Source organism: Limnohabitans sp. JirII-31 (assembly GCF_002778315.1).
GTDB lineage: Bacteria > Pseudomonadota > Gammaproteobacteria > Burkholderiales > Burkholderiaceae_C > Limnohabitans.
Window position 1 is genome coordinate 112,716 of sequence record NZ_NESA01000007.1, and the last position, 54,891, is coordinate 167,606.

58 protein-coding genes (2 of these 58 running past the window's edge) are annotated in these 54,891 nt (G+C 57.7%); 25 read left to right on the plus strand and 33 right to left on the minus strand.

Annotated features, from left to right (window positions below; all coding sequences use genetic code 11):
* Positions 1-671, plus strand: partial view of an ATP-binding protein gene (locus tag B9Z41_RS10410; RefSeq protein ID WP_100147003.1) — the 3' portion only. Its footprint begins 502 nt before the window's first position; the window shows 671 of its 1,173 coding nt (coding positions 503-1,173); the start codon falls outside the window, past its left edge; it ends in the stop codon at positions 669-671.
* Positions 672-712: 41 nt separating this feature from the next.
* Here the strand turns inward: B9Z41_RS10410 and B9Z41_RS10415 are convergent, their stop codons facing one another.
* On the minus strand, positions 713-4,363 hold the full coding sequence (locus B9Z41_RS10415) for a hydantoinase B/oxoprolinase family protein (RefSeq protein WP_100147004.1): 3,651 nt from the start codon (positions 4,361-4,363) through the stop codon (positions 713-715).
* 15 nt (positions 4,364-4,378) lie between these two features.
* Positions 4,379-4,912, minus strand: coding sequence for a winged helix DNA-binding protein (locus B9Z41_RS10420; RefSeq protein ID WP_100147005.1), 534 nt, complete (start codon positions 4,910-4,912; stop codon positions 4,379-4,381).
* Positions 4,913-5,053: 141 nt separating this feature from the next.
* Between B9Z41_RS10420 and B9Z41_RS10425 the strand changes: the two genes are divergently transcribed.
* From B9Z41_RS10425 to B9Z41_RS10435, 3 genes are read left to right on the plus strand one after another with little or no spacing between them, the layout of a single operon-like run.
* Complete coding sequence (locus B9Z41_RS10425; RefSeq protein WP_100147006.1) at positions 5,054-6,058, plus strand: TRAP transporter substrate-binding protein; 1,005 nt, start codon at positions 5,054-5,056, stop codon at positions 6,056-6,058.
* Entirely contained in the window at positions 6,058-6,591 is a 534-nt protein-coding gene (locus tag B9Z41_RS10430; protein ID WP_100147007.1) for a TRAP transporter small permease, read from the plus strand. Before B9Z41_RS10425 ends, B9Z41_RS10430 begins: the two co-directional genes overlap by 1 nt.
* 13 nt (positions 6,592-6,604) lie before the next feature.
* Positions 6,605-7,915 (plus strand): TRAP transporter large permease, encoded by a 1,311-nt coding sequence (locus B9Z41_RS10435; RefSeq protein WP_100147008.1) that lies wholly within the window; start codon positions 6,605-6,607, stop codon positions 7,913-7,915.
* Here B9Z41_RS10435 and B9Z41_RS10440 read toward each other — a convergent pair.
* From B9Z41_RS10440 to B9Z41_RS10480, 9 genes are all read right to left on the minus strand, one after another.
* Positions 7,896-8,123 carry an oxidoreductase-like domain-containing protein gene (locus B9Z41_RS10440; RefSeq protein ID WP_233202634.1) on the minus strand — a complete coding sequence of 76 codons (228 nt, stop codon included), beginning with the start codon at positions 8,121-8,123 and terminating at the stop codon, positions 7,896-7,898. The genes B9Z41_RS10435 and B9Z41_RS10440 overlap by 20 nt on opposite strands.
* 9 nt (positions 8,124-8,132) lie before the next feature.
* Positions 8,133-8,447 (minus strand): hypothetical protein, encoded by a 315-nt coding sequence (locus tag B9Z41_RS10445; RefSeq protein WP_100147009.1) that lies wholly within the window; start codon positions 8,445-8,447, stop codon positions 8,133-8,135.
* A gap of 46 nt (positions 8,448-8,493) precedes the next feature.
* Positions 8,494-8,748 (minus strand): MoaD/ThiS family protein, encoded by a 255-nt coding sequence (locus B9Z41_RS10450; RefSeq protein WP_100147010.1) that lies wholly within the window; start codon positions 8,746-8,748, stop codon positions 8,494-8,496.
* A 24-nt stretch (positions 8,749-8,772) separates the two neighbouring features.
* Entirely contained in the window at positions 8,773-10,068 is a 1,296-nt protein-coding gene (locus B9Z41_RS10455) for an NAD(P)/FAD-dependent oxidoreductase (protein ID WP_100147011.1), read from the minus strand.
* 11 nt (positions 10,069-10,079) lie between these two features.
* On the minus strand, positions 10,080-11,927 hold the full coding sequence (locus B9Z41_RS10460) for an aldehyde ferredoxin oxidoreductase family protein (protein WP_100147012.1): 1,848 nt from the start codon (positions 11,925-11,927) through the stop codon (positions 10,080-10,082).
* A 22-nt stretch (positions 11,928-11,949) separates the two neighbouring features.
* Positions 11,950-12,426 (minus strand): 4Fe-4S dicluster domain-containing protein, encoded by a 477-nt coding sequence (locus B9Z41_RS10465; protein WP_100147013.1) that lies wholly within the window; start codon positions 12,424-12,426, stop codon positions 11,950-11,952.
* Between the two features lie 171 nt (positions 12,427-12,597).
* The gene (locus B9Z41_RS10470; RefSeq protein WP_100147014.1) at positions 12,598-13,413 is read right to left on the minus strand and encodes a substrate-binding domain-containing protein; all 816 of its coding nucleotides are present in this window, start codon (positions 13,411-13,413) and stop codon (positions 12,598-12,600) included.
* The gene (locus B9Z41_RS10475; RefSeq protein ID WP_100147015.1) at positions 13,410-14,114 is read right to left on the minus strand and encodes an ATP-binding cassette domain-containing protein; all 705 of its coding nucleotides are present in this window, start codon (positions 14,112-14,114) and stop codon (positions 13,410-13,412) included. Before B9Z41_RS10475 ends, B9Z41_RS10470 begins: the two co-directional genes overlap by 4 nt.
* Entirely contained in the window at positions 14,111-14,848 is a 738-nt protein-coding gene (locus B9Z41_RS10480; RefSeq protein WP_100147016.1) for an ABC transporter permease, read from the minus strand. Before B9Z41_RS10480 ends, B9Z41_RS10475 begins: the two co-directional genes overlap by 4 nt.
* Positions 14,849-14,909: 61 nt before the next feature.
* Here B9Z41_RS10480 and B9Z41_RS10485 point away from each other — a divergent pair, with 61 nt between their 5' ends.
* The 5 genes from B9Z41_RS10485 to B9Z41_RS10505 all read left to right on the plus strand — a co-directional run bounded on the left by B9Z41_RS10485 (position 14,910) and on the right by B9Z41_RS10505 (position 19,905).
* Positions 14,910-16,040: a substrate-binding domain-containing protein gene (locus B9Z41_RS10485; RefSeq protein WP_100147017.1), complete on the plus strand. Its 1,131-nt coding sequence runs from the start codon at positions 14,910-14,912 to the stop codon at positions 16,038-16,040.
* Between the two features lie 7 nt (positions 16,041-16,047).
* Complete coding sequence (gene selD, locus B9Z41_RS10490; protein WP_100147018.1) at positions 16,048-17,127, plus strand: selenide, water dikinase SelD; 1,080 nt, start codon at positions 16,048-16,050, stop codon at positions 17,125-17,127.
* A gap of 116 nt (positions 17,128-17,243) precedes the next feature.
* Entirely contained in the window at positions 17,244-17,783 is a 540-nt protein-coding gene (locus B9Z41_RS10495) for a TRAP transporter small permease subunit (RefSeq protein WP_100147093.1), read from the plus strand.
* Between the two features lie 13 nt (positions 17,784-17,796).
* Positions 17,797-19,317 (plus strand): TRAP transporter large permease subunit, encoded by a 1,521-nt coding sequence (locus B9Z41_RS10500; protein WP_100147019.1) that lies wholly within the window; start codon positions 17,797-17,799, stop codon positions 19,315-19,317.
* 60 nt (positions 19,318-19,377) lie between these two features.
* Positions 19,378-19,905, plus strand: coding sequence for a hypothetical protein (locus B9Z41_RS10505; RefSeq protein ID WP_100147020.1), 528 nt, complete (start codon positions 19,378-19,380; stop codon positions 19,903-19,905).
* A 68-nt stretch (positions 19,906-19,973) separates the two neighbouring features.
* On the opposite strand, the gene B9Z41_RS10510 is transcribed toward B9Z41_RS10505, so the two are convergent.
* From B9Z41_RS10510 to B9Z41_RS10525, 4 genes are all read right to left on the minus strand, one after another.
* On the minus strand, positions 19,974-21,053 hold the full coding sequence (locus B9Z41_RS10510) for a TRAP transporter substrate-binding protein (RefSeq protein WP_100147021.1): 1,080 nt from the start codon (positions 21,051-21,053) through the stop codon (positions 19,974-19,976).
* Between the two features lie 177 nt (positions 21,054-21,230).
* Complete coding sequence (gene dxs / locus B9Z41_RS10515) at positions 21,231-23,078, minus strand: 1-deoxy-D-xylulose-5-phosphate synthase (RefSeq protein WP_100147022.1); 1,848 nt, start codon at positions 23,076-23,078, stop codon at positions 21,231-21,233.
* A 5-nt stretch (positions 23,079-23,083) separates the two neighbouring features.
* Positions 23,084-24,007 (minus strand): polyprenyl synthetase family protein, encoded by a 924-nt coding sequence (locus B9Z41_RS10520; protein ID WP_100147094.1) that lies wholly within the window; start codon positions 24,005-24,007, stop codon positions 23,084-23,086.
* 5 nt (positions 24,008-24,012) lie between these two features.
* Positions 24,013-24,255: an exodeoxyribonuclease VII small subunit gene (locus B9Z41_RS10525; RefSeq protein WP_100147023.1), complete on the minus strand. Its 243-nt coding sequence runs from the start codon at positions 24,253-24,255 to the stop codon at positions 24,013-24,015.
* Between the two features lie 169 nt (positions 24,256-24,424).
* Here B9Z41_RS10525 and B9Z41_RS10530 point away from each other — a divergent pair, with 169 nt between their 5' ends.
* The 3 genes from B9Z41_RS10530 to B9Z41_RS10540 are packed head-to-tail and all read left to right on the plus strand — an operon-like array spanning position 24,425 to position 27,333.
* Positions 24,425-25,555: an aromatic ring-hydroxylating dioxygenase subunit alpha gene (locus B9Z41_RS10530; protein WP_100147024.1), complete on the plus strand. Its 1,131-nt coding sequence runs from the start codon at positions 24,425-24,427 to the stop codon at positions 25,553-25,555.
* Between the two features lie 5 nt (positions 25,556-25,560).
* Positions 25,561-26,457 carry a DMT family transporter gene (locus B9Z41_RS10535; RefSeq protein ID WP_100147025.1) on the plus strand — a complete coding sequence of 299 codons (897 nt, stop codon included), beginning with the start codon at positions 25,561-25,563 and terminating at the stop codon, positions 26,455-26,457.
* Between the two features lie 18 nt (positions 26,458-26,475).
* Positions 26,476-27,333, plus strand: a complete 858-nt coding sequence (locus B9Z41_RS10540; protein WP_100147026.1) for a sulfurtransferase — start codon at positions 26,476-26,478, stop codon at positions 27,331-27,333.
* 58 nt (positions 27,334-27,391) lie between these two features.
* Here B9Z41_RS10540 and B9Z41_RS10545 read toward each other — a convergent pair whose 3' ends face one another.
* Positions 27,392-28,255: a ZIP family metal transporter gene (locus tag B9Z41_RS10545; protein ID WP_100147027.1), complete on the minus strand. Its 864-nt coding sequence runs from the start codon at positions 28,253-28,255 to the stop codon at positions 27,392-27,394.
* Positions 28,256-28,357: 102 nt separating this feature from the next.
* Here B9Z41_RS10545 and B9Z41_RS10550 point away from each other — a divergent pair, with 102 nt between their 5' ends.
* Positions 28,358-28,666 carry a type II toxin-antitoxin system RelE/ParE family toxin gene (locus B9Z41_RS10550; protein WP_369823320.1) on the plus strand — a complete coding sequence of 103 codons (309 nt, stop codon included), beginning with the start codon at positions 28,358-28,360 and terminating at the stop codon, positions 28,664-28,666.
* Positions 28,650-28,940: an addiction module antidote protein gene (locus B9Z41_RS10555; protein ID WP_100147028.1), complete on the plus strand. Its 291-nt coding sequence runs from the start codon at positions 28,650-28,652 to the stop codon at positions 28,938-28,940. Before B9Z41_RS10550 ends, B9Z41_RS10555 begins: the two co-directional genes overlap by 17 nt.
* A 13-nt stretch (positions 28,941-28,953) precedes the next feature.
* On the opposite strand, the gene polA is transcribed toward B9Z41_RS10555, so the two are convergent.
* Positions 28,954-31,758, minus strand: coding sequence for a DNA polymerase I (polA, locus tag B9Z41_RS10560; protein WP_100147029.1), 2,805 nt, complete (start codon positions 31,756-31,758; stop codon positions 28,954-28,956).
* A 99-nt stretch (positions 31,759-31,857) separates the two neighbouring features.
* On the opposite strand from polA, the gene B9Z41_RS10565 reads away from it, so the two are divergent.
* Both B9Z41_RS10565 and B9Z41_RS10570 read left to right on the plus strand, forming a co-directional pair.
* Positions 31,858-32,829, plus strand: coding sequence for a homoserine kinase (locus B9Z41_RS10565; RefSeq protein WP_100147030.1), 972 nt, complete (start codon positions 31,858-31,860; stop codon positions 32,827-32,829).
* 2 nt (positions 32,830-32,831) lie between these two features.
* Complete coding sequence (locus tag B9Z41_RS10570; RefSeq protein WP_100147031.1) at positions 32,832-33,608, plus strand: BPSS1780 family membrane protein; 777 nt, start codon at positions 32,832-32,834, stop codon at positions 33,606-33,608.
* 9 nt (positions 33,609-33,617) lie between these two features.
* Here the strand turns inward: B9Z41_RS10570 and B9Z41_RS10575 are convergent, their stop codons facing one another.
* Positions 33,618-35,975: a UvrD-helicase domain-containing protein gene (locus tag B9Z41_RS10575; protein WP_100147096.1), complete on the minus strand. Its 2,358-nt coding sequence runs from the start codon at positions 35,973-35,975 to the stop codon at positions 33,618-33,620.
* 158 nt (positions 35,976-36,133) lie between these two features.
* On the opposite strand from B9Z41_RS10575, the gene B9Z41_RS10580 reads away from it, so the two are divergent.
* Positions 36,134-37,111, plus strand: a complete 978-nt coding sequence (locus B9Z41_RS10580) for a GMP reductase (protein ID WP_100147032.1) — start codon at positions 36,134-36,136, stop codon at positions 37,109-37,111.
* 55 nt (positions 37,112-37,166) lie between these two features.
* On the opposite strand, the gene B9Z41_RS10585 is transcribed toward B9Z41_RS10580, so the two are convergent.
* Complete coding sequence (locus B9Z41_RS10585) at positions 37,167-38,030, minus strand: alpha/beta hydrolase (RefSeq protein WP_100147033.1); 864 nt, start codon at positions 38,028-38,030, stop codon at positions 37,167-37,169.
* A complete protein-coding gene (locus tag B9Z41_RS10590; protein ID WP_100147034.1) occupies positions 38,027-40,189 on the minus strand; it encodes a TonB-dependent siderophore receptor in 2,163 nt (720 codons plus the stop codon). The genes B9Z41_RS10585 and B9Z41_RS10590 overlap by 4 nt, the downstream gene beginning before the upstream one ends.
* A gap of 73 nt (positions 40,190-40,262) precedes the next feature.
* On the opposite strand from B9Z41_RS10590, the gene minC reads away from it, so the two are divergent.
* From minC to minE, 3 genes are read left to right on the plus strand one after another with little or no spacing between them, the layout of a single operon-like run.
* Entirely contained in the window at positions 40,263-41,006 is a 744-nt protein-coding gene (gene minC / locus B9Z41_RS10595; protein WP_100147035.1) for a septum site-determining protein MinC, read from the plus strand.
* Between the two features lie 40 nt (positions 41,007-41,046).
* Positions 41,047-41,862, plus strand: a complete 816-nt coding sequence (gene minD / locus B9Z41_RS10600; RefSeq protein ID WP_100147036.1) for a septum site-determining protein MinD — start codon at positions 41,047-41,049, stop codon at positions 41,860-41,862.
* Between the two features lie 3 nt (positions 41,863-41,865).
* Positions 41,866-42,120 carry a cell division topological specificity factor MinE gene (minE, locus tag B9Z41_RS10605; RefSeq protein WP_100147037.1) on the plus strand — a complete coding sequence of 85 codons (255 nt, stop codon included), beginning with the start codon at positions 41,866-41,868 and terminating at the stop codon, positions 42,118-42,120.
* A gap of 78 nt (positions 42,121-42,198) precedes the next feature.
* Here the strand turns inward: minE and B9Z41_RS17150 are convergent, their stop codons facing one another.
* Positions 42,199-42,369 carry a hypothetical protein gene (locus tag B9Z41_RS17150; protein ID WP_199172976.1) on the minus strand — a complete coding sequence of 57 codons (171 nt, stop codon included), beginning with the start codon at positions 42,367-42,369 and terminating at the stop codon, positions 42,199-42,201.
* 99 nt (positions 42,370-42,468) lie between these two features.
* Between B9Z41_RS17150 and B9Z41_RS10610 the strand changes: the two genes are divergently transcribed.
* Positions 42,469-43,077: a hypothetical protein gene (locus tag B9Z41_RS10610; protein WP_100147038.1), complete on the plus strand. Its 609-nt coding sequence runs from the start codon at positions 42,469-42,471 to the stop codon at positions 43,075-43,077.
* A complete protein-coding gene (locus B9Z41_RS17295; protein ID WP_255408417.1) occupies positions 43,074-43,199 on the plus strand; it encodes a hypothetical protein in 126 nt (41 codons plus the stop codon). The genes B9Z41_RS10610 and B9Z41_RS17295 overlap by 4 nt, the downstream gene beginning before the upstream one ends.
* 71 nt (positions 43,200-43,270) lie before the next feature.
* Here B9Z41_RS17295 and B9Z41_RS10615 read toward each other — a convergent pair whose 3' ends face one another.
* Together B9Z41_RS10615 and orn are read right to left on the minus strand one after the other, a co-directional pair.
* Positions 43,271-45,061 (minus strand): DEAD/DEAH box helicase, encoded by a 1,791-nt coding sequence (locus B9Z41_RS10615; RefSeq protein ID WP_100147097.1) that lies wholly within the window; start codon positions 45,059-45,061, stop codon positions 43,271-43,273.
* Between the two features lie 196 nt (positions 45,062-45,257).
* Positions 45,258-45,839, minus strand: coding sequence for an oligoribonuclease (gene orn, locus B9Z41_RS10620; protein ID WP_100147039.1), 582 nt, complete (start codon positions 45,837-45,839; stop codon positions 45,258-45,260).
* A gap of 54 nt (positions 45,840-45,893) precedes the next feature.
* Between orn and B9Z41_RS10625 the strand changes: the two genes are divergently transcribed.
* Both B9Z41_RS10625 and rsgA read left to right on the plus strand, forming a co-directional pair.
* Positions 45,894-47,150 (plus strand): M48 family metallopeptidase, encoded by a 1,257-nt coding sequence (locus B9Z41_RS10625; protein WP_100147098.1) that lies wholly within the window; start codon positions 45,894-45,896, stop codon positions 47,148-47,150.
* The gene (gene rsgA, locus B9Z41_RS10630) at positions 47,147-48,034 is read left to right on the plus strand and encodes a ribosome small subunit-dependent GTPase A (protein WP_100147040.1); all 888 of its coding nucleotides are present in this window, start codon (positions 47,147-47,149) and stop codon (positions 48,032-48,034) included. Before B9Z41_RS10625 ends, rsgA begins: the two co-directional genes overlap by 4 nt.
* A 14-nt stretch (positions 48,035-48,048) precedes the next feature.
* On the opposite strand, the gene B9Z41_RS10635 is transcribed toward rsgA, so the two are convergent.
* The 6 genes from B9Z41_RS10635 to rpsP form a co-directional block, all read right to left on the minus strand.
* The gene (locus B9Z41_RS10635) at positions 48,049-49,035 is read right to left on the minus strand and encodes a CobD/CbiB family protein (protein ID WP_100147041.1); all 987 of its coding nucleotides are present in this window, start codon (positions 49,033-49,035) and stop codon (positions 48,049-48,051) included.
* Positions 49,036-49,069: 34 nt separating this feature from the next.
* Positions 49,070-49,744, minus strand: coding sequence for a CoA pyrophosphatase (locus B9Z41_RS10640; protein ID WP_100147042.1), 675 nt, complete (start codon positions 49,742-49,744; stop codon positions 49,070-49,072).
* A 72-nt stretch (positions 49,745-49,816) separates the two neighbouring features.
* On the minus strand, positions 49,817-50,212 hold the full coding sequence (gene rplS / locus B9Z41_RS10645; protein WP_100147043.1) for a 50S ribosomal protein L19: 396 nt from the start codon (positions 50,210-50,212) through the stop codon (positions 49,817-49,819).
* Between the two features lie 89 nt (positions 50,213-50,301).
* Positions 50,302-51,063 carry a tRNA (guanosine(37)-N1)-methyltransferase TrmD gene (gene trmD / locus B9Z41_RS10650; RefSeq protein WP_100147044.1) on the minus strand — a complete coding sequence of 254 codons (762 nt, stop codon included), beginning with the start codon at positions 51,061-51,063 and terminating at the stop codon, positions 50,302-50,304.
* Positions 51,064-51,084: 21 nt separating this feature from the next.
* Positions 51,085-51,654, minus strand: coding sequence for a ribosome maturation factor RimM (gene rimM / locus B9Z41_RS10655; protein ID WP_100147045.1), 570 nt, complete (start codon positions 51,652-51,654; stop codon positions 51,085-51,087).
* 12 nt (positions 51,655-51,666) lie between these two features.
* Entirely contained in the window at positions 51,667-51,918 is a 252-nt protein-coding gene (gene rpsP, locus B9Z41_RS10660) for a 30S ribosomal protein S16 (RefSeq protein WP_100147099.1), read from the minus strand.
* Positions 51,919-52,028: 110 nt separating this feature from the next.
* Between rpsP and B9Z41_RS10665 the strand changes: the two genes are divergently transcribed.
* On the plus strand, positions 52,029-52,475 hold the full coding sequence (locus tag B9Z41_RS10665; protein ID WP_100147046.1) for a TM2 domain-containing protein: 447 nt from the start codon (positions 52,029-52,031) through the stop codon (positions 52,473-52,475).
* Between the two features lies 1 nt (position 52,476).
* On the opposite strand, the gene B9Z41_RS10670 is transcribed toward B9Z41_RS10665, so the two are convergent.
* The 4 genes from B9Z41_RS10670 to folK form a co-directional block, all read right to left on the minus strand.
* Complete coding sequence (locus B9Z41_RS10670) at positions 52,477-53,487, minus strand: inorganic phosphate transporter (protein WP_100147047.1); 1,011 nt, start codon at positions 53,485-53,487, stop codon at positions 52,477-52,479.
* Between the two features lie 13 nt (positions 53,488-53,500).
* Positions 53,501-54,148, minus strand: a complete 648-nt coding sequence (locus B9Z41_RS10675; protein ID WP_100147100.1) for a DUF47 domain-containing protein — start codon at positions 54,146-54,148, stop codon at positions 53,501-53,503.
* Positions 54,149-54,212: 64 nt separating this feature from the next.
* Positions 54,213-54,575 (minus strand): DMT family protein, encoded by a 363-nt coding sequence (locus tag B9Z41_RS10680; RefSeq protein ID WP_100147048.1) that lies wholly within the window; start codon positions 54,573-54,575, stop codon positions 54,213-54,215.
* Positions 54,572-54,891: the 3' portion of a 2-amino-4-hydroxy-6-hydroxymethyldihydropteridine diphosphokinase gene (gene folK, locus B9Z41_RS10685; protein WP_100147049.1), read on the minus strand. The gene runs 169 nt beyond the window's last position; the window shows 320 of its 489 coding nt (coding positions 170-489); its start codon lies off the right edge, out of view; the stop codon is at positions 54,572-54,574. Before folK ends, B9Z41_RS10680 begins: the two co-directional genes overlap by 4 nt.

The following is a 54,891-nucleotide window of genomic DNA, read 5'->3' on the forward strand; positions in this document are numbered from 1 at the left end:
GCCTGCGCTGGCGCGAGGACTTCGTGCGCAGCTACCTGCAACGCGATGTTCCCCTGTTTGCCCCGCGCCTGCCCGCCGAGACAGTGGGTCGCCTATGGACCATGTTGGCCCACCAGCAAGGCGCGCTATTGCAACAAAGCCGTTTGGCCAGTGGGCTGGGCGTGAGCAGCCCAGCAGTAGACCGCTACATCGACTTGCTGGTCGACCTGCAACTGGTGCGACGTCTGCGCCCCTGGAGCGGCAACGTCGGCAAACGCTTGGTCAAAGCACCCAAAATTTATGTACGCGACAGCGGCTTGGTGCATGCACTGCTGGGCTTGGGCAGTTTGCACGACCTGAGCGGGCACCCCGTGTGCGGCCTGAGCTTTGAGGGCTTTTGCATCGACAACCTGATGGCCGCTGCCAGCCCCAACTGCACCCCCTACACCTACCGCACCCACGCAGGCGCCGAAATCGATTTGTTGATTGAACGTGGCGGTCAGCCTTGGATGGCCATTGAAATCAAGCGCTCCACGGCCCCCACCTTGAGCAAGGGCTTTGACATCGCCTGCGCAGACTTGCACATCGAGCAGCGCTACGTGGTCTACCCCGGCACAGAGCGCTTTGCGATGCGTCATGGCGCGCAAGCCATTGGGTTGGTGGCGTTGATGCACATGCTGCGCAGTGGCTGAGGCGGGGTGCTGCGGTCCTAAGCCCCTAGCCACTCAAGCTCTTACCCCTCAGCCCCGTAGCCCCCGCCCCCTGGCGTGTGAATTTCAAACACATCGCCCACCGCCATCTCAGCTTGGGCAATGTGGCCCAAGTCCTCCACCCGTCCATCAGAGCGCACCACGCGGTTGATGCCCACCGCACCGGCGTGCCCGCCTGCGGCGCCAAACGCGGGATGGATGCGACCGTTCGACAACACGCTGGCCGTCATGGGTTCTAAGAACGCAATGCGCCGCACCCCACCATCGCCCCCACGCCAACGTCCAGCGCCGCCAGAGCCTTCCCGAATCGCGTAACTCAGCAAGCGCACGGGGAAACGGAATTCCAAAATTTCAGGATCGGTCAAACGCGAGTTGGTCATGTGGGTTTGCACCACGCTCGTGCCGTCAAAGCCGCCTGCGGCCTGGCCTGCATCGTCCGTCTCCAGACCGGCACCGCTGCCACCGGAGATGGTTTCGTAGTACTGGTACTGCGCGTTGCCAAAGGTGAAGTTGTTCATGGTGGGCTGACTGCCCGCCATCATCCCAAGCGCGCCAAACAAGGCGTTGGTGATGCAGGTGGAGGTTTCCACATTGCCTGCCACCACCGAAGCCGGTGGGTTGGGGTTGAGCATGGAGCCGGCTGGAATGGTCACACGAAGCGGCTTCAAGCACCCCGCATTGAGCGGAATGTCGTCGTCCACCAAGCTGCGAAACACATACAACACAGCGGCCATGCACACCGCCGTGGGCGCGTTGAAGTTGTTAGGCTGCTGGGCCGAGGTACCCGTGAAATCAATCTCTGCCGTGCGCTCGGCCCCGTTGACGCGAATCGCCACCTGAATGTGCGCACCGTTGTCCAGCGGCAGCGTGAATTGCCCGTCTTTCAAGCGCGTGATCACGCGGCGCACCGCCTCTTCGGCGTTGTCTTGCACATGGCCCATGTAGGCTTGCACCACGTCCAGGCCAAACTGCGCCACCATCTTGCGCAGCTCTTGCACGCCTTTTTCATTGGCGGCAATTTGGGCCTTCAGGTCAGCCATGTTTTGCGCCGGGTTGCGGCTGGGGTAGTCGCCGCTTTGCAGCAGGCGCAGCATCTCAGCTTCACGCAGCACACCGCGCTCGACCAGCAACACATTGTTGAGCTGCACGCCCTCTTCTTCAATGCGGGTGGAGAACGGTGGCATGGAGCCCGGCGTGGTGCCGCCAATGTCGGCATGGTGGCCCCGTGAACCCACATAAAAACTCGGCTGCACCGCATCGTCCAGATACACCGGAGTGATGACGGTGATGTCGGGCAAGTGGGTGCCGCCGTGGTAGGGGTCGTTGAGCACATACACATGCCCCGGCTGCATGGTGGCAGCGTTCTCACGGATCACGGTTTTGATGCTCTCGCCCATCGACCCCAGGTGCACAGGCATGTGCGGTGCGTTGGCAATCAGATGGCCATGGGCGTCGAACAAGGCGCACGAAAAGTCGAGCCGCTCTTTGATGTTCACCGAGTGCGCGGTGTTTTGCAGTTGCAAACCCATTTGCTCGGCAATATTCATGAACAGGTTGTTGAACACCTCCAGCAGCACCGGGTCCACCTGTGTGCCTGCGGCGTAGCGCACATTGCGCGCCACGTGCCGCGTCAACACCAAGTGGTCCAGCGCACTCAGGCGCGCTTGCCAACCTGGCTCCAGCACGGTGGTGGCATTTTTCTCGGCCACGATGGCTGGTCCCACCACCACGTCACCCGCCTGCAAGTCCTCGCGCACCACCAAGGCCGCGTCGTGCCAGGCCCCGTCGGCATACATGCGCACCGTGTCGCGACGCGGCACCTCACGCACCGGATGCACCACATGGCGCTGTTCGCTGGGGGCGTCCCCCGCCAGCAGCACCTCCACCGACACGGCCTCCACCACCAAGGCTTTGCCCGTCATCAAGAATGCAAAGCGCTGGCGGTAAGCAGCTTCAAACGCGGCCACGATGTCGGGCAATTCGCCCATGGGCACACGCAAGGCCGAGTCACTGCCTTGGTAGCGCACATGCACGCTGCGTCGCGCCGACACCGCGCCTGGGGCACTTTGCTGCTGCAACAGTTCCGCTTGCGCAGCTTGCTCCAGCGTGGCCAAGGTCTGTGCGAGGCTGGCCATGTTGGCCGGCACCAAGGGCAGCTCGATGGCTTGCTCACGGATCACGTTTTGATCGGCCAGCCCCATGCCATAGGCCGACAACACACCGGCCAAGGGATGCACCAACACACGGGTCATGCCCAAGGCGTCGGCCACCAGGCAGGCGTGTTGCCCACCCGCACCGCCAAAGCACTGCAAGGTGTAACGCGTCACGTCATAGCCGCGTGCCACCGAAATTTTCTTGATGGCATTGGCCATTTGTTGCACCGCAATGTGCACAAAGCCTTCGGCCAGGGCTTCGGGCGTGCGTTGCAGGCCACGCGCCATGGCCTCGAATTGCTGCGCCACCACGGCATGGTTGAGTGGCTCGTTGGCCTGGGGGCCAAACACTTTCGGAAAGTACGCGGGTTGCACCTTGCCCAGCATCACATTGGCGTCGGTCACGGTGAGCGGGCCACCGCGTCGGTAACTGGCTGGCCCCGGGTTGGCGCCTGCGCTTTGTGGCCCCACGCGCAAGCGAGCACCATCAAAGCTCAAAATCGACCCGCCGCCTGCGGCCACGGTGTGGATGCTCATCATGGGTGCGCGCATGCGCACCCCCGCCACCTGGGTTTCAAACTCGCGTTCAAACTCACCGGCGTAGTGGGACACATCGGTTGAGGTGCCGCCCATGTCAAAGCCAATCACCTTCACGCCATCGCCCGGTGCCTCGTGCGCATGGGCCAGTTCGGCCGTGCGGGCCATGCCCACAATGCCGCCCGCTGGGCCCGACAAAATCGCGTCTTTGCCCTGAAACACATGGGCGTCGGTCAAGCCCCCTGAGGACTGCATGAAAAACAGCTTCACGCCCGGCATCTCGGCGGCCACTTGGTCCACATAGCGGCGCAAGATGGGCGACAAATACGCATCCACCACCGTGGTGTCGCCCCGGCTGACGAACTTCATCATCGGGCTGGTACCGTGCGAAGTGCTCACCTGGGTGAAGCCCACCTCACGCGCCAGTTGGGCCGCTGCTTGTTCGTGTGCGGTGTAGCGGTACCCGTGCATGAACACCACCGCCACGCTGCGCAGGCCGCGCGCGAACGCAGCTTGCAGAGCAGCACGCAAATGCGCTTCGTCCAAGGCTTGCACCACGTCACCGTGGGCGCCCACGCGTTCATGCGCCTCAATGACCTCTTGGTACAACAACTCGGGCAACACAATGTGGCGGTCAAACAACCGTGGGCGGTTTTGGTAGGCAATGCGCAAGGCATCTCTGAAGCCTTGGGTGGTCACCAACAACGTGGGCTCGCCTTTGCGCTCCAGCAGCGCATTGGTGGCCACGGTGGTGCCCATCTTCACGCACGCCACCTGGTCTGCCGAGATGACTTGACTGGGCTGCAAGCCCAGCAAGTGGCGAATGCCCGCCACGGCGGCGTCGCGGTATTGCTCGGGGTTTTCAGACAGCAGCTTGTGGGTCACCAGGCTGCCATCGGGCCGCTTGGCCACGATGTCGGTGAAGGTGCCGCCGCGGTCAATCCAAAATTGCCAGCGGGGATCAGGGGTTGCCAATGAGGTCATACACAGTCTCAACAATTAAAGCGATGCGGCAGCACGTGCCGCTTGGTCGTACATACCCGACAAGACGCGCAGCAGACGCGCCAGGTCACCAATGTCTTTGTTCAAGGCTGGGTCGGCTTTGAGCACTTGGATCAAACAGTTTTCTCGGATCTCGCGGTAACGCTGCACAAAGCCTTGGCCCTCGGGCGTGGCGGCGTAGGTCACTTCCTTGCCCTTCTTTTGCGCAGCCACCACACCCAAGCCCAGCAACTTCTTGAGTGCGTAGTTGATGAGGTGGGTGTCTTCCACATTCATGATGAAACAAATGTCGGCCAAACGTTTGTCGCGTGCGCGGTGGGTCACGTGGTGCAACACCAGCACATCCAAGGGCGTGAGGTCTTTCAAGCCAGCCGCGCTCATGCAGTGCACGATCCAGCGCTCAAAGGCATTGCCTGAAACGATGAGGCCAAATTCGAACTCGCTCAACTCGGCACTTTGAGGCGACACCAAATGGGCCGACGACACGATGTGCGACTTATGGGCAGCAGGTGGGGTGGGTTTTTTAGCCATGCGTGATTGTAGAAATTTAAACAACAAATTACCGACAATTTGTCAACAATACGGGAAATCACTGAGGTAAGCTCCAGCACAACACTGGCTATAGTCAAGCCATGCCGCCCTGGTGGGTCCCCTTTTCAATGTGGAGTTTTCATGCAACGTCGAAGCTTTCCAATCACCGCTCTCGCCCTGGCCTTGTTCGCAGGCTCTGCTTTCGCCCAAACCAAATGGGACTTGCCTGCGGCCTATGCCGCCACCAACTTCCATTCGGAGAACTTGATTCAGTTCGCCAAAGACGTGGACACGGCCACCGCAGGCAAACTCAAAATCACTGTGCACGCCAACGCGTCGCTGTTCAAAGCCAATGAAATCAAACGCGCTGTGCAAGGCGGCCAAGCACAAATTGGTGAAGTGCTGTTGGTGAACTTTGAAAACGAAAACCCGATTTACGGCACCGACGGCATTCCGTTTTTGGCCACCAGCTACGCCGATTCCAAGCGTTTGTACGACGCGCAAAAGCCGGTGCTCGACAAGCTGCTGGGTGCCCAAGGCATGAAGTTGCTGTTTGCCGTGGCATGGCCGTCGCAAGGCATCTTTGCCAAGAAAGAAATCAACTCGGTGGCCGACCTGCGGGGCATCAAGTGGCGCGCCTACAGCCCCGCCACCGCCAAGATTGCCGAGCTGATTGGTGCTCAACCCGTCACCATCCAAGCGGCTGAGTTGTCGCAAGCCCTGGCCACCGGGGTGGTGGAAAGCTACATGAGCTCGGGCTCCACCGGTTACGACACCAAAACCTACGAAAGCTTGAAGTACTTCTACGACACCCAGGCCTGGTTGCCCAAAAACGCCGTGATCGTGAACAAGAAGGCGTTCGAAGCACTCGACCCTGCCACCCAAGCCGCCTTGACCAAAACGGCTGCCGAAGCGGAAGCGCGTGGTTGGAAGGTCAGCGCAGAAAAAGACGGCTTCTACAAAAAAGCCTTGGGTGAAAAAGGCATGAAGGTGGTCACACCCAGCGCCAAGCTGATGGAGGACATGCGCCAAGTCGGCAGCATCATGCTGGCCGATTGGCAAAAGAAAGCCGGGCCCGATGGTGAAGCCATCATTGCGGCCTATGCCAAGTCGGCACCGGCTGCGGCCAAAGCTGGCAAGAAGTGATGCGCCGCTTTCTTGACCGGCTCTACCTTGCCGCGGGGGCCCTGGGGGCCCTTTTCATTGCCTTGATTTGCGTCTTGATGGTGGCGCAAAGCATTCTGCGTGAGTTCAGTGTGCGCACAGGCGCCGTCAACGACGTGGTGTCTTGGTTTTGTGCCGCAGCCGCATTTTTTGCCATGGCCCACGCCTTCAAGCATGGCGACTTTGTGCGTGTGACCTTGTTGCTTGAAGCCGTGTCTGCGCCCTGGCGCAAGCGCCTGGAACTTGCCGCTTTGTGTGTGGGGTCGGTCGCTGTGGCCTATCTGGCTTGGTGGGCATGCAAGTTCACCTACGAGAGCTGGGAGTTCAACGACATCGCACAAGGCCTGTTGCCCATCCCGATGTGGATTCCACAACTGAGCTTTGCCATCGGCTCGGTGCTGCTGCTGATTGCCGTGCTCGATGAGCTGGTCTTGGTGCTGCGCGGCCAAACCCCCACGTATGTGCGCGAGGTCCAAGAGCGGCACGCACGCGGCGACTTTTCTTCCGACGTCTAAGCCCCAAGGTTCTATGGAAATTCTTCTCGTTGGCGGCCTGCTGCTGCTCATCATGTTCATGCTGCTCTCAGGTGGCGTGTGGATTGCCATGACCCTGGCCATTTGTGGCTGGGTGGGTCAGGCCTTCTTCACCGACACGCAACCGGGCAAAAACCTGTTCAGTGCGTTCTGGGAAAGCAATGCCAGCTGGGAGCTGGCCGCGCTGCCACTGTTCATTTGGATGGGCGAGATTTTGTTTCGCACCAAACTGAGCGAGGAGATGTTTGAAGGCCTGCGCCCCTGGCTCAACCGGGTGCCCGGTCGGCTGATGCACACCACCATTTTGGGTTGCGGCATTTTTGGTTCGGTGTCGGGCTCATCAGCAGCAACTTGCGCCACCATCAGCAAAGTGGCCTTGCCCGAGTTGATGAAGCGCGGCTACAGCGAGAAGCTGGCCTTGGGTTCATTGGCCACAGCGGGCACCTTGGGTATTTTGATTCCTCCCTCCATCACCATGGTGGTGTATGCGGTGGCGGCCGATGCGTCGATCATTCGTATTTTCTTGGCCGGCTTTTTGCCCGGTCTGTTGCTGATGGCGCTGTTCAGCGGTTACATCATGTGGTGGAGCTTGCGCCACCCCGACCAAGTGCCAGCGGCCGACCCGCCCACCACCTTTTGGGAAAAAATCAAACTCTCACGCAGCCTCATTCCGTGCGGTGCCTTGATTGTGTTTGTCTGCTGGGTGCTGATTGCGGGCTACGCCACCGCCACCGAATGCGCTGCATACGGGGTGGTGGGCTCGTTGGCTTTGGCTGCCTGGAGTCGCAGCCTGACCTGGAACAACTTCTGCGAAGGCCTGATGGGCACCACCCGATCGAGCTGCATGATCATGTTCATCCTGGCCGGTGCGGCGTTTCTCACCAAGACCATGGCCTTCACCGGTATTCCGCGTGAACTGGCTGAGTGGGTCAATGGCATGCACCTGTCACCGTTGGCCTTGATCGCGGTGTTGACCGTGGTGTACTTGATTTTGGGCACGGCGCTCGACGGCATCAGCATGATCGTGCTCACCAGCGCGGTGGTGTTGCCGATGATTCAAAAAGCAGGTTTCGATTTGGTGTGGTTTGGCATTTTCATTGTGCTGCTGGTCGAAATTGCCGAAGTCACACCGCCTGTGGGTTTCAACCTGTTTGTGTTGCAAAACATGACCGGCAAAGACAGCAACACGATTGCCAAAGCGGCCATTCCGTTTTTTGCCTGCTTGGTGGTGTGCATTGTGTTGATCACGGTGTTCCCACAAATCGTCACCATCCTGCCCGACATGGTCATGGGTGTAGAGAAGTAAGCACGTCTTCGCGCCAGTATTCGGCAGCACTCAAGAATCCGTCCCACACACACCCGTTGCAGCCACGGCCACAACAGGTGGTGGGCTCGGGCGGCGGTGAACGCATGGCCAGCCCATGCTGGGCGGCCAAGGCCTGCCCAGCCGCAAACATTGCACGTGCCTCGGTGGCGTCGCGCAGGGGCATGTATTTCAAACGCTCTAACAACATCGCGAGATCTTAGCCACCACCACGTTGCATGTAGAGGTCAAAGCGACGCATGAAGCGGTAACGCTGCGCCGCATCGGCCACGCTGAAATCAAACTGCACCAGCAAGCGCGGGATGCGCACCAGCGCGATCACACGGGGCTCGCCCACCGACCAGCGGATGCACAAGCCGGCAGGGACAGTGTTGGGTTCGTTCAAGGTGATGCACACACACTGCCCCTCGCGCTGCCAGGCATGGGCGCCGATGGCAGCAGGCAACCAGCCCAACCACTCGGCTTCAGTGCATCCCGTCTCGCGGGCAAAGGAGGCGTCGTAATGCGATTGCACAGTTGGAAAGGTTCGGGGCGCGAGGGAGTAAAGGGTGAACTGAACGTCAACCACCCGCGATTGGCGGCCAAATGGCCAGCACATCGCCCTCGACCAAGGTGGTGGTCAAGCGTTTCTCGGGTTCGATGTAGCGGCCATTCACCAGCACCAAGTGCACCAGCTTCGGGGGCATGCCAAAGGGCTCGATGATTTGGGCAATGGTGGCCTCAGGCGCCACCTCTAGCTGTATCAGGTTGTCACGCCGCACAGCGGGCGGCAGGTAGTCGGTGAGCGTGGCAAAAAGCTTGAAGGTGATCTGCATGCCGCGAGACTCTACACGCACGCCTCAACGGCGGCGGTGATCCGTGGCACCCGACCACTGCCCCTGCCCCTGGGCACACGCCAAGTAGGCGTCCATCAGGCGTGTGGGGTCTTGCCGTAGCTTGTCTTTCCAAGCGCCCAGTCGCACCTGACCTTCGACCAAGCCACGCATCACGCCCACATGCTCGGTCCAGCCCACACTGTTGCAGCCCACCAGCACATCGTCTTTGAACTGCAAGCTCAGGTGGCGACCATCGGCGGTGAGTTCGGCGTGTTCGCCGCCGGACACACCTTGCCAGTTGCCAAAGCTCGCCGAGATCAGCCCCAGGGTGTCGAGCACGTTGATTTGCGTCACCCCTTTGAGGGCCGTGTGTTGACCCACCATGTTCAAGGCAGCCACGCGAGCCTGCTCGGCCGCATTGGGTTGGATGGCACTGACGATGGTGGTGCCGCTGACTTTGTCGAACGCTTCGGCGCAGTCGCCCGCAGCGTAGATGCCCGGCACATTGGTTTGCAAATGCTCGTCGGTCAACACCCCTTGCAAGCAGGTGATGCCGCTGTGTTGAAGAAAGTCGATGCAGGGCTTCACACCGGTGGCGCTGATCACCAAATCGGCGGCGATTTTGTCACCCGTGGACAAGCGCACTTGCAGGTGAGCATCGGTGGTGTCGTGCGCGCCGCCAGTCGGCACAATCGCCTCGACCTTGGCACCTGTGAACACCCGCACGCCTTTAGCCTCACACCAGTTGCGGATCATGCCGCCGGCCACCGGGCCCATCATGCGCGGCACCATGCGGTCACCCATCTCCACCACACTCAACTTCACACCGCGTGACGCCAAGGCTTCCATGATGATGCAGCCAATAAAGCCCGCCCCCATTTGCAACACGCGTGCGCCGGGTTGCGCCAAGGCCATGATGGCGCGTGCGTCTTCCAAGGTCCAGCATGGGTGGACGCCGGCACTGTCGATCCCTGGAATGGGTGGGCGCACCGGACGCGATCCGGTGGCGATCAGCAAGGTGTCAAAGTCCAAACGGCTGCCGTTGTCGAGCACCACTTGGCGTACGGACACATCCACCGATTCCGCGCGGGCCGTGACCTGCGTCACGTTCAATCGCTTGAAATGGTCTGCGGTTTTGCGCAGATAGGTGCCACGCTCATCGATGTTGCCGATCAACAAGTACGGAATCGCCATGCGCGAGTATGGTGGCTCGGTCTCATCGCCCACTAGGGTGATGCGGTCGTGGGGCGCGTGCTTGCGGATGGTTTCTGCGGCAATCACGCCCGCTGGGCCAGCACCAAGAATGACGTGATGGGTCATGACCTAACGCCTCAAAGTCCGAGGCGTTGTTTGGTGGCTTCGGTCGGACGACCGTCCTTGTCCCAACCGCGCACGTCGTAGTACTTGGGCAACATTTGCGGCAGCATGCTGACCTTACCTTTGGCCGGGCCGGTCTTGGCCGCTTCGGTCAACAAGCGCTTGGGCAGGCTGTCGTCTTTGGAGGTGAAGCCTGCGGCGTTGTTGAACTCGCGCTCCATGTTCCAAATGCGCTCGCCAATTTTCTCCAGCTCTTCGGTGGTGTAGTCCTCGTTGCAGGCGGCTTGCATTTGCGGTGCCAAGTCGGCCAGCCCCCACGCAAAGGTGGTGAAGATGCACAAGCCCGACGAGTCAAACGCAGCGGTCGCGTCTTGGAAGGCTTTGACCAACTCTGGCTTGCCTTCGTGTTCCAGCGGATCGGTCTTGACGGGAATGCCCAACACTTCCGACGCGATGGTGTAGCCCCGCAAATGGCAGGCACCCCGGTTGGAGGTGGCGTACGCCAAGCCAATGCCCTGGATGGCGCGACCGTCATAGGCTGGGAACTCTTGGCCTTTGACGCTCATGCTGAGGTCGGGGTGGCCGTATTTTTCGGTCAGGCGCTTGGAGCCTTGGCCAATCTCTTTGCCGAAGCCTCGGCCATTGACAGTTTCTTCCGCGAAGAAGGCCAGGGCTTGGGCCGACCCAAACTTGGCGTCGATGCCCAATTGCTCTTGGGTCAGCACGCCCATTTCGTACAACTCCATCACCGCACCCACGGTGGCCCCGAAGCTGATGGGGTCGATGCCCTCTTCGTTGCACAGCAGGTTGGCGTACTGCAAGGCCTCCAAGTCGTTCACACCATTGGCCGCGCCCAAAGCCCAGGCCGCTTCGTACTCCAAGCCACCAGACGCGCCCCAATACTGCGGTTTGTTTTGAACCGTGAAGTGGGTCTCGTCCATCTTGCTGATGCGCCCGCAAGCGATGGTGCAACCAAAGCAGGCCTGGTTGGTGACCAGGTGTTTTTTGCCGTCGCTCTCGCGCGGCGTGGCCATGGCTTCGGCAGAAATGTCTTTGGCGCCTTCGAACTGCACATCGCGGTGGTTACGCGTGGGCAAGGCACCGACTTCGTTGATCACGTTCATGAGCACCTGGGTGCCATAGGCAGGCAAGCCCTGGCCCGTGACGGCGTTGTCGGCCAGGATTTTTTTCTTCTCGGCCGTGACCTTCATGAAGGCCTTGGGGTCACGCACATTGCCCACGCCGAGGGTGCCACGCACAGCGAGCGCCTTGAGATTTTTGCTCCCCATCACGGCGCCCACACCTGAGCGACCCGCCGCACGGTGCAAGTCGTTCACCACCGAGGCGTAGAGCACATGGTTCTCGCCCGCTTTGCCGATGGACGACACGCGCACCAGCGGGTCTTGCAAGGTCTTTTTGAGGTGGGCTTCGGTTTCCCACACGCTCTTGCCCCAAATGTCAGAGGCATCCCGCAATTCGGCTACGCCGTCGTTGATGTAGAGGTAGACCGGCTTGGGCGACTTGCCTTCGCAAATCACCATGTCCCAGCCCGCCATCTTGAGCTCAGCGCCAAAGTAGCCACCGGAGTTGGAACAGGCAATGGCCCCAGTCAACGGTCCTTTGGTGATGACGGTGTAGCGACCGCCGGTGGAGGCCATGGTGCCGGTCAAGGGGCCGGTGGCCCAGATGAGTTTGTTCTCAGGGGACAGCGGGTCCACCTTGGGGTCGATTTCGCTAATGAGGTATTTAGAGCCCAAACCGCGTGAGCCCACGTAGTCGCGCGCCCATTGCATGTTCAGGGGTTCGCTCTTGACGGTGCCTGCGGTGAGGTTGATGCGGAGGATTTTTCCAGCCCAAGTCATGATGTGTTCTCCTTGTGTTGGCTCAAGCGGCAGACGCTTGGTTGCCCAATTTGTTGGCCCACTGCTTCATCTTGTCGAGGCCGGTCCAGTTGGCGTCGACAAAGGTGATGGCACCGGTGGGGCAAGCCGAAGCGCAAGCCGGGTCACCACCGCACAAATCGCACTTTTGCACTTTGCCGGTTTCTTGCACATAGTTGATGGTGCCGAACGGGCAGGCAATGGTGCAGACCTTGCAGCCTACGCAGGTGGTTTCGTTGACCACCATCGCGCCGGTGGTTTTGTCTTGCGTGATGGCCTCCACGGGACACGCGTGCAAGCACCAGGCCTCGTCACACTGGGTGCAGGTGTAGGGCACTTTTTTGCCGGTTTCGTGGAAGTCGAACACCTTGATGCGCGACTTGGCAGTGGCAAAGGTGCCGTAGTTCTCGAAGGAACAAGCCATTTCGCACTGCAAGCAGCCGGTGCATTTGTCGGGGTTGATGTGCAAGATTTTTTGCATCTGTGTCTCCTGAGGCAGGGATGGTGAACACCCCTTCTCTATGAATGGGTATGCATAGGATTTTGAGAACCCTATGAAGCACCCAACCTAAGGACTAACCCTAGAAAGCAAAAAAAGCCCACGCCAAGGTGGGCCAGAGACGACGCGGCGTCAAAGGACGCAACGCATGCTTTACTTGTTGGCGTTTGGGAAAAACAAGGTTTCTCCGCCCACCTTGTAGCTGGCAATGTTGGCTTGGCCCGCAGGTGAGACCACCCAGTCGACAAACTTCTGTGCCAACTCCGCTTTGACATGCGGATGCTTGACGGGATTGACCACCATCACGCCGTATTGGTTGAACAACTGTTTGTCACCCTCCACCAAAATCTGCAAGTCTTGTCGGTTTTTGAAACTCAACCAGGTACCACGATCCGTCAGCACATACGCGCCGATCGATGCCCCCATGTTGAGTGCCGGGCCCATGCCACAGCCACACTCTTTGTAGCCCGCGCCTTTGGCGTCCAGGCCGGCTTGCTTCCAGTAGCGCAACTCGGCGGCGTGGGTGCCACTCTTGTCGCCGCGTGAAATGAAAGGCGCTTGCGCAGCGGCTACTTTTTGCAAGGCAGACACGATGTCTTTGCCGCGTGTTTTGGCTGGGTCACTGGCGGGGCCCACCAACACAAAGTCGTTGTACATGACGGGGAAGCGTTTGACGCCAAAGCCATCGGCGACAAACTTTTCTTCGGCGGCTTGGTCATGCACAAACAACACATCCGCGTCGCCACGACGGCCCATGTCCAAGGCCTGGCCCGTGCCCAGAGCAACAACCTTGGCCTCAATGCCCGTGGCTTGTTTGAAAGCAGGCAGCAGGTGCGCAAACAGACCCGACTGCTCGGTGGAGGTGGTCGAGGCCATCACGAGAGAGGGTGCGTTTTGCGCGAGCGCACTGCCCACACACCAAGCGCCAACAGCCACCATCCAATGGATGAGATGCGAACGACGGGTCATACCAGTTCTCCTTTTAAAAACAAATGGGCTTCGGGGTGGCTGTGCACCAACGATTGGTTGAAAAAATGGTCGACAGACAAGTCGGCCATGACACGGCCGGCCTCTAAATAAATCACGCGTGTGGCCAAGCGTTTGACTTGGCCCAGGTTGTGGCTGCTGAACAGCAAGGTGGTGCCCGCCGCCGAGAACCAGTCAGACACCAAACGTTCAACCTCGCGTTTGGCATGTGGATCCAGGCTGGAGGTGGGTTCGTCCAGCAGCACGACGTCGGGCTGCAAGGCCCATGCCCTGGCCAAGGCCAAGCGTTGTTGCTGACCTCCAGACAAGGTGCGGGCAGAACGTTCGGCCAAATCATGCAGCCCGACGCGGTGCAAGGCTACCGCTGCTTGCACATGGGCCCGACGCCAAGCCACACCTTGCAACCAGAGGCCCCAAACCACAAAACGCAACACACTGGTACGCAACATATGCGGGCGCTGAAACACCATCGCCTGACGGGCCGCAGGGGCTGCTTGCACCTCACCGCGGGTGGCGGGCAGCAAGCCATGGGCCACACGCAACAACGTGCTCTTGCCAGAACCATTGGCACCTACCAGGGCCACACGCTCACCAGCACGGATAGACAACTGCACATCGCGCAAGGCAACATGCGAACCGAACTGCACAGAGACCCGATCCAAACGCAGGACATCCGCGGTCATGACACACCTCCTTGCAACGAGGTGATCAATGCACCATCTAGCCCTTGGCGCCAGCGACGCAGCGCAGAAATACACACGTTGAGCACCAGCACCACGGCCAATAACACCAAGCCCAAGGCCAGCGCCAGCGGCAAATCGCCCTTGCTGGTTTCCAGAGCAATCGCCGTGGTCATCACGCGGGTGAAGCCTTCGATGTTGCCACCCACCACCATGACGGCCCCCACCTCAGACACGGCACGCCCGAATGCGGCAATCAGCACGGTGAGCAAGGCATAGCGCTCGTCCCAGGCCAGCAACAGACTGCGCATCCACGTGTGTGCGCCCAAAGACTGCAATTGCTCTCCATGGCTGCGCTCCGCATCTTCGACACACTGGCGCGTGAGCGCGGTGACCACGGGCAGCACCAACACGGCTTGTGCCAACACCATGGCTTTGATGCTGAACAGCCAGCCTAAAAATCCCAATGGCCCACTGCGCGACAACAGCAAGTACACCAGCAAGCCCACCACCACCGAAGGCAAGGCCAACAAGGTGTTGAGCACCGTCAGCAGCGCATCACGCCCGGCAAAGCGCGCCACGCCCAGCCATGCACCCAACACGACACCGGCCGTGCAAGCGATGCTGCACGCAAGCAGACTCACCCACAACGAGCGGCCCACGATAGACCACAGCACGGGATCCGCATTGAAAAGGAGTTCCAGCGCAGACCATGCGCTGTCAGAGAAAGAATTCATCGGAGCCAAAAAAGTTGCGCTATCGTAGTGAGGCTTCTAAAACCCTGCCATATGAACCCCTGTGCATAGCGTCAACCTCCACTACACCCTCGGCCATCGTGATGACAGCGCCCCCAGCAACGACGCCGCGTTGCTGCGCCATCCCCTGATCACGCTGCTGCAAGCCGTGGCCTTGCACGGCTCGATCTCTGCTGCGGCACGTGACCTGGGCTTGTCGTACCGTCATGTGTGGGGCGAGCTCAAACGCTGGGAAGAGGTGATGGGGCAAGAGTTGATCGTGTGGGAGAAAGGCCAGTCGGCCAGGTTGACCGAATTCGGTACCAAGCTGATGTGGGCCGAACGCCAAACCCAGGCCCGTCTGGCCCCACAAATCGAAGCCCTGCGCGCCGATCTGGAACGCACCTTTGCGGTGGCGTTTGACCCCAAGGCCCATGTGCTGACGCTGTACGCCAGCCATGACGACGCACTGCCGCGCTTGCGTGAACACACGAGCAGCGTTGGCCTGCACTTGGACATCCGTTTTTGTGGCAGTGTGGACGCGATCCGCGCCCTCAACGAGGGCCGCTGCACGCTGGCGGGGTTTCACACCCAGACGCAACCGGGCATGGGCACACACACCAAACAAGCCTACGAACATCTGCTCCAACCCGGCTTGCACAAAATCATTGGCTTTGCCACGCGCACCCAAGGACTGATGTTGGCCCCCGGCAATCCGCTGCGCTTGCACAGTCTGATGGATGTGGCGCGCACCCAAGCCCGTTTTGTACAGCGCAGCCTGGGCACAGGCACGCGCGTCTTGCTGGACGACTTGTTGCAACAAGCACAGCTCAACAGCGCCAGCTTGAACTGCAACGCAGACGCCGAGCCCTCGCACACAGCACTGGCTGAAGCCATTGCAGCCGGTCGGGGCGATGTGGGCCTGGGTTTGGAGAGCACGGCACGTGCACGGGGCTTGGGTTTTGTGGCGCTGACACAAGAACACTTTCATCTGGTCTGCTTGAAGTCGGCCCTGGACACACCGGCCACCCAAGCTCTGCGCCACGTGTTGCGCACCACCGAATGGGCATCGCAGCTCAACGCACTGGCCGGCTACCAAAGTGACCACAGTGGTGAGGTCCAGTCGCTGCGCGCCTTGTTGCCCTGGTGGACCTTCAAGCGCGCCAAAAAGTCAGAAACCAAGGCCGCCCGATAATTGGGGCATGGTTGCCTCTCCCCCCTCCCTCACCCCACCCCCTGTCCCCCGTTTGAGTTCGCTGTCGCATGGCGGCGGCTGCGGCTGCAAGATTGCCCCCGCCGTGCTGCGCGACATCTTGCAAAGCATGCAGCACAGCACCGGTTTTGTGATGCCCCCGCAACTCCTGGTGGGCATTGAGACCGCCGACGATGCGGCGGTCTACCAACTCAACGATGAGCAGGCGTTGATCGCCACCACCGACTTCTTCATGCCCATCGTGGACGACCCGTATGACTTTGGCCGCATTGCCGCCACCAACGCCATCAGCGACGTCTATGCTATGGGCGGCACCCCCATCATGGCGCTGGGCTTGGTCGGTATGCCGGTGAATGTGTTGCCCGTTGAAACGATTGGCCGCATCTTGCAAGGCGGTCAAGACGTGTGCCATGCCGCAGGCATTCCCATCGCAGGCGGACACACCATTGACTCGGTGGAGCCGATTTACGGTTTGGTGGTGATGGGCTTGGTCCACCCCTCGCAGGTCAAGCGCAACAACGGCGCACAAGTGGGCGACGTCTTGGTGCTGGGCAAACCTCTGGGTGTGGGCATTTTGTCTGCCGCACTCAAGAAAGAAGCGCTCAGCGCAGCCGGCTACCAAGACATGATCCGCTTGACCACCCAACTCAACCGACCGGGCATTGCCTTGGCCAAGCACCCCGGGGTGCATGCCTTGACGGACGTGACGGGCTTTGGCTTGGCCGGTCATGCCTTGGAAATCGCACGCGGCGCACACAACCAAGTCACGATCGATTGGAAACTTGTCCCATTGGTGGCGGGGGCACGTGCCTTGGCCGAGCAAGGCTTCATCACGGGCGCGTCGGGCCGCAACTGGGCCAGCTACGGCCACGAAGTGCAACTGCCCAGCGGTTTTGCCAGCGCTGACCAAGCGCTGCTCAGTGACCCCCAAACTTCCGGCGGCTTGCTGGTGAGTTGTGCCCCCGAAGCCGTCGCCGATGTGTTGGGACTTTTTCAGCAAGGCGGCTTCGAACAAGCCCGCGTGATTGGCACAGTTCAAGCAGGCAGCGGCTTACGCGTCAACGGGTAAACCCGACGCCAGATTGAAGTAATTTCACAAATACAGGGTGAAAGTTCATCCTGAAGTATTCAGCCAGATGCCAAGAATTGGTAGGATCGCCGGTTGGCAAAAAATGGAGACACAACGTGTCAAAACTTCTTAAATTTGCATTGGGTGTTGACAAGACGAGTCAACAGTTTGGGCATGTGGCCGCATTCACCGTGCTGGCAGCAGCCTTGATTTCTGCGGGCAATGCGTTCATTCGTTATGGCTTTGATGTCAGCTCCAATGGCTGGCTCGAAATTCAGTGGTATCTGTTTGCAGCCACGGTGATGTTGGGTGCACCTTTGGTGCTCAAGCTCAACGAGCATGTGCGCGTTGACATTTTTTACGGCCAGCTCAAAGGCAAGGGTCCGGTCTACATCGACCTGTTGGGTTTGGTTGTGTTCTTGTTGCCTGTCATGGTGACCTTGACCTACCTGAGCTTTCCCTTGTTTTTGAAAATGTTGGTCACCAACGAGATGTCCAGCAACGCTGGGGGCCTGATCCGCTGGCCCGCCATGTTGTTGCTGCCGTTGGGCTTTGCGTGGATGTTCCTGCAAGGTGTGAGTGAAATCATCAAGCGCGTGGCTTACTTGCAAGGCAAGTTTGAAATGGACACGCACTACGAAAAGCCGGTGCAATAAAGGACACACGATCATGCAAATGGAAAACTTCGCACCCATCATGTTTGTGGGCCTTGTGCTCACCATGTTGATTGGCTTCCCGGTCGCTTTCTCGCTGTCCTTTCTAGGTCTGGCCTGCGGCTTTTTCGCCATCAGCATGGACTGGTTTCCCGCCAGCTTTATGGCCAATCTGCCCTTGAACATTTTTGGCATTCTCAGCAACGACTTGCTGCTGGCCATTCCGTTCTTCACCTTCATGGGGGCCATTCTTGAGAAATGCGGCCTGGCCGAAGACATGCTCGACTCCATGGGTCAGCTCTTTGGCCCCGTCAAAGGCGGCCTGGGCTACTCGGTGATCATCGTGGGCTTCATTTTGGGCGCCATCACCGGCACTGTGGCGGGTCAAGTGATTGCCATGGCCTTGATCTCCTTGCCCGTGATGATTCGCTACGGCTACAACATGCGTTACGCCACCGGCGTGCTGGCGGCCTCGGGCACCATCACACAATTGGTCCCGCCTTCGCTGGTGTTGGTGGTGATGGCTGACCAACTGGGCCGCTCAGTAGGCGACATGTACAAAGGGGCTTGGGGCCCGTCGCTGATGCAAGTGGGCATCTTCGCGCTCTACACCTTTGGCTTGGGACTGCTCAAACCCGAGTACGTGCCCGGCGTGCCCAAAGAAGCACGCACCTTGAACGGTTGGGCGCTGTGGGCCAAGTGCTTGCGCGGCATCATTCCTTCCGCGTTCTTGATTTTTGCCGTGTTGGGCTCGATGGGCGGACTGCCTGGCATCAACACTGCCATCGCCACCCCCACCGAAGCAGGGGCCATGGGCTGCGTGGGTGCCTTGGTCTTGGCGGCCATGCACAAGCGCTTGGACAAAGACCTGATTTGGGAAGCCATGCACAGCACCATGCGCCTGACGGCGATGGTGGTGTTCATCCTGATCGGCTCACGCGTATTCTCAATGGTGTTCCAAGGCGTCGATGGTGCGAAATGGGTGGAGCATTTGCTGTCGGGCTTGCCCGGCGGTCAAGTGGGCTTTTTGGTGGTGGTGAACGTGTTCATCTTCTTCCTGGCCTTCTTCCTCGACTTCTTTGAAATCGCCTTCATCATCTTGCCCATGCTCGGGCCCGTGGCCGAAAAAATGGGCATCGACATGGTGTGGTTCGGCGTGCTGTTGTGCGTGAACATGCAAACCAGCTTCATGCACCCGCCGTTTGGTTTTGCGCTGTTCTACCTGCGCGGCATTGCCGACACCTTGTTCAAAGAAGGTCGCATTGAAAAACCCGTGCGCTCGAACGACATTTACATGGGTGCCATTCCTTGGGTGATCATGCAATTGATCTTGGTCGTGATCGTGATCTTTGTGCCTGAAACCGTCACCATGTTCTTGGACAAAGAAGAAAAGGTGGACCTCGACAAAGTGGTGATCGACATGCCTTCTGAACAAGAAGTGCCAGAAGCCGAACTCAAGCTCGATGGCAGCAAGCCGTCGGCTGCGGAAAATGCTGCCGATGAGCAGAAAAAGATCGACGACTTGTTCAAAAAATAAATCGTCCCCCTCTCTCCAGCCCCTCCGGTCCAACCGTGAGGGGCTTTTTCTTGGTAACCCATGAACCACGACACTCACTCGCCTGCCTCTGTTGAGCCGCAGACCAAACCAGGCATCGCGCCTTTCCACTTTCAACCGCACCCCGAGGTGCTGGAGGGGGCCGCGTTTTCACGCAGCTTTCAAACCCTCACCGGGTTGATCGTGTTGGGCTCTGCCTATTGGCTATTGAGCTTGTGGCAACAAGGCAAATTTGGCGGTGACACAGGCGTGGCTGGGTTGAAAGCCGCTGGCTGGTTCATCGTGGCGTGGGCCTTGCTGGCCTGGACCGCGTGGCATGTGCTGCAAAGCCGTGTCCGCATCGATGCGCAGGGCATTCATCAAACCTGGATCTGGGACAAACACATGGCGTTTGATGACTTGGCATTTGCCAAGCTGATTCGCATTCGTGGCTTGGAATGGTTCATGGCGCCACGCTTGTACGTACGCACCTTGGTGGGCAAGTTCGCCGTGTTTTATGTCACAGACGCCACGGTCTTGGCTGAGTGCGAGCGTCTGTCGGCAGAACTCAAAGCGTTTCGCCAGATGTGAAGTTCAACACCCACGCATAAAAAAACCGCGCCCGAGAGCGCGGTTTTTTTGGTCAGCTCAAAGGCTGGTTACAGCTTTTGTGCTTGCATGAATGCGTCAAAACGCGCTTCAGTGAAACGGAACCACAGGTTCTGATCGCCACGGAATTTGGAATAGTCTGTGTAGACCTTCTTCCAGTTTTCGTTCTTGGCAGACAGCTCTTCGTAGAAGGCCATGGCTTCTTTGAAGCTGGCTGCCATCACGTCTTTGGGGAACTCGCGCAGCTTGGTGCCAGAGCCCACCAATTGCTTCAAGGCGCCAGGGTTGCGTGCATCGTACTTGGCTTGCATGTCCGTGTGGGCTTGTGCCGCAGCAGCTTCCACAATGGCTTTGTACTCAGGGCTCAAAGCATTGAAGGCTTTGTCGTTGATGAAGAAGTCAAGCTCAGGGCCGCCTTCCCAGAAACCTGGGTAGTAGTAGAACGGTGCCACTTTGCTGAAGCCCAGCTTCAAGTCGTCATAAGGGCCAATCCACTCGGCAGAGTCGATGGTGCCTTTTTCCAGGGCGGGGTAAATGTCTCCGCCTGGAATGTTTTGGGGCACCACGCCCAAGCGCTCGAGCACTTTGCCGCCAAAGCCACCGATACGGAATTTCAAACCTTTCAGGTCTGCCACCGATTTGATTTCCTTGCGGAACCAACCACCCATTTGAGCGCCCGTGTTGCCGCCAGGAAAGTTGACGATGTTGTACTTGGCGTAGAACTCGCGCATCAGCTTCAAGCCGTTGCCTTCGTACATCCAGGCGGTCATTTGACGGCTGTTCAGGCCGAAAGGAATGGCACAACCCAAGGCAAAGGTTTCGTCCTTACCGAAGAAATAGTAAGGGGCTGTGTGCGCCATTTCGATGGAGCCTTGTTGCACACCATCCACCACACCAAAGGCAGGCATGATTTCGCCAGCAGCGTGCACCGAGATTTCAAACTTGCCGCCCGACATGTTTTTGACGGCACGGGCAAACGTGTCGGCAGCACCATGGATGGTGTCCAGCGACTTGGGAAAGCTCGAAGCCAAACGCCAACGGATGGCGGCTTGTGCATGCACTGCGGGAGCAGCACCGGCTGCCAAAATACCTGCAATACCTGCGTTTTTAATAACGGAACGACGGTCCATGAAGACTCCCTTGAGTTGTTACAACAGATCCTGAACAGGCTTCGCTTCTGAGAGGCTCGCCTAAAGGATGGGGCATTGTATGCAGTCGCTCGCGCGACTTCGTGCGGGTTTCTACCAGAGACAGATGGCGTTGAAAAAAACTTCACGCCACGTGAAAAGGCATCAAGCCGCAGTCCGTCATTTTCCAAATCGCTGGGTGATGGAGGCTTGGATACCGGCAGCATCCAAGCCCAGTTCAACCAGCAACTTCACTGGGTCTCCATGCTCTGTGAAGATGTCAGCCACGCCCAATGTCAGCACGGGCTTGAGGAGTTGCAACTGCTGCAAAGCCTCCAACACGGCAGAGCCTGCGCCGCCCATCAGTGCCCCCTCTTCCACTGTGACCAAGGCCTCATGGTTGGCTGCGATTTGCGCCAATAAATCAATATCCAACGGCTTGGCCCAACGCATGTTGACCACCGTGGCGTTCAGTGCTTCTCCTGCTTGCAAGGCGGGGTATAGCAAAGTGCCAAAGGCCAAGATGGCAATGCGTTGCCCCTGACGTCGAACTTCAGCTTTGCCAAAAGGCAGTGCATTCAAACCAGCTTGCACAGGCACACCGGCCCCGGCGCCGCGCGGGTAACGCACGGCCACACAGTGGTCTTGCTGGTAAGCGGTGGTGAGCAACTGACGGCATTCGTTTTCGTCTGCCGGGCACGCAATGCTCACGTTGGGAACGCAGCGCAAAAATGCAATGTCGTACAAACCTGCATGGGTCGGACCGTCAGCGCCCACAATGCCCGCACGATCCAGCGCCAGCACCATGGGTAGTTTTTGCAGGGCCACGTCATGGATCAACTGGTCATAGGCACGCTGTAAAAAGGTGGAGTAAATCGCCACCACCGGCTTGACGCCTTCACAGGCCAAACCGGCCGCAAAAGTCAGGGCGTGTTGTTCGGCAATGCCCACGTCGTAATAGCGATCGGGAAAGCGCTGGTGAAACGCCACCATACCCGAGCCTTCGCGCATGGCCGGTGTGATGCCCACCAGCAGCGGGTCTTGCTCGGCCATGTCACACAACCATTGACCAAACACTTGGGTGAAGGTTGTTTTTGGGGGAGTGACCGGTGGGGTCAACCCCACAGCGGGATCAAATTTGCCGGGGCCGTGGTAGGCCACGGGGTCGGCCTCGGCCAAGTCATAGCCTTGGCCTTTTTTGGTCACCACGTGGAGGAACTGTGGGCCTTCGAGATGCTTGATGTTTTCGAGCGTTGGGATCAACGAGTCCAAGTCATGGCCATCGATGGGGCCGATGTAGTTGAAACCAAATTTTTCAAACAAGGTAGCAGGCACCACCATGCCTTTGGCATGCTCTTCAAAACGTTTGGCCAACTCAAACAGCGGCGGCGCACCTTTGAGCACTTGCTTGCCCACTTCTTTGGCTGCGGCATAAAAACGCCCGCTCATGAGTTGCGCCAAGTAGCGGTTGAGTGCGCCCACAGGCGGGCTGATGGACATGTCGTTGTCGTTCAAGATGACTAACAAGCGCGCATTGCTCACGCCCGCATTGTTGAGCGCTTCAAAGGCCATGCCCGCCGTCATGGCACCGTCGCCGATGACGGCAATGGCGTGGCGTTGCTCACCTTTTTGCTGCGAGGCCAACGCCATACCCAATGCAGCAGAAATGCTGGTGGAAGAATGCGCCGTGCCAAAGGCGTCGTACACGCTTTCATCTCGCTTAGGAAAACCGCTCAAACCATGACGTTGACGCAAAGAGGCCATCTGCTCGCGACGACCCGTCAAAATTTTGTGCGGATAGGTTTGGTGACCCACGTCCCACACCACGCGGTCATCGGGCGTGTTGAACACGTAGTGCAACGCCACCGTCAACTCCACCGTGCCCAAGTTGGAGCTCAAGTGCCCACCGGTTTTGGCCACGCTGTGCAACAGATAACTGCGCAACTCATCGGCCAGCGTGCCCAATTGCTGACGCGGCAAAGCCCGTAAATCGGCGGGAGAGTTGATGGTGGACAACAAAGAAGACATAGGGGTCAGGTATTCCGGTTCACCACCCGCTGAGCGAGTGCCGCCAGCGCTTGGGTGTGGGTCAATTGGCTGGCAGTCAAGGCAGTCAAGGCCTCGTCCAGCAAGGCGTTGGCGTAGGCTTGTGCGCGCGCCAACCCCAGCAGTGAGACATAGGTGGGTTTGTCATTGGCAGCATCTTTGCCAGCAGTTTTGCCCAAGGTGGCCGAGTCGGCGGTGACATCCAAGATGTCGTCCACCACCTGAAAGGCCAGGCCCAAGGCCTGACCGTAACGCTGCAAACCTTGAATAGCCTCGACGCTGGGACGCCCACAAGCCGACCCCATCAGCACGCTGGCTTCCAGCAACGCACCGGTTTTCAGGCGGTGCATCTGGCGCAACTGGTCTTCATTCAAACTCAAGCCCACGCTGGCCAGGTCAATGGCTTGGCCACCGGCCATGCCAGCATGCCCTGCCGCACGTGCCAGCAAACGGCACAAACGGGCTTGCACAACGTCGTCAATGGCCGAGGACTCAGGCGTGAGCAACTCAAACGCCAAGGCTTGCAAAGCGTCCCCCGCCAACAGCGCCTGGGCTTCGCCAAACTGGACATGCACCGTGGGCTTGCCACGACGCAGCACGTCGTTGTCCATGCAGGGCATGTCGTCGTGCACCAATGAATACGCATGAATCAGTTCAACCGCACATGCCGCGCGCAAGGCCGCCTCGTCCAACCCCAAGTGGGGCTCATCGTTTGCCACGGCTTGACGTGCAGCCAACACCAGCAAGGGGCGCAAACGTTTGCCACCATCCAACACGGCGTAGCGCATGGCATCGCCCAAACCCGCCGGAGCTTGGGGGTTGATCCACAGCGATAAGGCTTGCTCCACACGAGTCAGCGCTTGGTCACTCCAGGCATCTAAATCGAAGGCGTTGTTTGTAGAGATGCGCATGGTGCTCAAGTCGCCGTCCAAGGTTTCATGACCCCGTTGTCCAACACCTGTATTTGCTGCTCGACAGCATCAAGTTGGGCGCGACAGTAAGCCAAAAGTTCAGCGCCACGCTGGTAACCCGACAACAACTCGGCCAGCGGCATTTGCCCGGACTCCATGTGTTGGACCAAGCTCTCCAGCTCTTTCAAAGCCGCTTCGTAGCTGGCAGGCGCAGTGTCTGCACGGGTGGTAGGGGTTGCCTTGGGCATGCGGTGCGGGCTTTCTAATGTGAGAAAGGTCAAAGAGCTGTGTATTTTAGGCGGCTCTCTGAGAGGGCCTGCCCCCGAAAGGTACAATGGCGCTTCTCTAATCAGCCTATGGGCTGATTTATTTTTGTCATACCACCTCCCTGTGGGGAGTCTTTAGGTCAGGTCCCCCATGTCTGATTTAAGTCTTCAACTGCAGCAGGCATCTAGCCAACTACCAGTTACCAGTTACTTCGATGAAGCGCTGTTTCAGCGTGAACTGGAGACCATCTTTCAGCTCGGGCCCCGTTATGTGGGCCATCAATTGGCTGTGCCCGAATTGGGCGACTACTACGCGCTTCCGCACGAAGGCGAAGGGCGTGCTTTGGTGCGCTCACAGCAAGGCATCGAGCTCATCTCGAACGTCTGCCGTCACCGCCAAGCTGTCATGCTCAAAGGCCGTGGCTCACTCAACACACAAGGCGCGGGTACAGCCGGTGGCAACATCGTGTGCCCTCTGCACCGCTGGACCTATTCGCCCTCTGGCCAATTGTTGGGGGCCCCGCACTTCTCCCACGATCCGTGCCTGAACCTCAACAACTACAAACTGCGGGAGTGGAATGGCCTGCTGTTTGAAGACAACGGCTTGGACATCGAAGCGGACCTGGCCCACATGGGACCGCGTGCCGCGCTGGACTTCACAGGCTTTGCGCTGGACCGCGTGGAGTTGCACGAGTGCAACTACAACTGGAAAACCTTCATCGAGGTGTATCTGGAGGACTACCACGTGGGCCCCTTCCACCCGGGCTTAGGCCAATTTGTCACTTGTGATGACCTGAGCTGGGAATTCAAAGACAACTACTCGGTGCAAACCGTGGGCGTCTCCAGTGGCTTTGGCAAACCCGGTTCGCCGACCTACCAAAAGTGGCACGACGTGCTGCTGAAATACCGCAACGGCCAGTTGCCCGAGCAGGGTGCCATTTGGCTCACCTACTACCCACACATCATGGTCGAGTGGTATCCCCACGTGTTGACTGTCTCCACGCTGCACCCCATCAGCCCCAGCAAGACGCTCAACATGGTGGAGTTTTACTACCCCGAAGAGATCGTCGCTTTTGAACGCGAATTTGTAGAAGCACAACAAGCCGCCTACATGGAAACTTGCATTGAAGACGACGAAATTGCAGAGCGCATGGACGCGGGTCGCAAGGCCTTGATGCAACGCGGCGACAACGAAGTCGGCCCCTACCAAAGCCCCATGGAAGACGGCATGCAGCACTTCCACGAGTGGTACCGCGGCAAACTGAACTTCACCACCCCCTAAGGTCCATGCAAGCCCTGTGGATGCTGCTGGGCGCAGCTTTCTTCGCCACCATGGGCGTGTGCGTGAAGTTTGCATCCGCCTATTTCAGCCCGGCTGAATTGGTGTTCTATCGTGGCTTGGTCGGCATCGTGTTTTTGGCCGTCATCGCCAAACAACAAGGCATCTCATTGCGTACGCGCTATCCAGGCATGCATGTGTGGCGTTCAGCGGTGGGCGTGTTGTCGCTGGGGTCTTGGTTTTATGCCATTGCCCACCTGCCCTTGGCCACGGCCATGACCCTCAACTACATGAGTGGTGTGTGGGTGGCTGCCTTTTTGGTGGGCGGCGCTTTGCTGAACTGGAACCCACAAGACGGACAAAGCGCATGGTCACAGGGCCCGCTGGCCATCACCGTGCTGACGGGTTTTGCCGGGGTGGTGATGATGCTGCGCCCCACCATCGACCAAAACCAAATTTTTGCTGGCCTGATCGGGCTCATGTCAGGCTTTGTGGCTGCATTTGCCTTCATGCAAGTCATGGCGCTGGGCCGTGTGGGTGAACCCGAAACACGCACCGTGTTTTACTTTGCCATCGGAACTGCGGTGGCCGGTGGCGGTGTGATGGTGTTCGATGGCATCTCACCCTGGGACTGGCAGCACGCTGTGTGGCTGCTGCCCGTTGGCGTGTTTGCATCACTGGGTCAACTGTGCCTCACCCGCGCTTACAGCCAGGGCGCTACTTTGGTCGTCGCCAATTTGCAATACTCGGGCATTGTGTTTGCGGCGCTCTACAGTTTGCTGCTATTCGGTGACGACATTCCACTCATAGGCTGGGCTGGCATGGCCTTGATCGTGGGCAGCGGCATGGTGGCCACGTTGCTACGTGCCCGTGCAGCGCCCAACGCCCCCGCAGAAGAACACTGAAACCATCCAGGAGACACCATGTACACCACCCTCATCAGCGTGACCCAGTTGCAAACCTTGCAGTCGCAGCATGCGCCCGTGATGGTGATCGACTGCACTTGCGATTTGATGCAACCCGCCGTAGGACCGCAACAGTTTCAAGAGCAGCACATTGCGGGTGCGTTGTACGCCGACCTGAATGACAACCTGAGTGCCAAAGACGCTGCCCACGCGGTCAACGGTGGACGCCACCCCTTACCCAAACGTGAAGTATTTGCCCAATGGTTACAAAGCATTGGCTTGACCAACGACATGCAAGTGGTGGTGTATGACCGCAACGGCATGAACTACTGTGGCCGTTTGTGGTGGATGCTCAAATGGTGTGGGCACGACGCCGTGGCGGTGCTTGATGGCGGCTGGCAAGCTTGGCTAGCTGCGGGCGGTGCCACCGCGTCAGGCGTCGCGCCCACCCCCACACCGTCTCACTTCGCCTTGCATGCGCCGTTGGTGACCTTGGTCGACACCCCCACCGTGGCAAGTCGACTGGATGTGCCGCAACAAACCTTGATCGACGCCCGAGGCGCCCCGCGTTACCGTGGCGAGGTCGAACCCATCGACCCCGTGGCAGGCCACATTCCAGGTGCGCTGAACCGGCCCTTCAACAGCAACCTGGACGAACAAGGTTTTTTCAAAAAACCTGAGGTGTTGCGCGCAGAATTTGTGGCTCTGTTGGATGGGCGCACGCCCCTAGGTGTGGTGCACCACTGCGGCAGCGGTGTGAGCGCAGTGCCCAATGTGTTGGCCATGGAAGTGGCAGGGTTGGGTGGCAGCGGCTTGTATGCCGGGAGCTGGAGCGAGTGGTGCACCACCCCTGGCTTGCCCGTGGCCAGGGGCTAAGCCACTGAGTGGCAGCGCGGGGTCGGCCACAACCCGATCGAAGGCGCGGCCTGCGCGATCAGTGCTGTGCCAACTCGCCCAGCAAGGCCACCAAGCCCATGCCTAAAAACAACCACGCCACTTGCGCGGCAGTTTGCGCAGGGCTCAGGCGCTTTTGCAATTGCGGAATCAAGTCGGCCAGCGCCACATAGATGAAGCTGCTGGCAGCCACCACCAAAAAGTACGGCAGGTACTCGTGCATGGCCCCCACCAGCAAATAGCCCACCAGACCGCCAATGGCCGTCACACCACCGGCCAGTGAGAGTTTGAACAAGGCCGCACGCGGTGTGGCCAAGGTTTGGCGTAACACCACCAAGTCCCCCACATGGTGGGGCACCTCGTGGGCCATCACGGCCACCGCAGACGCCAAGCCCAAACGCCAATCGGCCACAAAAGCAGCCGCAATCAAAATGCCGTCGCCAAACGCATGCACGCTGTCGCCCAACAACACCGCCCACCCACCGCCGTGTGCGTGGTGATGGCCATGGTCGTGCGTTGCACCGGCATGTGCTGCATGTGCATGTGGATGAACATGGCCATGGTGTGCGTCGTGGGGGTCATGGCTGTGGACTTCTGCTTGTGACTCAGCTTGGTGGTGTTCATGTCCGTGGTGCCACAACTCGGCCTTGTCGAGCAGAAAGAAAAACACCAAGCCCACCAGCAACACGGCAAACAAAGCCTGTGCCGACACGCCAGCCGACACCGACTGCTCGAACGCCTCTGGCAACAAGCGCATGAAAGCCGTGGCCAGCAAAGCGCCCGCCGCCAAGCTCAACAAGTGCTGGGTGTAACGAGAGAGCAAGGCATAAGCCAGCAAGGCCGCCAGCCACACACTGCCCATGCCAGCGACCAAAGTGCCGACCAGAATAGAAAGCAACGTCATGGGTGAATCATAGGGACTTTGTAAGTCGCACCCTCAGCACCCATGGAACTGTCTTTTTAGAGTTCTTCACGAACACACAAGCCAAAGACAAGGAGTATCCAAGTGGATACAATTTACCAAATTTCACAAACACCTCAATTTGTGAAATGGCTCAAAGATATTCGAGCAAAAGCTGCGATTGTGTTGAGACTCAAGAGCATCGAAGCAGGTAACTTGGGCGATTTCAAGCAACTCGAAAACAGCGTGGCTGAATTACGCTTTCACATCGGACCGGGGTATCGGGTTTATTTCTCACGACGCAACCAAAAGTTAATTTTGCTTTTGGCAGGCGGCGATAAATCGACCCAAGCGAAAGACATTGCACGCGCACTCAAACTGGCAAAGGAATACGTCGATGAGCAAGACCATTGAATTTGATGCTGCAAGCTATCTTGACAGCGAGGACATGATTGCCCAATACCTTAACCTTGCCTTTGAAAGCGGCGATACCGACTTGCTGCTTTTGGCCATTGGAGACATTGCCAAGGCACGTGGGATGACGCAAGTCGCAATTGATTCAGGCTTGGGACGCGAAAGTCTCTACAAAGCTTTGAGGGCTGGCTCAAAACCACGCTTTGACACCATGCTGAAAGTCATGCATGCATTAGGGGTACGTATTCAGGCCTATTCAGTTGAAACGCAATAGCAAGCAATTGTTTCTAATGCGCCTCGTCCCAATTGCGACCCACGCCCACTTCCGCCAGCAAGGGCACTTTGAGCTGTGCCACCTCGGCCATCAGGCGTGGTACTTCGGTCTTGAGCCAATCCACTTCTGACTCGGGCACTTCAAACACCAGTTCATCGTGCACTTGCATGATCACTTTGATCGAACGGTGTTGCGCGTCCAGCACCTGTTGCACCTTGACCATGCTGAGCTTGATCAGGTCTGCCGCCGTGCCTTGCATGGGCGCGTTGATGGCCGCACGCTCTGCCCCCGCGCGGCGCGGGCCGTTGGGACTGTTGATTTCAGGCAGGTACAAGCGACGGCCAAACACGGTCTCCACATAGCCCTGTGCTTTGGCTTGGGCTCGGGTGTCGTCCATGTAGCGTTTGACACCGGCAAAGCGCTCAAAGTAACGGGTGATGTAGTTTTTGGCAGCGGTGTTGTCGATGCCCAGCGCCTTGGCCAAGCCAAAGGCGCTCATGCCGTAGATCAAGCCAAAGTTGATGACTTTGGCATAGCGACGCTGCTCGGTGCTCACTTGGTCCACCGCCACACCAAACACCTCGGCAGCCGTGGCACGGTGCACATCCAAGCCGTCATGGAAAGCTTTGACCAAGGCCTCGTCGTCGCTCAAATGCGCCATGATGCGCAGCTCGATTTGGCTGTAGTCAGCACTGGCAATCACGCTGCCAGCAGGGGCCACAAAGGCTTCGCGCACTTTGCGACCTTCTGCGGTGCGGATGGGGATGTTCTGCAAATTGGGGTCATTGCTGGACAAACGTCCCGTCACTGCCACCGCTTGTGCGTAATGGGTGTGCACGCGCCCGGTACGCGGCAGCGCCATCTGCGCCAGCTTGTCGGTGTAGGTGCCTTTGAGCTTGCTCAAGGAGCGGTGCTCCAAAATCTTGGCAGGCAATGGGTAGTCTTCGGCCAGTTTTTCCAGCACTTCTTCGTCGGTACTGCGCGCCCCAGTGGCGGTTTTTTTGACGACGGGCAAACCGAGCTTGTCAAAAAAGATTTCGCCCAACTGCTTGGGGCTGGCCAAGTTGAACGGTTGCCCAGCAATCTCATAGGCCTCAGCTTCAAGTTGCACAATGCGCTGGCCCAAAGCATGGCTTTGCGCCGCCAAGGTGGGCCCGTCGATCAACACACCGTTGCGTTCAATGCGGTAGAGCGCTTCGCTGCTGGCAATTTCCAGCTCGTAGACAAAGCGCAGCTTGTCGTCGGCTTGCAAACGCGGCCACAGGGCTTGGTGCACCTCCAGCGTCATGTCCGAGTCTTCGCACGAGTACTCGGTGGCAGGTGCCACATCCACTTGGGAAAACGGAATTTGGTGTGCGCCCTTGCCGCACAGGTCTTCGTAACTCAAGCCTTTGCGGCCCACATGGCGTTCGGCCAAGCTGGCCAAACCGTGCGGCTTATGGACTTCCAACACATAGCTTTGCAGCATGGTGTCATGCACATAGCCTTGCACCTCGATGCCGTGGTTGGCCATGACATGGCGGTCGTACTTGATGTGCTGGCCCAGTTTTTTGGCGGCGGGGTTTTCAAACCAGGGTTTGAGTTTGGCCAACACCTCGTTGAGGGGCAACTGCGTGGGTGCGTCGCCATAGCTGTGTGCCAGCGGGATGTAGCAGGCCGCGCCCGCTTGCACCGAAAAACTCAAGCCCACCACCTCGGCGCGCATGGCGTCCAGCGAGGTGGTTTCGGTGTCAAACGCCACCAAGTCAGCGGCCTGAATTTGTTTAAACCATGCGTCAAACGATTCCCAAGTGAGGACGCAGTCATAGGTCTTGGTGGTGACTTTCGAGGGCGTGGGCGCTGGCTCGTCAAACAGACCGAGGGTGCCACCTGGCGGCTGATCGCCTGCGCCCGGGGCATGTGCGTCTGCCGCACTTGCTGTAGGGCTGCCCAGGGCCTCGCCCATCGCACGAGCCAGGCCTTTGAAGCCATAGGTTTCGTAAAAGGCTTTGAGCGCAGACTTGTCGGGCTCGGCCAAATGCAGGGCGTCCAGCGCAGGCAAACCCGGCACATGGCCGGACAAATCGCAATCGGTTTTCATGGTCACCAGCTGACGCCCCGTGACCAACCACTCACGCGCTTGCCGCAAGTTCTCACCCGCCACCCCTTTGATGGCATCGGCGTTTTGCAGCAAGGCGTCGAGCGAGCCGTATTCCATCAGCCACTTGGCGGCGGTCTTGGGGCCGACCTTGGGCACGCCGGGCACGTTGTCCACGGTGTCGCCCACCAAGGTTTGAAAGTCGATCATCAAACTCGGCGGCACGCCAAACTCGGCGGTCACGCCCGCCACGTCGCGTTTTTTGCCGTTCATGGTGTCCATGATGGTGATGTGTTCGTTCACCAACTGGCTCAGGTCTTTGTCGCCACTCGACACCACCACCGTCATGCCCTGCTGAGCAGCCGTCACCGCCAAGGTGGCGATCACGTCATCGGCCTCCACACCCGGGACATCGAGCACGGTCCAGCCCAGCATGCGCACCATCTGGTGGATGGGCTCAATTTGGCTGCGCAAATCGTCAGGCATGGGCGAGCGGTGGGCCTTGTACTCGGGGTACATGGCGTCGCGAAAGGTTGGGCCCTTGGCATCAAACACGCACGCAGCCCATTGCGTCGGCACTTCTTTGCGCAAGGCCTGCATCATGTTGATCATGCCGCGAATGGCCCCGGTGGCAGCGCTGGTGGGGTCACCCGGCACGGCACGCAGGTCGGGCATGGCATGGAAAGCACGGTAGAGGTAGCTAGAGCCGTCTACCAACAGCAAGGTCTTGTTTTCTGACATGCCGCGATTGTGCCGTGCCCATGGCCTGTTGTTGGCGTCCAGCGGGGCCCCGCAAGGGCGACCACTACAATTGAGGCACTTTTCACCCCCCACCCCGTCATGGCTGTTTTCACCGAAGTTTCCGAGTCCACCGCGCAAGATCTGCTGACACAACTCAAGCTGGGTGAATTGGTCGAACTCAAGGGCATCCAAGGCGGAATTGAAAACACCAATTACTTCCTCACCAGCAGCGACGGCGCTTATGTGCTGACCCTGTTTGAGCGACTCACCCACGCGCAACTACCCTTCTATCTGTACCTGATGAAGCATTTGGCTGAGCGTGGCATTCCGGTGCCAGACCCGGTGTCTGACCGCCACGGCGACATCTTGCTCACCGTGCAAGGCAAGCCTGCCGCCGTGGTGAACCGTTTGCGCGGAAAAAGTGAACTGGCGCCCACCTCCATCCACTGTGCGGCCGTGGGCGACATGCTGGCACGCATGCACTTGGCGGGAAGCGACTTTGCGCGTGAGCAACCCAATTTGCGGGGCCTGGACTGGTGGGCACACACTGTGCCTGTGGTGTTGCCGTTTTTATATCCCTCACAGTCCACCTTGATTCAATCGGAATTGGCCTACCAGCACCACGTGGCGGCTTCATCGGCTTACACCGCGCTGCCCCGTGGCCCGGTGCATGCCGACTTGTTCCGCGACAACGTGATGTTTGATGGCCCCCTCGATACGCCCGAATTGACCGGCTTTTTTGATTTTTATTTCGCAGGTGTGGACACCTGGTTGTTTGACTTGGCCGTGTGCATCAACGATTGGTGCATTGACCATGACGCGTCAACAAATGACCGTCACAACCCCGAAAAAATGCAAGCCCTGGTCAAGGCCTACCAAGCCGTGCGCCCACTGACTGCCGCAGAGCGCCAGCTGTTCAACGCCACCTTGCGTGCCGGTGCTTTGCGGTTTTGGGTCTCACGCTTGTGGGACTTCCATTTGCCGCGTGAAGCCAGCTTGTTGCAGGCCCACGACCCCAGCCACTTCGAGCACGTGTTGCGCGAACGCGTGACCCAACCGGTACACCTGTGACCATGAAACTCCATGTTGTTCCTGCACGCACCGGCGCCCTTTGGGTGCGTCAAGGCATTCGTACCTTCTGGAAACAACCCATCGCGTTGAGCGGCTTGTTTTTCATGTTCATGGCGCTGATGTCGGTGTCATCGCTGGTGCCCGTAATAGGGAGCTTTTTTGCACTCATGCTGCTGCCTGCCGCTTCTTTGGGGCTCATGGCGGCCACGCGTGAGGTGGATTTGGGTAAGTTCCCCATGCCGATGATTTTGGCCAGTGGGTTTCGCGCGGGCAGAGAACGCAAGCGTGACATGCTGGTGCTGGGGCTGCTTTATGCGCTGGGCTTCATCGGCGTGATGGGCTTGTCCATGCTGGTCGATGGCGGTGACTTTGCCAAGCTCTACCTGGTCGGTGGCGCGCTGGACAAGGAAACGTTGATGACGCCGGAGTTTCAAAACGCCATGTGGTTGTCAATGTTGTTGTACCTGCCTTTGTCGGCTGTGTTCTGGCATGCGCCAGCCCTGGTGCATTGGCATGGCGTGCCGGCCATCAAGAGTTTGTTTTTCAGCACCGTGGCCTGTTTGAGCAACTGGCGTGCTTTTTTGGTGTTCGGCCTGTTGTGGTCGTTTATTTTTCTGCTCACGGCGTTGGTGATCACGCTGATTTCCAGCTTCACGGGCGACAGTGAATTTGCGTCACTGGCCCTGCTGCCCGCCATGCTGATGTTGGCCGCGATGTTTTTTTGCTCGACCTACTACAGCTTTCGCGACAGCTTCGTGTCCGACGTGATTTACGCCTGAGTGTGACGCTCACACCTGGGTGAGTTTGGCCACACTGAGCGCCAGCCACTTGATGCCATGGCGACCAAACTTCACCTGGGCGCGGGCGTCATCTCCCACCCCTTCCAAGCTGATCACCGTGCCCTCACCGAACTTGGTGTGAAACACCTGCACGCCGCTGCGCACCCAGGCATTGGGGCCACTGGTGGGTGCCGCGCGTTGCACCACGGGTACCGCGGCCGTGGCAGCGCCACCACCCCAGGGGTTGTTTTGCCATGCGGGGTTTTGCCAGGCGTCGCGCCGTGACGTTTGAGGATCGGCAAAGGCCGAGCGTGCGGGCGTGATCCATTTCAGGGTGTGTTCGGGCAACTCTTCAAAGAATCGGCTCTTGATGTTGTAGCGGGTTTGGCCATGCAGCATGCGGGTTTGCGAATGGCTGAGGTATAAGCGCCGACGTGCGCGTGTGATGGCCACGTACATCAGGCGGCGCTCTTCCTCTAGCCCGTCGTAGTCGTTCATCGAGTTTTCATGGGGGAACAAGCCCTCTTCCATGCCGGTGATGAACACGCAGTCAAACTCCAAACCTTTGGAGGCGTGCACCGTCATCAACTGCACCGCGTCTTGTCCCGCTTGGGCTTGGTTGTCGCCAGACTCCAGCGCGGCATGGGTCAAGAATGCCGCCAGAGGGGACATGGTTTCACCCGTGTCGGGGTTGATCATTTGGCCATCCACCGGCAAAGCCACGGCCTCGCGGCCAAAGCCTTCTTGGGTCACAAAGCTCTCCGCCGCGTTGACCAGTTCGGCCAAGTTCTCCAAACGGTCTGCGCCTTCACGCTCGGCCTTGTAATGCTCGGTCAAGCCGGAGTGGTCCAACAGCAACTCAATGATTTGGCGCAGCGTTTGGCCCTGGGTCTGCTCACGCAGCACATCGATCTTGGCTACAAACGCGCTCAGGTTGGCACCGGCTTTGCCGGAGACCGCGCTCACCGCGTCATGCATGGCGCAGCCCATGGCACGCGCAGCGTCTTGCAACTGTTCGATGCTGCGTGCCCCAATGCCACGCGGCGGGAAATTGACCACCCGCATGAAGCTGGTGTCATCACGCGGGTTCTCCAACAGTCGCAAATAGGCCAAGGCGTGTTTGATTTCGGCACGCTCAAAAAAGCGCAAGCCACCATACACCCGGTACGGCATGGCCGCATTGAACAGCGCGGTTTCAATCACCCGGCTTTGCGCGTTGCTGCGGTAGAGCACCGCAATTTCGTGGCGATGCGCCACGCCTTGGCTGCCATCGCCGTTTTGGCCATCGCGCAGCAATTGCTTCATCTCATCGACCATCCACTGAGCTTCGGCAAAGTCGGTGGGGGACTCGTACACGCGCACCGGCTCACCCGCGCCTTGGGTGGTGTGCAGGTTTTTACCCAAGCGGCTTTTGTTGTGGCTGATCAGGTGGTTGGCACTGTCCAAGATGTTGCTGAAGCTGCGGTAGTTTTGCTCCAGCTTGATCTGGTGCTGCACCTGGTATTCGCGCACAAAGTCGGCCATGTTGCCCACGCGTGCGCCACGGAAGGCGTAAATGCTTTGGTCGTCGTCCCCCACTGCAAAGATGGCCCCGCCGCCCTGCCCCACAGGCCCGGCAAGTTGTTTGATCCAGGCGTATTGCAGCTTGTTGGTGTCTTGAAACTCGTCGATCAGGATGTGCTGAAAGCGACGACGGTAGTGTTCACGCACCGCATCGTTGTCGCGCAGCAGCTCGTAGGAACGCAGCATCAGCTCACCAAAATCGACCACGCCTTCGCGTTGGCACTGGGCTTCGTACAGCTCGTACAGCTCCACTTTTTTGCGGGTTTCCTCGTCGCGCACTTCCACATCTTTGGCGCGTAAGCCGTCTTCTTTACAGCCCGCAATGAACCACATGGTTTGCTTCGGGGGAAAGCGCTCTTCGTCGACATTGAATTGTTTGCTCAGGCGCTTGATGGCGCTGAGTTGGTCCTGCGTGTCCAAGATTTGAAACGTCTGCGGCAAGTTGGCCAGTTTCCAGTGCGCGCGCAAAAAGCGGTTGCACAAACCGTGGAAGGTGCCCACCCACATGCCACGCACATTGACGGGCAGCATGGAGGTCAAACGGGTCAGCATTTCTTTGGCGGCCTTGTTGGTGAAGGTCACCGCCAACACACCGCCGGGAGACATTTGCCCGGTTTGCAACAACCAGGCAATGCGGGTGGTAAGCACCCGCGTCTTGCCCGAGCCAGCACCGGCCAAGATCAGCGCATGCTCGGGTGGCAAGGTGACCGCCGAAGATTGCTCTGCGTTGAGGCCTTGCAGCAAGGGAGAAGTATTGGATGTGGCCGAGGCCGGCTGGGTGTCAAACCCGGAAGAAACATGCATGGCGCAGATTTTAGAGAGGTCCATGCCAACCCCTGCTAAAATCAGCCACCGGGCCCAAGATTCTTGCGCTCGGTTTTTTTTGGACTGCCCTTGTGCGTCAGAAAAGCCGACCAAGCCAAGCGCTCAATCTTCGAACGTTTTTTTCTGGAGCTTGGGATATGGAAATTTTTGATTACGACAACATCTTGTTGTTGCCACGCAAGTGCCGCGTGGAAAGTCGCTCAGAATGCGATGCTGGCGTAGAACTCGGCAACCGCAAATTCCGCTTGCCCGTGGTGCCCGCCAATATGAAAACCGTGGTGGATGAAAGCATCTGCCTGTGGATGGCACAAAACAACTATTTCTACGTGATGCACCGCTTCGATCTGGACAACGTCCAGTTTGTGCGTGACATGCACGCCAAAGGCGTCTATGCCTCGATCTCTTTGGGCGTGAAAGCCCCCGACCGCGCCACGGTGGATGAACTGGCAGCCGCAGGCCTGGTGCCCGAGTACATCACCATCGACATTGCCCATGGCCACGCCGACAGCGTGCGCGACATGATTGGCTACATCAAGTCCAAGTTGCCCACCAGCTTTGTGATCGCTGGCAACGTGGCCACGCCTGAAGCGGTGATCGACTTGGAAAACTGGGGCGCCGACGCCACCAAAGTGGGTGTGGGCCCTGGCAAGGTGTGCATCACCAAGCTCAAAACCGGCTTTGGCACAGGCGGCTGGCAACTGTCAGCGCTCAAGTGGTGTGCCCGCGTGGCCACCAAGCCCATCATTGCCGACGGCGGCATTCGCAGCCACGGTGACATTGCCAAGAGCATCCGCTTTGGCGCCTCGATGGTGATGATTGGTTCGTTGTTCGCCGGTCACGAAGAGTCCCCTGGCAAAACGGTTGAAGTGGACGGCGAATTGTTCAAAGAGTATTACGGCTCAGCATCAGACTTCAACAAGGGCGAGTACAAGCACGTGGAAGGCAAGCGCATTTTGGAGCCCATCAAAGGCAAGCTGGCCGACACACTGATCGAGATGGAGCAAGACGTGCAAAGCTCGATCAGCTATTCCGGCGGCACCAAGCTGATGGATGTGCGCAAGGTGAACTACGTCATCCTGGGTGGCGACAACGCAGGCGAACACCTGTTGATGTAAGCGGCACCACGCCCCTCAAACAGCCTGCTGTGCCCTCGCACCGCAGGCTGTTTTTTTAGGCCATCAGATCCAACGTGAGTTGGTGCAAACGATGACCGGGTTGCGCAAAGGCCTCGACGACGCTGAAGTGTTGCAAGTCAGGCAAGGCCTCCGACACGGGCACGCGTTGTTTGCCCCAGGCCTGTTGAATCAACAGGTTGTGACGCAAGAACTCCGCACTCTCCAAAGCACCAGCCACGGTGTAGAAACGGCCCGCCTTGGGTGCTGGCATCCAGGCGGGGCTGCAGCGCAGCGCATCTTTCGGGGTGAGATGCAGGTCAGACAAAAACGGCGTCAAGCGCACCGATTCCAACTCGAACAGGCCTGAGATCGACATGGCGCGTGGCACCAAATCTGCGGGCAAGTCTTTGGCATAAGCCTGCCAGTGGCAGGCCAACAGCATGGCCGCCAAGTGCCCACCCGCCGAATGTCCCACCACCGTGATGCGACTCGGGTCACCGCCAAAACGCGTAATGTTGCGCCATACCCAAGCCAAGGCCTTGACCATTTGCAAGCTGATGTCTGGGATGGTCACAGCAGGACACAACGCGTAATTGGGCACCACGACGCAAGCACCTTGCGCCGTATAGGCTGGGGCCACGAAGGAGTGATCTGCTTTGTCCAGTGAGCGCCAGTAGCCACCGTGAATGAACACGAGCACGGGTGCCCCCCGTTTGGCTGTCGGCTTGTCCGTCGGGAAAATATCAAGGGTTTCGTTCGATCCCCGTCCATAAGCCACGTCTTGGAAGCAACGTGTTGTGGCACGCGTTTTCTGTGAGGCCTCGCGCCAATGCGCAAAGTGTGCTGCATGCTCCGGCACCAAGGCTCGGTTGTTGTACATGCGGTCTAGCCATGCGCCATCTGGCGGGGTGGAACTCATAATTTTTTCTCCAAACGAATTTGCACGCTGGTCCAACTGCGGTCACGCGTGCTGCTACTCTCGACGCCACTGTAACTGCGATCGGTCACGTAGTTGCGTGGGTCGAGGTTGCTCAGGGTCAAACGCCACGAGGTGGTGGCGTCAACCCGCCACAAGCCGTACAGGTCCATCACCCGCTTTTGCGACACAGTGATGAACTCCGGGTCACTCAAGTGCGTGGTGTATCCGGGGTTGTAATTGATGTTGCCGCCCACCGTCAGGGGCATGCTACGCAAACGGTAGTCACCACCGAGGTTGGCCGTCATGTCTGGTTGTTGGTCGAGTCGGTTGTTGGGGCCCACGACACTGAGCACGCGTGAGCGGTAAAAACTCACGTTGCTGCGCACGTCCACAGGCAAGGCCCCCTCGACCCATTGATCCAGCCGAAATTTGGCCTCCAGCTCCACGCCTTCGGTCACGGCTTGACTGAAGTTTTGTGGGGTGGAGACCCAACGATTGCCATACGTCGCGTCTTGCACGGTAACGTTGCGGATCAGGTTTTGAATGTTGCGGTGAAAGACTGAAGCACTGAGCACGCCGCCCTGGGGCAAATACCGCTCCAAGGCCACGTCAATGCCTGTGGCCAATTCAGGTTTGAGGTTGGGGTTGCCAATGCGGTCGGGATTGGTGGGGCCGTTGCTGCCCCCCAGAGCGTCGTCGCGCGAGCGCACGTAGCGCGCCAGCAGAGTTTGCATGTTCGGCGTTTTGAAGCTGCGCGTGAGGCTCATGCGCACTTGGTCGCGACTCTCTGGGTTGGGCTTCCACAACGCGTGCAAGAGCGGGGTGAAGACGCTGCTTCGGTTGACCACATCACCGCTGGTGGTGTTGCCCTCTGTCGTGAGTTGCTCATAGCGGGCACCTGCGTGGGCAGACCAGTGCGGGTTGAGTTGCCACTCGTCTTGGGTGTAGGCAGCAAAGCGCATTGATTGCGCTTGCAAGTCGGCATCACCGTCGGCATAGGTGGCAGTGGCGTTTTGGGTGCGGCGCACAGCCTCCACTTCAGCACCACTGACCCACTGATGCCCGCCCCCCAACACGTGGGTGTATTTGCCGTTCAGGCTGGCAGAACGGTCTTTGGTGAGCGTGGCTTCTGACAGGGTGGAGGTGTAGACCGAACCGGAGCCTGTGGGTGTTTGTGTGAAGTTGCTTCGGCTGTCCCAGCCCCCCACGTTGAATTTCCACTCCATATTGCTGTCGGCACTCAGTTTGCGGCGCCATTGACCGTTCATACGCGCCAAACCAAAGTGGTTGTCGTTCAAGGTGCTGGCACTGTCGTAAATGCGCGCGGCATTGTTGGTGCTTTGGTCTAGCGCGATGCTGCCAGGGGTGGTGCCATGAGACACCACCAGAAAAGGCATGAGGGTGAGGCTTTCTCCTGGGTCGCCTTTCCACTGCAAGCGCGCGGTGGTGTTGAGGCCTTCACGCACGTAGTGGCTGTCACTGACACGGTTGCGCTGCAAAGGGCCAGACACACGATCGAGTGAGGATTCGCTGTGATCAGGGGCTGCATAGCGGTTGACCGACAAGGTGTAGTTGCTGCTCCAGCGTTCGGTCTCTTGGTATTTGGTGATTGATCCGTTGGGCGAGGCATATCCGCCTTGCCATGAAGACCCGACTTTGAGTTCCGCCGGCATGCCGCGGCGGCCCTCACGGGTGATGATGTTGATGGTGCCCGCAATGGCTTGTGCACCGGTTTCGGCAGTGGGTGCGCGGTAAATTTCAACGCGTTCAATCATCTCGGGGGTCAAAGACTCCACCGAGAAACCTGGTGGCACGCGCTGGCCATCCAACAAGATTTGGGTGTACCCCGCACTCAACCCTCGCATGCGAATGCCAGAACCGCGCCCAGGCACGCCGCCCAAGGTGATGCCGGGCATGCGTTTGAGGACTTCGCCTAAATTGGCATCGCCTTGGCGTTCAATCTCCTCGCGACCAATGACAATTTTGCTAGCCGTCGATTCGCGACGCTGCTGCGTGTCGTTGTCACGTCCACTGGTGATTTCGACACGACCCAAATCTTGGACTGGCGCAGCAGGTTGTTGTTGTGCCTGCGCACAATCTACGCTCACTGCCAAAGGGAAAGACCACAGCAAGTGGCGCAAGAAATGGGGTGTTGTCATTTCAAAAAGTTTACCGGTTGGTGAAAGCCCTTGCCGTGTAAAGTCTGGGTTTTAATTTTCGTTTGCCCGAACCATGAGCCACGCTGCTGCGCCCCACGCCTATGAGATCAAGAGCGCCTCGCTGCCTTTGGTTGCTTTTGTCCTCAAAACGCATGACCTGTCTGTGCTGGAAGCCGATTTGACACGTCGGCTTGGAGACACGCCCGATTTCTTTGACAACGACCCGGTGGTGATTGACCTCAGCAACCTGGAACAACCCGATAGCGCCTTGGACTTTGCCGCCATCTGCGTGCTGCTGCGCAAGCACCGCATGGTGCCTGTGGCAGTGCGTGGTGGGCAGCCACACCACATCGCCAACGCTCAAAGCGCCGGCTTGTTTGAAGCACGTGACTTGAGCTCACAAAAAGTAAGCTCCTCGCGCGTGGAGACTGTGATTCAAGAGGTGATTCGTGAGGTCGAGGTCGTGCGTGAGGTGCCCGCCGAGCACATGGGTGCGATGGTGATCGACAAGCCCTTGCGGTCTGGCCAGCACGTGTATGCCAAGGGACGTGACTTGGTGGTGCTGGCCATGGTCAATCCAGGCGCAGAAATCATGGCCGATGGACATATCCATGTGTATGCGCCCCTGCGTGGCAAAGCGATTGCAGGTGCACGCGGCAACGAAGAGGCGCGCATCTTCACTTTGTCGCTCGAAGCTGAATTGATTTCTGTCGCAGGCACTTACCGCACCAGCGATACGCCACTGCCGCCTGAGGTGGCGGGTAAACCGGCGCAAATCTCTTTGCTGGGTGATAAGTTGGTGATGCAGCGGCTGTAAAATTGCCGATTGATTTTGAGAACAACCAAAGGCTTATTTCATGGCAAAAATCGTTGTGGTGACATCTGGCAAGGGCGGCGTAGGCAAGACCACGACCAGCGCCAGTTTTTCCTCTGGCTTGGCGTTACGCGGTTTCAAGACAGTCGTGATTGACTTTGACGTCGGCCTGCGCAATCTGGATCTGATCATGGGCTGTGAACGTCGCGTGGTGTACGACTTCATCAACGTGATCAACGGAGAAGCCACGCTGAACCAAGCCTTGATCAAGGACAAGCAGTGCGACAACTTGTACGTGCTGGCCGCTTCGCAAACACGCGACAAAGATGCGTTGACCAAAGAAGGGGTTGAACGCGTTCTGACCGAGCTCAAAGGGATGGGCTTTGACTACATCATTTGCGACTCACCTGCCGGCATTGAAGTGGGGGCCATGATGGCCATGCACTTTGCAGACGAGGCCTTGGTGGTGACCAACCCTGAGGTGTCTTCGGTGCGTGACTCAGACCGCATCTTGGGCATGCTCAGCAGCAAAACGCTGCGCGCCATTGAGGGTGACACACCCATCAAAGAACACTTGCTGATCACACGCTACAACCCAAGCCGTGTGGAAGAAGGCCAGATGCTCTCTCTGGAAGACATCCAGGACATTTTGCGTATTCCTCTGATCGGCGTGATTCCTGAGTCAGAGACGGTTCTGACAGCCTCTAACCAAGGTTTGCCTGCCGTTCACTTGGTCAACACCGACGTGTCGGAAGCCTACAAAGACGTGATCAGTCGCTTCTTGGGCGAAGATCTGCCGATGCGTTTTACGGAACACGTCAAGCCCAGTTTCCTGAAACGCATTTTTGGTGGGAAATAAGTCATGTCCCTCCTGTCTTTTTTACTCGGCGAAAAGAAAAAAACTGCCAACGTTGCCAAAGAACGTTTGCAGTTCATCCTGACCCACGAGCGCACAGACCGCAACACGCAGCCAGACTATTTGCCTGCCTTGCAACGCGACTTGGTTGCCGTTTTGTCAAAGTACGTCAAGATCAACCCCAGCGACATCAAAGTCAATGTGGAGCGTCATGACAATTTGGAAGTGTTGGAAGTCAAGATTGAGTTGCCTGACGCTTGACGCGACACAACTCACAACCTAAAAAAACAAAGCGTCCCTCGGGACGCTTTGTTTTTTGGTGTCGCACGCAACAGCGGATCAACCGCCCTTGCTTGAGCGTTTGCCCGGATTTTTCTTGCTGCGAGTGGCAACACCGCGCTCCAGACTGATGCGTTGGCCACGACCACCGGTGCGTGGCGTGGTGCCAGGCAAGGGGGTAGGAGCAGGTGTGCGCTTGCGGTCGGCTTCGGTGACGATTTTGTTGCCCATTTAATTTTCCAGAGAAAGGTTTAAAACCCTATATTAGGCCACAGGTTGACCCTGATTTACACCGCCCTGCACGCATAATCTGTCTAAACAAAGGTCTCTATGAACCCCAAAATCAGCGAACTGCTAGATCGTATCCGCGAGATCGAGCACCAGATTGAGGAAGAAACCAAACGGCGACGCGCCGAGTTGCAAGCCGATTTTGAAGACAAACGTGTGCGCTTCGAGCGAGAGGTCTTGGCGCAACACCGCCGCTTCAAAACAGGCTTGCTCAACTACATGATCACGGCCAACTGGCTGAGTGTATTGACAGCTCCGCTGATTTATTCCGTGTTGGGCCCTTTGTTGCTGCTGGATGTGTTCGTGACGGTGTACCAGCGCGTTTGCTTTCCCATTTATGGCATTCCATGCGTCAAACGCAGCGATTATTTTGTCTATGACCGCACCCACTTGGCGTATTTGAATGTGATCGAGAAAGTCAACTGCGCCTATTGCTCGTATGGCAATGGCCTGATGGCCTATGCACGCGAGATCGTGGCGCGCACCGAAATGTATTGGTGCCCCATCAAGCATGCGCGCAAAGTGCTGCAGGCACATCCCTATTACGCTGGTTTTGTGGACTATGGTGATGCCCAAAGCTACCAACGCGAGCTAGAACGGCTGCGTGCTCAACTGAGTCAACTTGATCGAAACAAGGAAGAGAATTCTTGAGCGAAACGTTACCGAATTCTGAGTGGTTGGAAGCATTCACCTGGATGCTGTATCGATTGGCCACCTATGCGGTGATCAACTTGATCGACGATGCAGCCATGTTGTCATTGATCTTTGTCTAAGTGCTGAGCGCACATGAAAAAGGCCAGTTGCCGAAACAACTGGCCTTTTTAGAGCAAAGAATGCTCAGCGCTTAACGGTCAAAGCGTGGTTTGGGGCTGCGTTTTTTAGCATCAAAGCCACCACCACCGAAAGGCTTGCCTGCCGGACGGGCAGGCTTGTCAAACGGGGTGCGACCGGCTTCAAAACCAGCCTGACGTGGGCCACGTGCAGGACGGTCATCAAAGCTGCGTGGGCCTGCGGGATGGGCAAAGCCTTGACCGCCACCGAAACCACCACGACCTTGGCTCTGACCTTCGCCAAAACCGCCACGAGGTGCGCCGCCTTGACGGGCCTCGAATGAATTACCGGCTTTGCGGTTGTCGAAACGGTCGTTGCCGCCGAAACCACCCCCACCACCGAAGTTGCCACCACGGCGGCCGTCAAACTTGCCACCACCTTTGCGCGGTGCGAAGTCACGCCCGCGCTCGACGCGTTGGGTCGGCTCCATGCCTGGGATCACTTCAGCTGTGAACGGCTGGCGTGTGTAGGCTTCGATATCAAAGATTTTGCGTTTGTCGCGGAACTCAGCCAACGTCACGGCCAAGCCATCACGACCGGCACGGCCTGTGCGGCCAATGCGGTGGGTGTAGTCTTCCGACTTCATGGGCAAGCCAAAGTTGAACACGTGGGTGATGGTGGGCACGTCAATGCCGCGAGCGGCCACGTCGGTGGCAACCAGGATTTGAACTTGACCTTGGCGCAGTGCCATCAAACGGCGATTGCGCAAACCTTGACTCAAAGCACCATGCAATGCCACAGCGGAAAAACCGTCTTGTTGCAAGTCATTGGCCAAGCCATCGCACTCGATTTGGGTGCTGGCAAAAACAATGGCTTGGTCAATCGTGGTGTCGCGCAAGAGGTGATCCAACAGGCGACGCTTGTGCGCTGCGTTGTCGGCCCAATGCAAGATTTGGCGAATGTTGTTGTGCTTTTCTTGAGGTGAGTCGATTTGCACACGTTGGGGTTCACGCATCACACGTGTTGCCAATTGCTGAATGCGCGGCGCAAAAGTGGCGCTGAACATCATGGTCTGGCGACGTTGGATGGTGAGTTGGTTGATTTCAGCCAAGTCATCCGAGAAGCCCAAATCCAACATGCGGTCAGCCTCGTCGACCACCAAGAATTGAACTTGATCCAGCTTGATTTGCATCGAGCGCTGCAAGTCAAGTAAACGACCTGGGGTAGCCACCACCAAATTGGCGTTTTGCAGCTTGGCGATTTGCAGTTGGTAAGGCATGCCACCCACCACGTTGGCCACGCGCAAACCACGGCAGTGGGTGACCAAGCCGATGGCATCATGCGCCACTTGCTGAGCCAACTCACGGGTTGGGCAAACGATCAAAGCGCCAGGCGTTGGCGCCTTGAAGTTGCGTGGATTGGTCGGATCTTTACGGCGTGCACGCTTAGGCGCAGGCTCGCCTTTGGCAGCGGCTTCGGCCACCACGGCTTCCCATTCAGCCGTTTCTTGGGCGTCTTGGGCGTGCATCTGAGCAATCAAGGTATTGAGCACAGGCAACAAGAAAGCGGCTGTCTTACCGCTACCGGTCTGGCTAGACACCATCAGGTCGTTGAACTTACCGGCTGCGCCATCGTTCATGGCCAATGGAATGGTTTTGGATTGCACGGTGGTGGGCTGGGTATAACCCAGATCAGCCACTGCAGCGATCAACTCAGGGGCCAAACCTAAAAGTTGGAAACCATTAGGCGCAGCAGGCGCCATAGGCTCGTCAATCACCTCAGTCTCAGGCGCAAGCGCCAAGTCATCAGCAACAATAGAAAGATCAGCTGGCACAGCAGTGCCCAGCTCAAAAGAGTCGGTCATTTTCACGTCCGCTCGCATTGATGCGGCGGCTCCGTCGATGGTTGAACAACATCAACCATCAAACGAAGTTCTACGCCGTGCTCGGCGCGGGCGGCTCACTGTGTGAGCCCTTGTGTGTGAGGTAGATGTGCGATGAAAGCGAACACGTGTTTCGTGTTGCAATCTGTATTGTCGCACAAATTCGGGAAAACCCGAGTTAAAGTTTCAAGAAGTGTTCGCGGTAGTGCACCAGCTCATCGATGGACTCGTGCACATCAGCCAAAGCGGTGTGCTTTTGTGCTTTTTTAAATGCATTGAACACCTCAGGCTTCCAACGACGAGACAGCTCTTTCAAGGTACTCACATCTAAATTACGGTAGTGAAACCAGGCTTCCAATTTGGGCATGTACTTGTTCAAGAAGCGACGGTCTTGACCAATGGTGTTACCACACATGGGCGAAACACCTTTAGACACATAGGGCTTCAGAAAGGCAATGAGTTGCTCCTGTGCCTGCTCTTCCGTCAAGGTCGAGGCTTTGACTTTGTCGATCAAACCACTCTTTTTGTGTGTGCCTTTGTTCCAAGCGTCCATCTTGCCCAACAGCTCATCACTTTGGTGGATCACCAGCACTGGCCCCTCGACACGGGGAGTGAGGTCGGGACCAGTCACGATGATGGCTATTTCCAGCAATCGCTCACGATCAGGATCGAGTCCACTCATTTCACAATCAAGCCAGACCAAATTCAGATCAGATTTCGCCAAGCTTGGCACAGGGGTGGGGGAAGACACTTCAGACATGGGGAGAGATTGTCACCCATCGCCACGACACGTTCATCTAAACTCCCCCACATGATGAATCCTTCTCTTTCGATGTCTGTCGCGCTCGCTGTGGTTTTGCTGGCTAATTTGCTCACCAAACTCTGGCTGAGCGGGCGTCAAGTGCGCCATGTGGCACAGCACCGCCAGGCCGTGCCGGCAACATTCGCACACACGATTTCATTAGATGCACATCAAAAAGCGGCGGACTACACCTTGGCCAAGGCACGCGTGGGCTTGATTGACATGGCATTGGATGCAGTCCTGTTGATGGGGTGGACCTTGCTGGGTGGTTTGGATGCACTCAACCAATTGACGCTGAATTGGCTGGGTGCAGGCATGACCCAGCAACTGGTGTTGGTGGTGAGTTTTGCGTTGATCGGTGGCCTAATCGGTTTGCCCCTGACCTTGTATCAAACCTTTGGCATTGAACAACGTTTTGGCTTTAACAACACGACGCCCGCTTTGTGGGTGAGCGACATGCTCAAAGGACTGTTGGTGGGGTTGGTGTTGGGTCTACCCATCTTGGCATTGGTGTTGTGGTTGATGGACACGGGAGGTGCCACCTGGTGGCTTTATGCCTGGGGCGCCTTGGTGGCCTACCAATTGCTGGTGATGTGGATTGCACCCAATGTGATCATGCCTCTGTTCAACAAGTTCACCCCCTTGGAAGACAACACTTTGAAAGAACGCGTGACTGCATTGATGAACCGCGCGGGTTTCACCGCCAAAGGTTTTTTTGTCATGGATGGCAGCCGTCGCTCCGCCCATTCCAATGCGTTTTTCACAGGCGTGGGATCAGCCAAACGGGTGGTGTTCTTTGACACCTTGTTGGCACAACTCAATGCCGATGAAATGGAGGCTGTGTTGGCGCACGAGCTAGGACATTTCAAGCACCGTCACATCTTGAAAATGATGCTCACCAGCTTTGCTTTCAGCTTAGGTGGCTTGGCTCTGCTGGGCTGGTTGTCACAGCAAGTGTGGTTCTACACCGGATTGGGGGTGTCTCCCAATTTAAACAGCAGCAACAGCGCGTTGGCATTGCTGTTGTTCATGCTGACACTTCCTTTGGTGACTTTCTTTGTGTCCCCGTTATCGGCGCGTCGATCACGGCGTTTTGAGTTTGAGGCTGACGCTTACGCAGTGGCCAATAGCAATGCCCAAGCATTGGGCAGCGCTTTGCTCAAGCTGTACCAAGACAATGCCTCCACACTCACACCCGATCCTTGGTTTGTGACGTTTTATTACTCTCACCCACCGGCTTCACAACGCTTGGAGCGGATCGCCGCATGACGCTCAGCGGCTTGGTGATTGCCACCCACGGACGTCACTGTGTGGTGGAAACACCTGACGGCGAGCGCCGCATTTGCCATCCTCGGGGCAAAAAAAGTCAGGTCGTGGTGGGCGACCGGGTTCAATGGCTGGCCAGTGAAGATGAAGGGACGATCGAAAAAGTCGAACCACGGCGCAATTTGTTTTACCGACAAGATGAAGTGCGCACCAAGTCTTTCGCTGCCAATTTAGATCAAGTACTTATCTTGATCGCCGCAGAGCCTGAGTTCTCGGAGATGCAACTTGCGCGTGCTTTGATTGCCGCCGAGGCAGAACATATCACCCCTGTGATCGCCCTGAACAAACGTGATCTGACCGTTTTGTTTGAAAGAGCCTTGGCTCGCTTGCAACCTTATGTGGCCATGGGTTACACCGTGTTGTCACTCGCACTCAAGACGGGTGATTTAGGTGACTTGCCCGAACGCCTGAATCACAAAACCACCTTGGTTTTAGGCCCCTCAGGCACCGGAAAGAGCACCTTGATCAATGCTCTGATTCCCAACGCCAACGTCGCCACGGGGGAAATTTCGCACGCGCTCAACTCTGGCAAACACACCACCACGGCAACCACTTGGCATTGGGTCGATGGTGAGCGCACAACGGGCTTGATCGACTCACCAGGATTCCAAGAGTTTGGCCTACACCACATTGATGCCATGCAGCTGGCTGCCTATATGCCTGACTTCAAACCCCATGTGGCGCATTGCAAGTTTTACAACTGCACGCATTTGCATGAGCCCAGCTGTGGGGTGCGGGATGCCGTGGAAAACGGATCCATCAACGCCTCGCGCTACCGTTTGTATGGCTTGTTATTTGCAGAGCTGACACAGCCCGCTCATTATTGAAACGTGGACGGTCTCTAACCGAGCAAACGTGCCAAGGTCAACAAAGCCAGCAGAACCATCCACAACACCACGCTGCGCCACACCAAGCCCACCACACTGGGCAAATGTGCCAACTCAGGGGCTCGTCCTGGCGTGCTTTCGCTGTCTTGCGACTCATGAGGTTCGTCGCTCAACAACGTGCCACCACGTTCGGCTTGTGCATTCAGAGCTTCGCCCCCTAAGCGCACATTCAACGCACCTGCCGTGGCAGACAAGACCACGCCATCGTTGTCATCTGGAAACCGCTGTGCATGCGTACGCCAGCAATCGATGGCCTCTTCGAAATTGCCAACCACCGCGAAGGCCACAGCAGTGACGCGCGCAGGCAGCCAGTCCACCCTGTGCCAGGCTGTTTGTGCGGCCATTTGCAAGGGCTCGCTGACCCAGCCTTTTTTAGGCTGAGCTGACGCCTGCCACGCACGCGAAACCCAAGCGCTCATACGGTAGAACACGGCACCTGCGGGCCCAAACCCCAAAGCAGCCAACACGGAAAACCAAGCCAGCACACCGAACACATGACGATGTGCGGAAAGCACTGAGTGCTCAATCACATGGCGCAGCAGTTCACTGCGGGGCAAGCTGCCCACCGACACGTGCTGCCATTGCGCAAGCAGTTCGCGGGCAAGTCGTTCGTCACCAGCATCCAGAGCATCACGAATGTCTGTGAAATGGTGGCTGAATTGACGAAACCCCAAAGAGGCATAGAGCACGCACACGCTCCACACCATGGCCACAGGCCAGCCCAAAAAATACAGCAACAGCCAATGCACAGACAGTGTCACCAGCGTCGGTACACCGACCGCCAAGGACCAAGTGGTCCAGGCCAATTGATGGTGCCCAGCATCCAAAGTTCGACTGATCCAAGAAATCCAGTTGCGCAACAAACGACGCAACCCGTTGTCCGAGGACAAGGGACGGGCTTGTTCAATCAACAAAGCAAAGAGCAGGGCCAAAAAACTCATGGGTCGATGATAGCGGGACGCTCCAACCTCTAAATCAGGCCTGCAAAAAACGGTAGAAGTTGCGCAACATGCCCGCAGTGGCGCCCCAAATAAAGCGCAAGTGCGCGCCATCTTGGTAGGGCATAGAGAGCCATTCCCGATGAAACCCCTCATGCTCCACACGATGCCAACGGTGGTTGGCAGGGTCCATCAAGAACGCCAAAGGCACTTCAAACGTATGGGCCACCTCAAAAGGGTTGGGCTGCAAGGCCATGTCTGGAGAAATCAACGCAACAACTGGCGTGACGTGAAAAGCAGACCCTGTGATGTAGATCGGCAGTTGCCCCAATACTTTCACATGGCGAGCCTCCAGCCCGACTTCCTCATGTGCCTCACGCAGGGCGGTCGCAGCAGCATCCACATCCTCGGGATCTGACTTACCCCCGGCAAACGCAATCTGCCCTGAATGGGTCGACAAATGCGCTGTTCGCTGCGTCAGCAACACTGTGGGCTGGTCGCGCATCACCACCCCCAGCAAGACCGCGGCGTGAGCTGGCTCACGGTCCATGAATCGACGTTCACGCACCAACTCAGGCTCCCACAAGGGCGGGTGTGCAAATCTCGCAACCAAAGCCTGTGGCGTGAGTTGATCTGGTGAAACCGCCGGCAAATGCTGATCCACGCGAATCACGGGGACTTGCAGGGGATCGAACAAGGGGGGTTTAGACATAGAAAAAGCCACCGCAAGCTTTCACTTGGGGTGGCTTTGTGGGTCGCAAACAGCTGACGAGGTAAAACCTGCTTACTGCGCTGCGGCGGCTGCCTTGGAGGCCGCTGCCGACTTGCTGACCAACTTTTCTTTGATGCGAGCCGATTTGCCGCTGCGATCACGCAAGTAGTACAACTTGGCACGACGCACATCGCCGCGACGCTTGACTTCAATGCTGGCAATCAAGGGGCTGTAGGTTTGGAAGGTACGTTCCACACCTTCGCCGCTGGACACTTTACGCACCGTGAAGCCACTGTTGAGGCCACGGTTACGTTTTGCAATCACCACACCTTCGTAGGCCTGGACACGCTTGCGGGTGCCTTCAACCACGTTGACGCTCACAATGACTGTGTCGCCAGGTGCGAATTCGGGGATGGTTTTACCGAGGCGAGCAATTTCTTCTGCCTCAAGGGTTTGGATCAGGTTCATGTTTTCCTCTAAAGATCTTGATCGCGCTACACAAAAGGCTTCTGGCACGGTGACAAGAAGCGGCCGATCAGAGGATCGAAAGCCCATGATTATAGCTGTTTCTTTGCCGCCAAAATGGCCTCGTCTACGGCACTGAGCCGATGGGCCGCACGTGCCGCTTCAATCAACTCTGGGCGCAATTGCGCGGTCAACCGCAAACGCTGGTCGCGTCGCCAACGTTCAATGTGCACATGATGCCCCGATAACAGCTCAGGGGGCACGGCCTGCCCTTCCCACACCTCAGGCCGTGTGTAGTGCGGACAGTCCAGCAAACCATCCAACGCCGGGTTGAAACTGTCTAATTGGTGGCTGCCTTCGTCATTGAGGACGCCGGGTTGCAGACGCGCCACGGCATCCAGCAAAGCCATGGCGGCCAATTCACCACCAGAGAGCACAAAATCGCCCAAACTGAGTTGGGCGTCCACATGCGCATCAATGAATCGCTGGTCAATACCTTCATAACGACCACACAGCAAGACAGCACCCGCACTGTCGGACCAGCGCTGCACCAAAGCATGACGCATCAGATCGCCCGTGGGTGAAAACAGCAGCAAAGGCGCGACCTCGCGGTTTTGTCCTCGATCGGCGCGGATGGCGTTCAAGCAAAGCAACAATGGCTCGGCCATCATCACCATGCCTGGGCCGCCACCGAAGGGCCGATCATCCACGCGGCGGTAGTTGCCTTGTGCGTAATCACGAGGATTCCACAACCTCACCACAACAGCACCCGACTCGTAGGCGCGACGGGTCACACCGGTTTTCAAAAACGGCTCAAAAAACTCAGGGAACAACGTGATGACGTCAAAACGCACGAATAACCCCAGCCGAGCGCATCAGTAATCGGGCTGCCAGTCAGCGGTGATGCGACGTGCGGCTAAATCCACCGCATCAATATACACACCGACAAACGGAATCATGCGCTCTTTGACGGTATCGCCTTCGGTAAAGCTCAGCACCAGCACTGTTTGCGGACCGGTATGCAACAACTCTTTAACTTGCCCAAGGGCAACGCCTTCACGGTTGACGACATCCAACCCGATCAAGTCCACCCAGTAGTACTCGTCGGCATCTGGGGTGGGAAAACTAGAACGGGCGACAAAAATACGTGCGCCTTTGAGGGCTTCAGCAGCCGTTCGGTCTGAGACGGCTTGGGCACTGGCCACGACCGTATCGGAATGTTCTTTGGCTTCAATAATTTTCAGAAGCAGGGTGCCAGCGAAAGTTTTGGCACCTTTTTCAGCAGGCAATAAAAACCAACGCTTGGAAGAAAAAAGCGCTTCCGGAGAAGCGCTGTAGGGCAGGACCTTGAACCAGCCCTTGATGCCCCATGCATCGGCGATGCGCCCGACTTCCACGGCGTCTGCAGGTAAATCTGCAGGCTCCAAGCCCAGGGTCATCGCCATGCCTGTGGTCGATTAAGCGGCTGCTTTGGCAGCTTGCTTGATCAAACGCTCGACCGTAGGCGAGCACTGTGCGCCCACACCAGTCCAGTGGGTCAGACGATCTTGCGCAATGCGCAGGCCCTCTTCACCGCCTTTGGCGATGGGGTTGTAAAAACCGATACGCTCGATGAAGCGACCATCGCGACGAACGCGCTTGTCTGCCACAACAATGTTAAAAAACGGACGGGCTTTAGAGCCGCCGCGAGAGAGTCGAATGACGACCATGATGAATCCTTCGGGTGGGTGGGTGTTTTCAACGTTTGAGACACGCGCTAAGGCCACCCGGCCTGCGACACGCTGAAAAGCTCCCCATTATAGCCGTCTACACTGATGCCATGAAAAACAAAACCATCGCCGCTTGGCTGACCTTCCTGGGTGGCCCCTTGGGACTGCACCGCTTTTACCTGTTTGGACTCAATGACACCCTAGGCTGGCTGCTGCCCATACCAACGGCACTCGGACTCTACGGGATCGAGCGGGTGCAAGAAAACGGGCTGGATGACATGGCCAGTTGGTGGCTCATCCCCATGCTGGGTTTCACGATCGCGGCCTGTGCCCTCAATGCCATTGTGTATGCCTTGATGACCCCAGAAGTTTGGAATGCCAAATTCAACCCAGTGGCTAACAGTGACGACCCAGCCGGACAAACCAACTGGGGAACCATTGGGGCCATCGTGGTGTCACTCATGATTGGGGCCACAGCACTGATGTCCAGCATCGTGTTCAGCGGTCAGCGCTACTTCGAATACCAAATCGAAGAAGCGCAGAAAATCTCGCAGTGACTCAGTACAGAGTGAAGCTGACCCAATACGCCACGCCTGCCACAAAGGCACTCGCAGGAATGGTCAAGATCCAAGCCCACACAATGTTGCCCGCCACGCCCCAGCGCACCGCACTGGCACGCTGAGTCGAGCCCACACCGACGATCGCACCAGTGATGGTGTGAGTAGTCGAAACAGGAATACCCAAGGCGGTGGCCAAGAACAACGTCATGGCCCCCCCTGTCTCAGCGCAAAAGCCCCCCACAGGTTTGAGTTTGGTGATTTTCTGACCCATTGTTTTGACAATGCGCCAGCCACCGAACATGGTGCCCAGACCAATGGCCGCGTAGCAACACACGATGGTCCATGTGGGCGGAGATGATTCCGCGCTGGACGCATAGCCGGTGGCCAGCAAAAGCATCCAAATAATGCCAATGGTTTTTTGCGCGTCATTGCCACCGTGACCCAAGCTGTAAGCACCCGCCGAGATCAGTTGCAAACGGCGAAACCATTTGTCCACGCGTGACGGACGAAAGCTTCTGAAAATCCAGGCCACGGCCACCATCATCAACGAGCCAAGCAAGAAACCCAGCACAGGAGACACGAAAATAAAGGCAACCGTTTTAAAGATGCCGCCTGAAATCAAGGCACTGGTGCCTGCCTTGGCGATCACAGCACCGGAAATACCGCCGATCAATGCATGCGATGAGCTGCTGGGAATGCCGTAGTACCAGGTGATGATGTTCCAAGTGATGGCGCCCAACAGCGCACCAAACACCACATGGGTGTCCACAATGCCCGGTTGAACAATGCCTTTTCCCACCGTGGCGGCCACACTGAGGTGGAAGATAAAAATTGCGACAAAGTTAAAAAAAGCGGCAAACAAAACCGCTTGAGCCGGCTTGAGCACACCGGTGGAGACCACCGTGGCAATCGAGTTAGCCGCATCGTGAAAGCCGTTCATGAAGTCAAACAGCAACGCCATCACGACCAACAAAGCGACCACCCAAAACGCAGTTTGTACGGATTCCATGGGGCGCCTGTACTCAGGAGTTTTCGAGGACGATACCCTCGATCAAATTGGCGACGTCCTCACATTTATCGGTGATGGTTTCGAGCAACTCGTAAATCGCTTTGAGTTTGATGACTTCGCGCACATCAGGCTCTTCACGAAACAGTTTGCTCATTGCGCTGCGCATCACGCGATCAGCGTCTGACTCAAGCTTGTCAATTTCTTCGCAAGTTTTGAGCGCGGCTTCAGCGGTGGCTGGGTCAGTGATTTTGTCGAGTAACTTCACCGCATGGCGCACGCGCTCGCAGCACTTCAAACTCAAATCTGTCAGACGTGAAATCTCGTCTGTCATGTGACGCACGTCATACAAAGCCATGGTTTCGGCGGAGTCTTGAATCAGGTCGGCCACATCGTCCATGGTGTTGATCAACGAGTGAATTTGCTCGCGATCAATCGGTGTGATGAAGGTTTTGTGAATCGCACGGTTGACTTCGTGGGTGACACGGTCGGCAGCGCGCTCGGCGTTGTCCACTTCTTGGTTGTATTTGTCACGCAAGATGGGATCGCTGTAGTTGGCAACCAAATTAGAAAAAGCCACCGCAGCCTCGACGATGCGGTCGGCGTGCTGGTTGAACATTTCAAAAAAATTGCCCTCTGTGGGCAACAACTTTCCAAATAGCATGCGGTACTCCTGTGAATCCAACTGCATGTGACATTTTGATGACAGGCGGAAGTGTAATCGTTGCTCACGCTTTAAAAATGAAATACACCGCCCCCACCATGCACAAACCTGCCCATAAATAGTTGAGTCTGAGTGGTTCGTTGAGGAAAAACACCGAAAACGGAACGAAGACCGCCAACGTAATCACCTCTTGCATGATTTTGAGTTGCCCTACCTGCAAACCAGCGTCATGAAAGCCAATGCGATTGGCAGGAACTTGCAGCACATACTCCATCAAAGCAATGCCCCAACTCACCAAGACAGCGGTATACCAAGGTGAATTGGCCAAGCTTTTGAGATGCCCATACCAAGCAAACGTCATGAACACATTCGCAGCGATCAACAGCAAAACAGCTTGCGCAGAAAAGGAGAGAAGCGAGAAGTTCATGATGCAACGTCGTCGGGGATGCGCTCGATCGCTTGGTGTTTGACCCGCGCCAACATCGCCTCGCTCACACGCTCAGGGCAAATTTCAGCCAGTGGTAACAACACAAAAGCGCGCTCTTGCCAGCGCGGGTGCGGCAGGGTCAATGTTGGCGTCGACAACACTTGCTCGCCATGGAAGATCAAATCCAGATCCAGGGTTCTCGGCGCATTTTGATAAGGCCGCTCGCGTCCGGCTTGAAGCTCCAGGGCTTGCAAAGCTGCCAGCAAGGCCTGGGCAGAGAGTTGTGTCTCGACCAGTGCCACCGCATTGATAAAGT

Excerpts from the sequence above, each read along its gene's own strand:
- B9Z41_RS10415 (WP_100147004.1), bottom strand. The coding sequence starts at position 4,363 with ATGACCTCATTGGCAACCCCTGATCCCCGCTGGCAATTTTGGATTGAC.
- B9Z41_RS10420 (WP_100147005.1), bottom strand. The coding sequence starts at position 4,912 with ATGGCTAAAAAACCCACCCCACCTGCTGCCCATAAGTCGCACATCGTG.
- B9Z41_RS10425 (WP_100147006.1), top strand. The coding sequence starts at position 5,054 with ATGCAACGTCGAAGCTTTCCAATCACCGCTCTCGCCCTGGCCTTGTTC.
- B9Z41_RS10430 (WP_100147007.1), top strand. The coding sequence starts at position 6,058 with ATGCGCCGCTTTCTTGACCGGCTCTACCTTGCCGCGGGGGCCCTGGGG.
- B9Z41_RS10435 (WP_100147008.1), top strand. The coding sequence starts at position 6,605 with ATGGAAATTCTTCTCGTTGGCGGCCTGCTGCTGCTCATCATGTTCATG.
- B9Z41_RS10440 (WP_233202634.1), bottom strand. The coding sequence starts at position 8,123 with ATGTTGTTAGAGCGTTTGAAATACATGCCCCTGCGCGACGCCACCGAG.
- B9Z41_RS10450 (WP_100147010.1), bottom strand. The coding sequence starts at position 8,748 with ATGCAGATCACCTTCAAGCTTTTTGCCACGCTCACCGACTACCTGCCG.
- B9Z41_RS10455 (WP_100147011.1), bottom strand. The coding sequence starts at position 10,068 with ATGACCCATCACGTCATTCTTGGTGCTGGCCCAGCGGGCGTGATTGCC.
- B9Z41_RS10460 (WP_100147012.1), bottom strand. The coding sequence starts at position 11,927 with ATGACTTGGGCTGGAAAAATCCTCCGCATCAACCTCACCGCAGGCACC.
- B9Z41_RS10465 (WP_100147013.1), bottom strand. The coding sequence starts at position 12,426 with ATGCAAAAAATCTTGCACATCAACCCCGACAAATGCACCGGCTGCTTG.
- B9Z41_RS10470 (WP_100147014.1), bottom strand. The coding sequence starts at position 13,413 with ATGACCCGTCGTTCGCATCTCATCCATTGGATGGTGGCTGTTGGCGCT.
- B9Z41_RS10475 (WP_100147015.1), bottom strand. The coding sequence starts at position 14,114 with ATGACCGCGGATGTCCTGCGTTTGGATCGGGTCTCTGTGCAGTTCGGT.
- B9Z41_RS10480 (WP_100147016.1), bottom strand. The coding sequence starts at position 14,848 with ATGAATTCTTTCTCTGACAGCGCATGGTCTGCGCTGGAACTCCTTTTC.
- selD (WP_100147018.1), top strand. The coding sequence starts at position 16,048 with ATGGTTGCCTCTCCCCCCTCCCTCACCCCACCCCCTGTCCCCCGTTTG.
- B9Z41_RS10500 (WP_100147019.1), top strand. The coding sequence starts at position 17,797 with ATGCAAATGGAAAACTTCGCACCCATCATGTTTGTGGGCCTTGTGCTC.
- B9Z41_RS10505 (WP_100147020.1), top strand. The coding sequence starts at position 19,378 with ATGAACCACGACACTCACTCGCCTGCCTCTGTTGAGCCGCAGACCAAA.
- B9Z41_RS10510 (WP_100147021.1), bottom strand. The coding sequence starts at position 21,053 with ATGGACCGTCGTTCCGTTATTAAAAACGCAGGTATTGCAGGTATTTTG.
- dxs (WP_100147022.1), bottom strand. The coding sequence starts at position 23,078 with ATGTCTTCTTTGTTGTCCACCATCAACTCTCCCGCCGATTTACGGGCT.
- B9Z41_RS10520 (WP_100147094.1), bottom strand. The coding sequence starts at position 24,007 with ATGCGCATCTCTACAAACAACGCCTTCGATTTAGATGCCTGGAGTGAC.
- B9Z41_RS10525 (WP_100147023.1), bottom strand. The coding sequence starts at position 24,255 with ATGCCCAAGGCAACCCCTACCACCCGTGCAGACACTGCGCCTGCCAGC.
- B9Z41_RS10530 (WP_100147024.1), top strand. The coding sequence starts at position 24,425 with ATGTCTGATTTAAGTCTTCAACTGCAGCAGGCATCTAGCCAACTACCA.
- B9Z41_RS10535 (WP_100147025.1), top strand. The coding sequence starts at position 25,561 with ATGCAAGCCCTGTGGATGCTGCTGGGCGCAGCTTTCTTCGCCACCATG.
- B9Z41_RS10540 (WP_100147026.1), top strand. The coding sequence starts at position 26,476 with ATGTACACCACCCTCATCAGCGTGACCCAGTTGCAAACCTTGCAGTCG.
- B9Z41_RS10545 (WP_100147027.1), bottom strand. The coding sequence starts at position 28,255 with ATGACGTTGCTTTCTATTCTGGTCGGCACTTTGGTCGCTGGCATGGGC.
- B9Z41_RS10555 (WP_100147028.1), top strand. The coding sequence starts at position 28,650 with ATGAGCAAGACCATTGAATTTGATGCTGCAAGCTATCTTGACAGCGAG.
- polA (WP_100147029.1), bottom strand. The coding sequence starts at position 31,758 with ATGTCAGAAAACAAGACCTTGCTGTTGGTAGACGGCTCTAGCTACCTC.
- B9Z41_RS10565 (WP_100147030.1), top strand. The coding sequence starts at position 31,858 with ATGGCTGTTTTCACCGAAGTTTCCGAGTCCACCGCGCAAGATCTGCTG.
- B9Z41_RS10570 (WP_100147031.1), top strand. The coding sequence starts at position 32,832 with ATGAAACTCCATGTTGTTCCTGCACGCACCGGCGCCCTTTGGGTGCGT.
- B9Z41_RS10575 (WP_100147096.1), bottom strand. The coding sequence starts at position 35,975 with ATGCATGTTTCTTCCGGGTTTGACACCCAGCCGGCCTCGGCCACATCC.
- B9Z41_RS10580 (WP_100147032.1), top strand. The coding sequence starts at position 36,134 with ATGGAAATTTTTGATTACGACAACATCTTGTTGTTGCCACGCAAGTGC.
- B9Z41_RS10585 (WP_100147033.1), bottom strand. The coding sequence starts at position 38,030 with ATGAGTTCCACCCCGCCAGATGGCGCATGGCTAGACCGCATGTACAAC.
- B9Z41_RS10590 (WP_100147034.1), bottom strand. The coding sequence starts at position 40,189 with ATGACAACACCCCATTTCTTGCGCCACTTGCTGTGGTCTTTCCCTTTG.
- minC (WP_100147035.1), top strand. The coding sequence starts at position 40,263 with ATGAGCCACGCTGCTGCGCCCCACGCCTATGAGATCAAGAGCGCCTCG.
- minD (WP_100147036.1), top strand. The coding sequence starts at position 41,047 with ATGGCAAAAATCGTTGTGGTGACATCTGGCAAGGGCGGCGTAGGCAAG.
- minE (WP_100147037.1), top strand. The coding sequence starts at position 41,866 with ATGTCCCTCCTGTCTTTTTTACTCGGCGAAAAGAAAAAAACTGCCAAC.
- B9Z41_RS17150 (WP_199172976.1), bottom strand. The coding sequence starts at position 42,369 with ATGGGCAACAAAATCGTCACCGAAGCCGACCGCAAGCGCACACCTGCT.
- B9Z41_RS10610 (WP_100147038.1), top strand. The coding sequence starts at position 42,469 with ATGAACCCCAAAATCAGCGAACTGCTAGATCGTATCCGCGAGATCGAG.
- B9Z41_RS10615 (WP_100147097.1), bottom strand. The coding sequence starts at position 45,061 with ATGACCGACTCTTTTGAGCTGGGCACTGCTGTGCCAGCTGATCTTTCT.
- orn (WP_100147039.1), bottom strand. The coding sequence starts at position 45,839 with ATGTCTGAAGTGTCTTCCCCCACCCCTGTGCCAAGCTTGGCGAAATCT.
- B9Z41_RS10625 (WP_100147098.1), top strand. The coding sequence starts at position 45,894 with ATGAATCCTTCTCTTTCGATGTCTGTCGCGCTCGCTGTGGTTTTGCTG.
- rsgA (WP_100147040.1), top strand. The coding sequence starts at position 47,147 with ATGACGCTCAGCGGCTTGGTGATTGCCACCCACGGACGTCACTGTGTG.
- B9Z41_RS10635 (WP_100147041.1), bottom strand. The coding sequence starts at position 49,035 with ATGAGTTTTTTGGCCCTGCTCTTTGCTTTGTTGATTGAACAAGCCCGT.
- B9Z41_RS10640 (WP_100147042.1), bottom strand. The coding sequence starts at position 49,744 with ATGTCTAAACCCCCCTTGTTCGATCCCCTGCAAGTCCCCGTGATTCGC.
- rplS (WP_100147043.1), bottom strand. The coding sequence starts at position 50,212 with ATGAACCTGATCCAAACCCTTGAGGCAGAAGAAATTGCTCGCCTCGGT.
- rimM (WP_100147045.1), bottom strand. The coding sequence starts at position 51,654 with ATGGCGATGACCCTGGGCTTGGAGCCTGCAGATTTACCTGCAGACGCC.
- rpsP (WP_100147099.1), bottom strand. The coding sequence starts at position 51,918 with ATGGTCGTCATTCGACTCTCTCGCGGCGGCTCTAAAGCCCGTCCGTTT.
- B9Z41_RS10665 (WP_100147046.1), top strand. The coding sequence starts at position 52,029 with ATGAAAAACAAAACCATCGCCGCTTGGCTGACCTTCCTGGGTGGCCCC.
- B9Z41_RS10670 (WP_100147047.1), bottom strand. The coding sequence starts at position 53,487 with ATGGAATCCGTACAAACTGCGTTTTGGGTGGTCGCTTTGTTGGTCGTG.
- B9Z41_RS10675 (WP_100147100.1), bottom strand. The coding sequence starts at position 54,148 with ATGCTATTTGGAAAGTTGTTGCCCACAGAGGGCAATTTTTTTGAAATG.
- B9Z41_RS10680 (WP_100147048.1), bottom strand. The coding sequence starts at position 54,575 with ATGAACTTCTCGCTTCTCTCCTTTTCTGCGCAAGCTGTTTTGCTGTTG.